This window comes from Aporhodopirellula aestuarii, assembly GCF_023701485.1.
Lineage (GTDB): Bacteria > Planctomycetota > Planctomycetia > Pirellulales > Pirellulaceae > Rhodopirellula > Rhodopirellula aestuarii.
The window spans coordinates 1-57,671 of sequence record NZ_JAMQBK010000038.1 but is presented as its reverse complement, the minus strand read 5'-3'; the positions used below and the strand labels follow the sequence as shown (position 1 = coordinate 57,671).

The 57,671-nt window shown below is 56.4% G+C and carries 41 protein-coding genes and 2 tRNA genes; 31 read left to right on the top strand and 12 right to left on the bottom strand.

Annotated features, from left to right (window positions below):
* Window positions 1–1,583: 1,583 nt before the first annotated feature.
* A tRNA-Arg gene (locus NB063_RS14420) sits at window positions 1,584–1,657 on the bottom strand.
* A 191-nt stretch (window positions 1,658–1,848) separates the two neighbouring features.
* Between NB063_RS14420 and NB063_RS14415 the strand changes: the two genes are divergently transcribed.
* The 6 genes from NB063_RS14415 to NB063_RS14390 all read left to right on the top strand — a co-directional run bounded on the left by NB063_RS14415 (window position 1,849) and on the right by NB063_RS14390 (window position 6,859).
* Window positions 1,849–1,922: transfer RNA gene (locus NB063_RS14415), tRNA-Thr, on the top strand.
* Window positions 1,923–2,097: 175 nt separating this feature from the next.
* Entirely contained in the window at window positions 2,098–3,429 is a 1,332-nt protein-coding gene (locus tag NB063_RS14410) for a tetratricopeptide repeat protein (protein ID WP_322975217.1), read from the top strand.
* A gap of 5 nt (window positions 3,430–3,434) precedes the next feature.
* Window positions 3,435–4,550: a tRNA guanosine(34) transglycosylase Tgt gene (tgt, locus tag NB063_RS14405; RefSeq protein ID WP_250929437.1), complete on the top strand. Its 1,116-nt coding sequence runs from the start codon at window positions 3,435–3,437 to the stop codon at window positions 4,548–4,550.
* Between the two features lie 171 nt (window positions 4,551–4,721).
* Window positions 4,722–4,985: a DUF1328 domain-containing protein gene (locus tag NB063_RS32745; RefSeq protein ID WP_456061995.1), complete on the top strand. Its 264-nt coding sequence runs from the start codon at window positions 4,722–4,724 to the stop codon at window positions 4,983–4,985.
* Window positions 4,986–5,065: 80 nt separating this feature from the next.
* A complete protein-coding gene (locus NB063_RS14395; protein ID WP_250929435.1) occupies window positions 5,066–5,836 on the top strand; it encodes an SDR family NAD(P)-dependent oxidoreductase in 771 nt (256 codons plus the stop codon).
* 471 nt (window positions 5,837–6,307) lie between these two features.
* A complete protein-coding gene (locus NB063_RS14390; RefSeq protein ID WP_250929434.1) occupies window positions 6,308–6,859 on the top strand; it encodes a rhomboid family intramembrane serine protease in 552 nt (183 codons plus the stop codon).
* Here the strand turns inward: NB063_RS14390 and NB063_RS14385 are convergent.
* The 3 genes from NB063_RS14385 to NB063_RS14375 form a co-directional block, all read right to left on the bottom strand.
* Window positions 6,856–8,121 carry a cation:proton antiporter gene (locus NB063_RS14385; RefSeq protein ID WP_250929433.1) on the bottom strand — a complete coding sequence of 422 codons (1,266 nt, stop codon included), beginning with the start codon at window positions 8,119–8,121 and terminating at the stop codon, window positions 6,856–6,858. The two genes, NB063_RS14390 and NB063_RS14385, sit on opposite strands and share 4 nt — an antisense overlap.
* 143 nt (window positions 8,122–8,264) lie before the next feature.
* Entirely contained in the window at window positions 8,265–8,744 is a 480-nt protein-coding gene (locus NB063_RS14380; RefSeq protein ID WP_250929432.1) for a YaiI/YqxD family protein, read from the bottom strand.
* Window positions 8,741–10,888 carry an NAD(+) synthase gene (locus tag NB063_RS14375; RefSeq protein ID WP_250929431.1) on the bottom strand — a complete coding sequence of 716 codons (2,148 nt, stop codon included), beginning with the start codon at window positions 10,886–10,888 and terminating at the stop codon, window positions 8,741–8,743. The genes NB063_RS14380 and NB063_RS14375 overlap by 4 nt, the downstream gene beginning before the upstream one ends.
* Window positions 10,889–11,405: 517 nt before the next feature.
* Here NB063_RS14375 and csrA point away from each other — a divergent pair.
* From csrA to NB063_RS14355, 4 genes are all read left to right on the top strand, one after another.
* On the top strand, window positions 11,406–11,942 hold the full coding sequence (gene csrA / locus NB063_RS32620; RefSeq protein WP_250929430.1) for a carbon storage regulator CsrA: 537 nt from the start codon (window positions 11,406–11,408) through the stop codon (window positions 11,940–11,942).
* A gap of 286 nt (window positions 11,943–12,228) precedes the next feature.
* Window positions 12,229–12,675, top strand: a complete 447-nt coding sequence (locus tag NB063_RS14365) for a YkgJ family cysteine cluster protein (protein ID WP_250929429.1) — start codon at window positions 12,229–12,231, stop codon at window positions 12,673–12,675.
* A gap of 340 nt (window positions 12,676–13,015) precedes the next feature.
* Window positions 13,016–13,462, top strand: coding sequence for an HU family DNA-binding protein (locus NB063_RS14360; RefSeq protein WP_250929428.1), 447 nt, complete (start codon window positions 13,016–13,018; stop codon window positions 13,460–13,462).
* Between the two features lie 40 nt (window positions 13,463–13,502).
* Window positions 13,503–13,814 carry a hypothetical protein gene (locus tag NB063_RS14355; RefSeq protein ID WP_250929427.1) on the top strand — a complete coding sequence of 104 codons (312 nt, stop codon included), beginning with the start codon at window positions 13,503–13,505 and terminating at the stop codon, window positions 13,812–13,814.
* A 362-nt stretch (window positions 13,815–14,176) separates the two neighbouring features.
* Here the strand turns inward: NB063_RS14355 and NB063_RS14350 are convergent, their stop codons facing one another.
* Window positions 14,177–14,872: a hypothetical protein gene (locus tag NB063_RS14350; protein WP_250929426.1), complete on the bottom strand. Its 696-nt coding sequence runs from the start codon at window positions 14,870–14,872 to the stop codon at window positions 14,177–14,179.
* 319 nt (window positions 14,873–15,191) lie between these two features.
* On the opposite strand from NB063_RS14350, the gene NB063_RS14345 reads away from it, so the two are divergent.
* Both NB063_RS14345 and NB063_RS14340 read left to right on the top strand, forming a co-directional pair.
* The gene (locus tag NB063_RS14345; protein WP_250929425.1) at window positions 15,192–16,469 is read left to right on the top strand and encodes a hypothetical protein; all 1,278 of its coding nucleotides are present in this window, start codon (window positions 15,192–15,194) and stop codon (window positions 16,467–16,469) included.
* Window positions 16,466–17,269, top strand: a complete 804-nt coding sequence (locus NB063_RS14340) for a hypothetical protein (protein ID WP_250929424.1) — start codon at window positions 16,466–16,468, stop codon at window positions 17,267–17,269. The genes NB063_RS14345 and NB063_RS14340 overlap by 4 nt, the downstream gene beginning before the upstream one ends.
* 75 nt (window positions 17,270–17,344) lie before the next feature.
* Here NB063_RS14340 and NB063_RS14335 read toward each other — a convergent pair whose 3' ends face one another.
* Window positions 17,345–19,471 (bottom strand): preprotein translocase subunit SecA, encoded by a 2,127-nt coding sequence (locus NB063_RS14335; RefSeq protein ID WP_250929423.1) that lies wholly within the window; start codon window positions 19,469–19,471, stop codon window positions 17,345–17,347.
* Window positions 19,472–19,825: 354 nt separating this feature from the next.
* On the opposite strand from NB063_RS14335, the gene NB063_RS14330 reads away from it, so the two are divergent.
* Together NB063_RS14330 and NB063_RS14325 are read left to right on the top strand one after the other, a co-directional pair.
* Window positions 19,826–21,304 carry a BBP7 family outer membrane beta-barrel protein gene (locus NB063_RS14330; protein WP_250929422.1) on the top strand — a complete coding sequence of 493 codons (1,479 nt, stop codon included), beginning with the start codon at window positions 19,826–19,828 and terminating at the stop codon, window positions 21,302–21,304.
* 295 nt (window positions 21,305–21,599) lie between these two features.
* Window positions 21,600–22,016 carry a hypothetical protein gene (locus NB063_RS14325; RefSeq protein WP_250929421.1) on the top strand — a complete coding sequence of 139 codons (417 nt, stop codon included), beginning with the start codon at window positions 21,600–21,602 and terminating at the stop codon, window positions 22,014–22,016.
* 228 nt (window positions 22,017–22,244) lie between these two features.
* On the opposite strand, the gene NB063_RS14320 is transcribed toward NB063_RS14325, so the two are convergent.
* A complete protein-coding gene (locus NB063_RS14320) occupies window positions 22,245–23,456 on the bottom strand; it encodes a DUF1559 domain-containing protein (protein ID WP_250929420.1) in 1,212 nt (403 codons plus the stop codon).
* A gap of 57 nt (window positions 23,457–23,513) precedes the next feature.
* On the bottom strand, window positions 23,514–23,681 hold the full coding sequence (locus NB063_RS14315) for a hypothetical protein (RefSeq protein WP_250929419.1): 168 nt from the start codon (window positions 23,679–23,681) through the stop codon (window positions 23,514–23,516).
* 273 nt (window positions 23,682–23,954) lie between these two features.
* Between NB063_RS14315 and NB063_RS14310 the strand changes: the two genes are divergently transcribed.
* The 5 genes from NB063_RS14310 (at window position 23,955) to NB063_RS14290 (ending at window position 32,993) form a co-directional block, all read left to right on the top strand.
* Window positions 23,955–25,463 carry a Gfo/Idh/MocA family protein gene (locus NB063_RS14310; RefSeq protein ID WP_250929418.1) on the top strand — a complete coding sequence of 503 codons (1,509 nt, stop codon included), beginning with the start codon at window positions 23,955–23,957 and terminating at the stop codon, window positions 25,461–25,463.
* A gap of 420 nt (window positions 25,464–25,883) precedes the next feature.
* The gene (locus NB063_RS14305) at window positions 25,884–26,417 is read left to right on the top strand and encodes a sigma-70 family RNA polymerase sigma factor (protein WP_322975208.1); all 534 of its coding nucleotides are present in this window, start codon (window positions 25,884–25,886) and stop codon (window positions 26,415–26,417) included.
* On the top strand, window positions 26,414–28,246 hold the full coding sequence (locus tag NB063_RS14300; RefSeq protein ID WP_250929416.1) for a LamG domain-containing protein: 1,833 nt from the start codon (window positions 26,414–26,416) through the stop codon (window positions 28,244–28,246). The genes NB063_RS14305 and NB063_RS14300 overlap by 4 nt, the downstream gene beginning before the upstream one ends.
* Before the next feature lie 174 nt (window positions 28,247–28,420).
* A complete protein-coding gene (locus NB063_RS14295; RefSeq protein ID WP_250929415.1) occupies window positions 28,421–31,564 on the top strand; it encodes a PSD1 and planctomycete cytochrome C domain-containing protein in 3,144 nt (1,047 codons plus the stop codon).
* 4 nt (window positions 31,565–31,568) lie between these two features.
* Complete coding sequence (locus NB063_RS14290; protein WP_250929414.1) at window positions 31,569–32,993, top strand: DUF1501 domain-containing protein; 1,425 nt, start codon at window positions 31,569–31,571, stop codon at window positions 32,991–32,993.
* Between the two features lie 15 nt (window positions 32,994–33,008).
* Here NB063_RS14290 and NB063_RS14285 read toward each other — a convergent pair whose 3' ends face one another.
* Window positions 33,009–33,950, bottom strand: a complete 942-nt coding sequence (locus NB063_RS14285; protein WP_250929413.1) for a hypothetical protein — start codon at window positions 33,948–33,950, stop codon at window positions 33,009–33,011.
* Between the two features lie 225 nt (window positions 33,951–34,175).
* Here NB063_RS14285 and NB063_RS14280 point away from each other — a divergent pair, with 225 nt between their 5' ends.
* The 3 genes from NB063_RS14280 to NB063_RS14270 all read left to right on the top strand — a co-directional run bounded on the left by NB063_RS14280 (window position 34,176) and on the right by NB063_RS14270 (window position 39,801).
* A complete protein-coding gene (locus tag NB063_RS14280; protein ID WP_250929412.1) occupies window positions 34,176–34,949 on the top strand; it encodes an RsmE family RNA methyltransferase in 774 nt (257 codons plus the stop codon).
* Window positions 34,950–35,091: 142 nt separating this feature from the next.
* On the top strand, window positions 35,092–36,417 hold the full coding sequence (locus NB063_RS14275) for an ATP-binding protein (RefSeq protein WP_250929411.1): 1,326 nt from the start codon (window positions 35,092–35,094) through the stop codon (window positions 36,415–36,417).
* A gap of 96 nt (window positions 36,418–36,513) precedes the next feature.
* The gene (locus NB063_RS14270) at window positions 36,514–39,801 is read left to right on the top strand and encodes a protein kinase domain-containing protein (protein ID WP_250929410.1); all 3,288 of its coding nucleotides are present in this window, start codon (window positions 36,514–36,516) and stop codon (window positions 39,799–39,801) included.
* Window positions 39,802–39,896: 95 nt separating this feature from the next.
* Here the strand turns inward: NB063_RS14270 and NB063_RS14265 are convergent, their stop codons facing one another.
* A complete protein-coding gene (locus NB063_RS14265; RefSeq protein ID WP_250929409.1) occupies window positions 39,897–40,901 on the bottom strand; it encodes a hypothetical protein in 1,005 nt (334 codons plus the stop codon).
* 34 nt (window positions 40,902–40,935) lie between these two features.
* A complete protein-coding gene (locus NB063_RS14260) occupies window positions 40,936–41,556 on the bottom strand; it encodes a hypothetical protein (RefSeq protein WP_250929408.1) in 621 nt (206 codons plus the stop codon).
* A 157-nt stretch (window positions 41,557–41,713) separates the two neighbouring features.
* Between NB063_RS14260 and NB063_RS14255 the strand changes: the two genes are divergently transcribed.
* From NB063_RS14255 to flgN, 3 genes are all read left to right on the top strand, one after another.
* Window positions 41,714–42,670 carry a nicotinate-nucleotide diphosphorylase gene (locus NB063_RS14255; RefSeq protein WP_250929444.1) on the top strand — a complete coding sequence of 319 codons (957 nt, stop codon included), beginning with the start codon at window positions 41,714–41,716 and terminating at the stop codon, window positions 42,668–42,670.
* Between the two features lie 48 nt (window positions 42,671–42,718).
* Complete coding sequence (locus NB063_RS14250; protein WP_250929407.1) at window positions 42,719–44,206, top strand: undecaprenyl-phosphate glucose phosphotransferase; 1,488 nt, start codon at window positions 42,719–42,721, stop codon at window positions 44,204–44,206.
* A gap of 74 nt (window positions 44,207–44,280) precedes the next feature.
* Window positions 44,281–44,724 (top strand): flagellar export chaperone FlgN, encoded by a 444-nt coding sequence (gene flgN / locus NB063_RS14245; protein ID WP_250929406.1) that lies wholly within the window; start codon window positions 44,281–44,283, stop codon window positions 44,722–44,724.
* A 170-nt stretch (window positions 44,725–44,894) separates the two neighbouring features.
* Here the strand turns inward: flgN and NB063_RS14240 are convergent, their stop codons facing one another.
* On the bottom strand, window positions 44,895–46,706 hold the full coding sequence (locus NB063_RS14240; protein WP_250929405.1) for an arylsulfatase: 1,812 nt from the start codon (window positions 46,704–46,706) through the stop codon (window positions 44,895–44,897).
* Between the two features lie 336 nt (window positions 46,707–47,042).
* Between NB063_RS14240 and NB063_RS14235 the strand changes: the two genes are divergently transcribed.
* The 6 genes from NB063_RS14235 (at window position 47,043) to NB063_RS14205 (ending at window position 57,292) form a co-directional block, all read left to right on the top strand.
* Window positions 47,043–47,567 carry an RNA polymerase sigma factor gene (locus tag NB063_RS14235; RefSeq protein WP_250929404.1) on the top strand — a complete coding sequence of 175 codons (525 nt, stop codon included), beginning with the start codon at window positions 47,043–47,045 and terminating at the stop codon, window positions 47,565–47,567.
* A complete protein-coding gene (locus tag NB063_RS14230; RefSeq protein ID WP_250929403.1) occupies window positions 47,564–48,991 on the top strand; it encodes a hypothetical protein in 1,428 nt (475 codons plus the stop codon). Before NB063_RS14235 ends, NB063_RS14230 begins: the two co-directional genes overlap by 4 nt.
* Before the next feature lie 82 nt (window positions 48,992–49,073).
* Window positions 49,074–51,254, top strand: coding sequence for an arylsulfatase (locus NB063_RS14225; RefSeq protein ID WP_250929402.1), 2,181 nt, complete (start codon window positions 49,074–49,076; stop codon window positions 51,252–51,254).
* Between the two features lie 413 nt (window positions 51,255–51,667).
* Complete coding sequence (locus tag NB063_RS14220) at window positions 51,668–55,177, top strand: family 43 glycosylhydrolase (protein ID WP_322975203.1); 3,510 nt, start codon at window positions 51,668–51,670, stop codon at window positions 55,175–55,177.
* A gap of 131 nt (window positions 55,178–55,308) precedes the next feature.
* Entirely contained in the window at window positions 55,309–55,452 is a 144-nt protein-coding gene (locus NB063_RS14210) for a hypothetical protein (protein WP_250929401.1), read from the top strand.
* A 91-nt stretch (window positions 55,453–55,543) separates the two neighbouring features.
* Complete coding sequence (locus NB063_RS14205; RefSeq protein ID WP_250929400.1) at window positions 55,544–57,292, top strand: sulfatase-like hydrolase/transferase; 1,749 nt, start codon at window positions 55,544–55,546, stop codon at window positions 57,290–57,292.
* Window positions 57,293–57,671 lie beyond the last annotated feature (379 nt).

Here is a 57,671-nt window from a genome sequence, read left to right as displayed (position 1 = left end):
GCCAAGCAATAGGGATACCTCTTACATTCGCGAGTTTGAGCACGCCGCAGTCCTCGTAGGCCGGACCAAGCGAAGCGCAGTTCCGGCAGTTCCGGCAGTCCCGAGTGATCAATACGATATCATCCATGTCATGCCGGAGCTTCGTCGCTGCGCTCCTTGATCCGGCCTACTCACTTTCGGATCGCTGATGAAATTCACTCGCCACGTCTGCGGGTTTTGCGATAGACTGGATCGGTTCGATGGAAACATGGATCAGTCAGTAGCTCCGCGAATGGGTAAGGGAATCATGAGAAGGCGAGCGTTTATTCAGAACTGTGGAATGCTTCCAGTTCTAGCCGCGACCGGTGACTTGCAGGGAGCAAGTACGAAAGGCAATTCGCGAGCGATTCACGAATACTGTTTTTACGGGTGGCACGAGGACTTCGAGCTCGTCACAGGGCAAGATTTGTCTTACTGCTTGTCGCAATCGAATGGGCTCCTCGATCTATTCCGGTTAAGAACCAATCGAGCGAGAGAACAATGCAGGAATTCGAATATGAGAATGCCTCATTTATCCATAAAACACCCTGGAGGCCGGCCGATCCGGAGACTTGATTCACGAGAGTATCAGGTTTTCGTTTTGGGTGTAGAAATCTATTCAGGCACCTTGTCACCCGAGTTTCCTATCCCAGGACAGGATCACCTACAGGCTGTTCGGCGGCAGTTGGAACAGATCTACCAAGAGATCCTGCAGATCAACAAAAGTCACCAGCATGTTTGGGCCGTTCTCGCTCCGCTAAATACCCTTCAGTTCAATCCAACCAAAGGCCATTGGTTCTTTCGAAATTAGCGATCACGGGCCGTCGGTTATTGAATGATTGAGCCGCTGGCGCTGAAGCTGGAAAAGTTCCCTTCTCGAGTAGTGGAATTGCTCTGATCCTGATCGCAGCGTACCGGGATGCCGCGGTGAGTGCGGGCCGTTTGACCGGTTCCCATGATCCAATGCACGCATGAAGTTTGGCATCGACCCACCCGTCGATGTCTGCCATCGTTTTTCCCTCGCTATTATCGTTTCGTTTGGCGGGCCATTTCGCATGCAGTTGGACGAAAGATTATCGCGAGCATTCTCGATCGAGGCTTGCGACAGCATCCTCCGTCCGCGACGCGATCAGTGAAGTGAGGACGGCTGAAGTAACCTGCTCTGCGGTTCTCGTCACGCACCGCGTGAGGGCGATCACGTTTGAGCTCAAGGCCAATCCCGCGCCTTCTTTAAGGGTGAGCGGGAGACGCGGTTGTTCGGCCTCGTGTAGATCGCAAGGACGACGCTGGGCCAGCCGATGCACCGAGCAGGAGCGTACGGGGCAGTTTGCAGGCCATGTGCTCACCGAGTGGTTCGGCCCCAGTGGAGAGATAGCCGAGCCTCACCGCCTGCAAGCGACCGGGAGCGATTACGCTCGCACGGTTAGCCGTCCAATTTTCCATCGACCAAGTTAGCGGGCACATCAGGAGCAGCGTCTGAATCAGCAAGATACCCTCAGCGCACAAAAAAGCCCGGCAAAACCGGGCTCGCGATGGCTGCTGAGTTTTCAAGATCAGCACGAAAATACACCCCAGAGGATTCGAACCTCTAACCTTCGGTTCCGTAGACCGATGCTCTATCCAATTGAGCTAGGGGTGCTGGTGCGGGGGGAAGAGTAAAGATTTGGCAAAGGCTTGGCAAGGGGGATGGGCTCGTTTGCGTGAATTTTTTGGCGAGCCTGGGGGTTGGTTCCGCTGTGGGGGTAGCTGGTGGCTTTGAGGACGGATTTTCCGAATACAGGGACCGCTTGACGTGTTCGCCGCGATGTCGATAATCTGTCCGAAACAGTCGCCAGCGTAGCTTCAATTGGCAGAGCATCGCATTCGTAATGCGAGGGTTGCCGGTTCAAATCCGGCCGCTGGCTTGAAACTGTCGCACTATTGTGCCCCAGGATCCGTATTCGGGGGTAGTTTGCGGGCGACAGTGTCTTTCTCGAGGCGATTGTTGCCTCCTGAACCAAATCCTGTTCGTCGATTGATTGGCTGACATCTCACGTCGCCGTTTTTTCACGAAGTCTCCTCCATATGAAAATGTCACCTATGAGCGAAGTCGATCTCGAAGTGCTCGACTTGAAGCAGATGGTCTTGGCTAGCAACGCGTTCGGCCCGAACGACGTCGCTGAGATCCGCAAAGCCATCACTGAAAACTATGGCCATTTTAGTGAGCTGCGAGACGCGACACAGGAAATGGAGCAGGACACGGCGCTGACTCCTGCCAACCGCACCAAGATGGGCGTTTGCCAATTCTTGCTGGGGCGGTTCCGCGATTCGCTCGAAACCCTGACGTCGGCGGACGGCAGTGCCATGGCATTGTTCTATGCCGCCCGTTGCCGGTTCGAATTGGGACAATATGCGGAGTCGGTCGAGGCTTACGAAAAAGCCAAAATGTCGGGCTACAACCAAGACCAGTGCAAGATCGGGATCGCCGAAGCCAAACGCTACGCCGGCGAAATCGAAGAAGCGATGGCGATCCTCGACGATATCTTCGGACCTGCTGAGCAAACCGCGGATTACATGTACCAGCGTGCCGCGACCGCTGCCCTGATCGGCGGACGGATGGAAGAGGCGATCAACCTCTACCAGCGTGCCGTCGCAACGGACGAAAACCACGCCGGTGCCCTCTTCGGGCTGGCCCTCGAAAACGACCGTTTGGGTAACGACGAAGAAGCCCTGCAGCTATACGAGCGTGCGGCCAAGGCGTTCCCGACCGGACTCGGTGCGTTGACCAACCTCGGCGTGATGTACGAAGACCGCAACGAGTACGACAAAGCCCAGCTTTGCTACAAGCGGATCTTGGATTGCTTCCCCGGCCACCCGCGTACCCAGTTGTACATGAAGGATGCGTCGGCAACGGGCAACATGCTCTACGACGAAGAAGCACAACGTCGCAACGACCGTTTGGCTCAGATCCTGAACATGCCGGTCACGAACTTCGAGCTCAGCGTTCGCAGTCGTAACTGTTTGCAGAAGATGGGCATCGAGACGATCGGCGAGTTGACCCGTCACACCGAACAAGAGTTGCTCGGCAGTAAGAACTTTGGCGAAACCAGCCTCGTGGAAATCCGCGAAATGCTGAGCCAGAAGGGATTGTCGCTCGGCCAGTTCGCTGGCGAAAAGAAGAGCAACGATCCGCCGATCGACACGTCGCACATGTCGCCAGACGAGCAAGCGTTGCTCGAACGTCCGATCGCCGACTTGAATTTGTCGGTCCGTGCCCGTAAGTGCATGACTCGTTTGCAGATCAACACGATCGGCGAGCTGATCCGCAAGACCGGTGACGACATGCTCGAGTGCAAGAACTTCGGCGTGACGAGTTTGAACGAAGTCCGTGAGAAGCTCGGTGATCTCGGCTTGAAAATGCGTGGCGATTGATCGGAGTGTTTCGCTTCGATCTGCAGCATGAATGCGACGGTGCCCGCCGGGGTGTTTTTCATACGCCCCGTGGCGATGTCCAAACACCCGGGTTCATGCCTGTAGGTACCGTCGGCACGGTCAAAGGCCTGACGATTGATCAGGTCGCGGCTACCGGCGCTGATATGATCTTGGGGAACACGTATCACTTGCGTTTGCGCCCCGGCCATGAAACTGTTGCTCGGCTAGGCGGTCTGCACAAAATGTGCGGGTGGGACGGCCCAATGTTAACCGACTCGGGTGGCTTCCAAGTTTTCTCTCTCGGTGCACTCAATCGGGTGACCGAACATGCGGCCACGTTTCGCTCGCATCTCGATGGTGCGGTGATCGAGTTAACGCCGGAGCATTCGATTGAGATCCAGCAGGCCCTCGGTAGCGACGTCGCCATGGTGCTCGATCACGTGATCGCGCTGCCGGCACCGGCGGCGGAAGTGGAAGACGCGTTGGCAAGATCGATCCGTTGGGCGAAGCGGTGCCGCGATGCAGCGGACCGTCCCGAACAGGCGTTGTTTGCAATCGTGCAAGGTGGACTCGATCCGGTGTTGCGTCGGCAATGCGCCGGAGAATTGGCATCGATGCCTTTTGAAGGTTATGCCGTCGGTGGCTTGAGTGTTGGTGAAACGCCTGAGGAGATGTACGCGACCGCGGCGGTGACCACGGAGGTTTTGCCGGCGGATAAGCCGCGATATCTGATGGGGGTGGGAACGCCTCGCGATTTGATCGAAAACATCTCGCGCGGGATCGACCTGTTTGATTGCGTGATGCCAACCCGCAACGGCCGCAACGCGTTGGCGTTCACCGATGAAGGCCCCTTGAAGCTGCGTAACGCGGTGCATCGCGAGGACCTGCGTCCGGTGATGGAAGATTGCCCATGCCTGGCGTGTCGTCATAGTCGTGGCTACTTGCGGCATCTCTTTAACGCCAATGAGATGTTGGGGCCGATTTTGTTATCGCATCACAACCTGATGTACTACGGGCGATTGATGCGAGAAACCCGCGCGGCGATTGAAGCGGGGCAGTTTGCCGAGTTTGCGGCTCGGAAACTTCGCGGCTGGGGTTATGAGCCGATGGTTAGCTGTTAGCTTCTAGCTTCTAGCTTGGCTGGTCTGGTATCGGTCTGGATGAGCGGTTGGCGGTCAGGGGTGGCTTTTTGAGGCTATTGGAAGTTGATTGCTAAGTGGTTTGGTGTTGATTTTTTGAGGTATTTCGTTGATTTGGCGGATTGCCGGCGCGGTGCTTTTTCTGCGATTCAGATGTCTTGGCACAGCAATCGCATTGTTAGAGATTTACCGCGTGAGAAGTGGCGTTCACGACTACGCGAAACCCCCTTTTCAACTTTGGAGATAGCCATGTTAGGCTGGGCTTTAACTTTTCTGATTATCGCGTTGATCGCTGGCGTCCTTGGTTTCGGCGTAGTTGCTGGTACCGCTGCAACGATCGCGAAAGTCTTGTTCGTCGTGTTCCTCGTCTTGTTCGTCATCGGTCTCTTGATGGGCCGACGCGGACCGGTCGCTTGATCGCAGCAAGCAGACTTTACCTCCTTTCCGAAACACCATGGCGGCATGGGGACGATTGCCGCCAACGGAGAACCTAGTTCATGCCCGCAACGTTAGTAACAGGTGCCTCCTCGGGAATCGGATGGGAGCTTGCCAAAGAGTTCGCTCAAGGTGGTGATGACGTCGTTGTTGTCGCCAGAAGCGAAGACAAGCTTGAAGACCTCGCGAGTCAGATTGAACGCGAGCATCGAGTGAAAGCGACGGTGATCACGAGCGACCTTGCCAAGCCAGACGCTGTTGATCATCTGTGTCGGCAACTGCAAGAACGTGGGCTGCACATTGATAACCTCGTCAACAACGCCGGTTTCGGCGCACTGGGCAGGTTCGCTGAATTATCAGCTGATCGACAGACAGAGATGTTGATGGTGAATGTGGTGGCACTGACCCGTCTGACTCGGCAGCTTTTGCCGGCGATGATCGAGCGGCGTCGTGGCGGCGTGTTGAATGTCGGATCGATCGCGGCGTATCAAGCGGGACCGAACATGTCGGTCTACTACGCGAGCAAAGCGTACGTGCTTTCCTTCACTGAAGGCTTGCGTGAAGAGTTGCAATCCTCGGGGCTGCACGTTACTTGTTTGGAACCCGGGCCGACCGAAACCGGTTTTGGTGATGATTCTGGAATGGGGCGATTGAAGTCCTTTTCTTCGCAAGCGATGACGGCTGCCGTTGTTGCCAAAGCGGGATATGATGGATATCGCAATAACGAAGACGTGGTGATCCCCGGTTGGAAAAACCGGTTGATCGTCACTTCGACTGCGTTTGTCCCACGGGTGGTGACGCGGAAATTGGTAGCGAAGTTGCAGGGCGCGTAAGCGTGGGGCTGAGCAGAGACTCCCAGCCACTTGCGGCCCACGGCTGCCCGTAGAGCATTCTCGAACAGGATAGGTGTGCGAACCAGTAGTGGTGGCTTCCAGCCGCCATCGGTCGAGCGGTTCAATAAAACGATCGACGTCCACCACGGTTTATGAATCGCGTGGGACATAGATTGTTTCGATGACGTTTTTAGCCGAACGGCGCGGGCCGTCCGGTAACGCGGGACCGGACGGCTCGCGCCGTTCCGCTACTTTTGAAATCCTTCCGTGATACGATCGACGTCCCCAACGCCCACGACTCTCGATTTCCCAGAGGACGGGCTGCGTGAAGAGGGACGCTGTTGAGCTGGGAGCTTCGTTTCCCCTGGAACGTTACGTTGTGCCGCGATGTTAAGCGTGTGGCTGGGAGTTTGAGCGAATTGCTTTACATTACTGGAAAGCCTCGCACTCATTTCTTGAAAGTCATCTCCTATGCCGAATTCGCTGTACCCGGTTGCCGGTTTTGTCGGAGTGATGTGGGCGGTGTATCTGATCGATATCGTGGTGCCGGGGGCGTTTATCGAGTACGGGCTGGTACCTCGCACTTTGCGGCGGCTGCCGGGGATCGTGACGATGCCGTTTCTGCACGGGGGGATCGGTCATTTGATTAGTAACACCATCCCGATCGCGATCTTGCTGTCATTGACGGTGTTGACGAGGCAGCGTCCGTGGGAGTCTGTGATCGCGATCGGCGTCTGCGGCGGTGTGCTGCTGTGGGTTTTTGGTCGGTCCGCCAATCACATTGGTGCGAGCGGTTTAGTGTTTGGATTGATCACGTTTTTGATCATTGTCGGATTCCGCGAAAAGCAGCTCGTTTCGCTGATGGTTGCGATCGCTGTGGGACTGTTCTTCGGCGGAAGCCTGCTCAGCGGGGTGATCCCGTCGTTTGGGTCGTCCGTTTCCTGGGACGGTCATCTTTTTGGGGCGATCGCGGGCGTGATCGTGGGAATCGCGACGACAGAGAAGGTCACCGGATTCGTTTAAAGCGATTCGCATTGCAGTTCTGTCTCGTTCGTTGAACGCTTGACGCCGACGAGTTTGAGCAATGGCACGGTCATGATCGTCGTGCCGATGGCCATCACGACCAGCATGCTAAAGACGGAATCGGGAATCGCGCCGAGGTCACGACCGACATTGATCGCCACGAGGCCCATCAGGGCCCGCGTGTTCATCATGAGGGCGACAACAGTGGAGTCTTGCCACGAGTACCCGGCAAGCTTCGTTGCCAAACCGCAGCCAACCAACTTGCCCGCGCAAGCAACGAGGAAGATAGCTAGGCACCATAGCCAACCGCTTAGGTCGAGTGATCCGATGTCGGTTCTTAGTCCGGTGAAGGTGAAGAAGACTGGCAGCAAGAAGGCGGTCACAAGAGGTGACGCCGCTCGTCGGTAAAAGGATGCGATTTCGGTACGATGGGACAGGCATGCTCCCAAGACGAACGGGCCGAAGACGGAGAACACGCCGATCATGTTGGTGATGATCGCGAAGCCGAACACGCCGGTGATCAGGACGGCCATCATCGTTGGGGCTCGATCGGGATCCGACCAGGGCATCCGAGACGCGAAACGATCTGCAAGCGGACGGATGATCAGGAACGAAGCGGTGATGAAAATTGTGAGGTAGCCGAGTTGCCACAACGTTGAGGAAACCACAAAGCCGCCGGTCACGATGCCACTGATCACCGCCAGCACGATCCATCCGATGGCATCGTCGATGGCGGCAGCCGAAATCGTTAGGACACCGATTGGGGTCGTTTCCATTTGCAAATCGATCATGATGCGACCGAGGATGGGAATGGCGGTGATGGACATCGCGGTTGCAACAAAAAGTGCGAACGGCAGCGTGTCGACGTCGGAAGCGACCGCGGGCGCCATCAGATACGCGAGCAACATCCCCAGCGAAAACGGCAATAAGATGCCTGCCGATGCCACGGCGATCGAAGTCCCACGCACGGACGTGAGGTGTGAGAAATCAAACGCCAGGCCGACTTCGAACATCAACAAAACCAAGCCGATCTGGCCAAGGACACGGAGTTGAAGGTCCCCGGAAGCGGGAAAGATGTTGTCGAGCAGATCGGGGAAGAACATGCCCAGGCAGGACGGGCCCAGAATGAGTCCGGCCAAGATCTCACCGACAACTTTGGGCTGGCCCCAGAAACGAAATAGCCATCCGCCGACTTGAGCGGCAACAATGATGATGACGAGCTGGGTCAAAAGGGTGAGGACGAAGCCTTCGAGTGATTCCATTCCAGAAATGTAATCACGCGGCGCCGAGAACGCCAATCGGCTCAGCAGGCTGTTGTGCAGAATCGTTTGCTACGCGATTCATCGCCGCCGTGCGCGCGAGTTTTGGGGTAAGAAAACGCCGCGACACATTCGATCGCGATGGTTCAATCCGCCCGGTCCTGTTTTTCGAAATGACGGATCGACTTTTGAAGGAGCCGATCAAAGGTGGCTGCAAACGCTTTTTTGTCCTTGTCGCCGTAAGGGGCGCTGCCGCCGGTAACCATTCCGGTTCCTCGTAGGCTGTCCATGAAGTTCCGCATCGACAGACGGCTGGCGATGTTCGCGACCGAGTATTCGTCGCCGCGAGGATCGATGACGAGCAGGCCTTTTTCGACCAAGTCGCCGGCTAAAGGCAAATCGGCCGTGATCGCGAGTTCCATCGGTTCGCCATTTTTGACGATGTACCGGTCGGCTTGATCGGCGCCTTCTCGCACGACCACCGAGCGTACCGTCGGGGCACCGGGAGGCGTTGCGATTTTTTGGTTGGCGACCAGGATCGTTTCGATATTCAAACGCTTGGCGGCGCGGAACACGATCGTCTTGACGTCGGTGGGGGCGGCGTCGGCGTCTACCCAAATCTTCATGAGCCGTGCTCCGCGTCGGTGGGCATGAAAGCGGCCGCGGATGCGTCGGCGGGCATCCGCCAATCGCCCCGCGGAGACAGCGACACCGAACCGACCTTTGGCCCGTCGGGGACACAGTTGCGTTTGTATTGGCTGGCGAAAAACCGACTGATGAACGTCCGCAGTGTTTTCGCGATCACTGCCTTGGAGTGTGGCTCGGTGAATTCCGTTTGCGATGCCAGAAACTGCAGTTTCGATGCGTCGCAGCCGCTGCGGACGAAGTGATACAAGAAGAAATCGTGTAGCTCGTACGGGCCGAGCGATGCTTCTGTACTTTGACGAATCTTGCCGTCGCTCGTCGGCGGCAAGAGCTCAGGCGAGATCGGTGTGTCGGCGATCTCGTGGAGCAGGGTTCGCATTTCGCCATCGTAGCGATGATCGGCAAAGTAGCGGACAAGGTAGCGGACGAGTGTTTTAGGGATCGAGCAGTTGACGTTGTACATCGACATGTGATCGCCGTTGTAAGTGCTCCATCCGAGCGCCTCTTCGCTCAGGTCACCGGTGCCGAGAACAAACCCGCGGTTCATCAACAGCAGCGTTCTCATTCGCGCCTGCACGTTTTCAAACACGAGATCGTAGGCATGATCTTCGGTCGCTTGCAGTTCCTTCTGTAACGTCTCGATCTCGGTGTTTTCATCGACCTCGATTCCCATCGGTGAATGACCGAGCCCGACGAATGTGTCGAGTGAGAGTTTACGAATGTCGATCGTTTGGGGAGTGACACCGAGGCGATTGACCAGATCGATCGCGTTCGTGCGTGTGTGATCCGTTGTTCCAAAGCCGGGCATGATGAGCGCGTTGATCACTGATCGATCGCGACCGAGATGGTCCAACGCACCGACGGCAACGAGTAACGCGAGGGTGCTGTCGAGGCCACCGGAGACGCCGATTGAAAGCGTCAAGTTTGCGGGCAAACCGCTGAGTCGTTTCACCAAACCGCCGGTTTGAATCGCGAGAATCTCGGCGCAACGTGCTTCACGTTCGTCCGCGTTGTCGGGGACAAACGGATGAGGGTCGATACGCCGCTGGAGCGTCATGCGGCTCCGGGGCGGTTTCGACTTCACCGGCGGACCTTCGACATCGATCGTGCGATACGGACGCGGGAGCGAATCGCGGAAGTCATCGAACGAGCCGATCACTCGACGATCGTTCGCAAGTTTTTGCAAATCGATGTCTCGGGTCAGCGACGTGGTATCGGGAAGGACCGGGATGTCACCATCGCCGATGCGGCGGGATTGACCGAGCAGCCCCCCGTTTTCGGCGATCAGGCAGTGCCCGCCGAACACGAGGTCGCTGGTCGATTCGCCTCCGCCCGCCGACGCGTAAACGTATCCACAGATCAGCCGTCCCGATTGGCTGACGACGAGATCGCGTCGCCACTGGGCTTTGCCGACCGTCTCGTTGCTGGCCGACAAGTTTACGATAACATTGGCACCGGCGATGACGGCGTGACTGCTCGGCGGGACGGGCACCCAAAGGTCTTCGCAAATTTCAACGCCGATGACCGCGTCACCGTCGCGGAACAGTAGATCGGTGCCGAAGGGAATGGATTCACCGGCGATCTCGACCGAGGCGGGATCAGTGTGGCTGGCGGCGCGAAAGTGGCGTCCTTCGTAGAACTCGCGATACGTCGGCAGGAATGTCTTGGGGACAATCCCGTGAATACGACCATGTCCCAGTACAGCTGCCACGTTCATCACGCTGGTTCCGACCACCATCGGCAGTCCGGCGATGACGAGACCGCGGAGGTCGCTAGTTGCCTCGGTGAGCGATCTCAAACCGTCCAGTGCCGACTGGAGCAGGTTGGAGATCGCGAACAGATCGCCGCACGTGTAGCCCGTCATCCCGAGTTCGGGCAGTACGATCAGGTCCGAGTCTGGAAACCGGTGGATCATCTCGATCGAGGCTTCGGCATTGAACTGCGGCTCGGCGACGCGAAGTTCAGGGGCCGCCGCGGTTGCTCGGTAATAGCCGTGGCGTCGCAGATGATCTTCGTTTGCGGAGGTGGCGTTCAAGGCGACTGCGTCTGTGGGGGCGGTGGTTTGGGTGGTGTCGGGGGCGGGGGCATCGTCGCGGGGTATCTTCGTCTCGCTCTGATTGTTCATAGGGCGTTGTCGATCTGCGCGGTGATGGGAGGCGTGGGTGAGGGAGCTGGGAGCTGGGAGCTGGGAGCGCCTTGATGCGGGTGTGTGTTGGTGGTCGTGCGGTATTGCGATGGATGGGTGAACCTTTCGCTCGCCGACTCGCTCATCAGGGGAGCTGGGCGAATGTCAAAGTATAACGGCTGTGCGATTTTCTTTGGAGTTGAGTCGGTTCGAGGGTACCAAGCGTTGTAATCGAGGGAGTGTATTTTGTAATTCCTTCCACTTTCCCGTCGGTCACCCTGGTCACTGTAATTCCCGAATTAATCTTAAGTGCAACGTCTGCAGTAACTTAGGTGCAAATTGCGATTTGTTTTTCGAGGTTTGGCATCACGGTTGCATTAACCCACTTCCGTTACCGAGTGAAGGATGGACTTCTCACGGTGGCCCCCGCCTTTTCACATCTTTTCGAGTTTCAATCCTGGTTCCCGTTTGTGCCCTTTTGGGCGGTATGCGAGGCCTGGGCAATAAGGAGAATGCCATGTTGGTTCTGACACGAAAACTCAACGAACAAATCAAAATCGGCAACGACATCACGATCACCGTTATCAAGTTGCGTAACAATCAAATTCGCCTCGGCATCGAAGCCCCCCGGGATGTCCGAGTTTTGCGAGCTGAGTTGGGCGACGCCGTTGCGGATGCTGTCGAAGCGGAAGCCAAGTCGAGCGACTCGACAAAAACCGCGTCTCCTTCCTCCAACCGCGTTCGGACTTACCTGAACGTGAGCGAAGTTGCCGAAGTTGCCGACGAGCCCACCAATGCCGTCGTGGATCAACCGATTCGCAACGAAGTCGTTGATGGTCTGATGTCGGCTGACGAAATGATTGCGGCGGGAAAGGACAGCGACGACGAAAAATTTGACGACGGCACGACCGCCGGAAATGATTCTCCCCAAGCATCGATTCAGTTGTTCTCGGGACGGATTGACTGCAACGGAACGGTTCGTGAAAACGTTGCTCGTGAATTGAGTGCGACCCGCAACCGCGCACCTTTGTCCGCCTTCTTCACCGCTCCGTAGGCTTTCCTGCGAGGTGGGGCGACAACCCCAATGGGCCACTAAACTCCCTGTTTTAGGAGAGGCCGATTGATGCACGGGCGTTATGCCCGTCATTTGAATCCCGGCGGTGATCATTCTTGCGAAAGCGATCGCCAGCGAGGGGTGAAAGAGAGACTTGGTTTGGAAGCTAAGGCAGGTGCGTCAGTTTGCGTGACACTTCTTGCCCGAACGTGCAGGTTTGCTAGCCTGTCGACACGTTCGTCTTGATCAGCTTCCCGCCGCCCCGTGCCTCACTCTCTATTTCGCCGTGCCCCGTTCCAAACTGAAACCGCAAAAATCCGACGAAGCTCCCTGGTATGCGGACGGGTTGCGATTTGAATGCACCCAGTGTGGAAAATGCTGCAGCGGGGAGCCTGGATATGTCTTCATCGACGATGCCGAAACGGCCGCCATGGCGAGGGAATTGCAAATGACGGTGGACGAGTTCGAGCAAAAGTTCACTCGTCGAGTTGGTCGCCAATCGAGCCTGGTCGAGTACCCCGACGGCGACTGCATCTTCCTCGAGCCCAAAACACGCCACTGCATGGTGTACAAGTCGCGACCGATCCAGTGCCGGACGTGGCCGTTCTGGGACAGCACGCTGGAGACGGCCGCGGATTGGAAGGAGACGTGCGAGGTTTGCCCGGGGGCGGGTACGGGGCGGTTGTATTCGTTTGATGAGATTGAGGTGCGACGGAAGGAGAAGTCCGTTTGAGTTTGGGAGTCTGGGGAAAGCGGCGGCTTGAGGGGGATTTCGAATTCGAAATGCGATTGTCTTGATGGTGGGTTGGATTCTCAGATTTCTTCAGATTGACTGGACTCTGCCGATTGTACCGGTCGATACCAAATGTGCGGGTTACTCGGCTTCGGGTGCGGTATTCAGGAGAGATTCAAATTTCGTCCTGTTTTCCGTCAACACGTCGCCTTGACACTCGCCCGTCTGCGTCAATACAGTGAAGGCTCCTAAGTCGTGCAGCATAAAAGGTTTGCGTCCGTTGGGCGCGAGGCCCGGCTGTGCAGCATCGCGAGTCAACTGGGTTGGGAGTGCTGACGGAGTGACCAAAAAAGAGATCGTGCGAGTCATTTCCGAAGAACTCGGATTGACGCAGCAGCAGACCAAAGAGGTGGTCCAACGGACTTTCGATTCCATCGTTGAGACGTTGGTTCGCGAAGGCAGAATCGAGTTGCGGAATTTCGGCGTTTTCGAAGTCAAGCTTCGGGCGGCCCGCAGTGCGAGGAACCCTAAAACGAGCCAACAGGTTCACGTTCCTGAGAAATTTGTCGTCAGTTTCAAACCTGGAAAGGTGATGGAACAGCGGGTTCAGGAGCTGAGTGAGCAGCCGGCACGTCCGGCATGGCTCGACTTGACGGAAGAAGCGAACGTCCCGCGACCGGGTACTCCAGCCGCCTCGGAAACCAAACCTACTGCCCATTCCAGTCAAAATTCAAAATCACCACGTGATTCAGAAGGCCCGATTAGCCCCAGTGGAAATTGGGGTTAAGGCGAATCGCGAACGTTTGTTGTTCATGGAGGAACCCCAGATGACACTTTCGACCGAGGCGATCGACGCCACCGAAGCCAAAAATTCGGCTGGCACTGCGAAACGGACTCGCTCCAGTTCGCTACGTTCGGCTGCCACTCGAATGATCCTCGGGTTGACCCTCATGATCGCGGTCACCACCAGCGTGGGTTGCTTCGTCCCGATCTATTCGGCACGGCCTGAACGCCGCGTGCAGCAGTTGCTCTACACGTCGGAGAACTTGCGAGCCATCGTCGACGAATGGGAGCGATTCTGGCAACTCGATGCGCCAAGTCACTTGACGCCAATCCGTACGCACGGCGGCGTGCTTTAAAGCACTACTGTTGTTGTAGCCATCGTCGCTAGACGGTGGCCCACGTTCTGGCGAACGCAGCTACCTATTTAGAGCCTGCATTTAGAATAAGGGCTCTCAGATCGGCGAACCGTTAACCGCTTTTTGTTCGTCGAGCTTATCTACGGTAGTGGTTGGCTGCTCAGGACCAATCTGTGGGTGATGCAGGCAAACGTTACCAGGCATGCTGTGCTCAGTCAGAAGCTGCGCTACTTGCGACGATGGTTATTCACCAAAGGCCGTTCTAATCTTAGTCAACGGCGACGCCCCTGGAGCACTGACGTGTTGGGCAGTGGTATCGACGGGCCCGATTGCTAACAGTAGGGATGGGGATGCCAATTCGGCTACCAGCCCCGCGCTTGCATTCGCATCTGGATAGCCACGCGAAGTTGGCCTTGGGCGGTCCGTAACGCGTTCTGGTAGTTGGCTCGCGCCATTCGAAGGTTGCCCGATTCTTCGGCCCGCTGGCCGCGTTCGAAAGCCGTTTGTGCTTTCTTTTGCACAGACTCGTGATGGGCGATGTTTCGGCGTTGCAAATCCGCCATTTGCGATTGCTGGTATTCTCGAAATGCTTCGGTGGGCGATGGCGGAAGCGGTGGCATGCTCGACGCGAATGCTTGACCTCCCACAACCGGGGTCACGCCGGTCACAAACGGGCGAACGGTTTGGCTGCTGATATAGCCGGGCATCCCGTCCATCGTCGTTAATGATGCCGACGTCGAGACGTTGCTGCGGCTGCTGCCTTGCGAAAGGTTCAGTCCGATGCCGCCAGAGAAGCCGCCACCACTGATGCCGACACCGGTTTGCAGTCCGGAATTTGGTGTGAAGTTTCCAAATGGCGGCGTGACTGCGCCGCCACCGAAGTTCGCGAAGAAGCCCGGTCCGTTGACGTTCCACTGGACGCCGTTGTTTTCAAAGAAAGAGGAGCCGATGTTTTGGTTGGGTACGGTCTGTTGGATCAGTTGGCCCGACGCAATATTGGCAGAAGTAAGACTGACCAAGGTGGCGAAAAGCAATGTCGTCGTCAGAAAAGATCGCATCGGTTTGTCTCCCGGGATAGACCCGCACGTCAACGTCGAGGCAGTGTTTGGCTCCGCGTCAATCATGCTCGTTTTTTGCAAGTGCACTCGACGGACCACTCCTTCATCCTTGCAGACAAGTGGGCGCGGGGCAAGCGTTATGTTAGAGCCGGTGTCATATTCGCCCCGGGCGAATGATTGCGTGTGGTTCTGCCACCCGTTAGGCTTCGGATGTTGTCGGCGGCCACGATTTGGGGGCATCGCATCCGGGTGCGCGATTGGTGTGGTGGCGTCAACGTACTGGGGCTGAATCGGTATCCGCTGATGTAGGAATGATGCGTTGAGTGAACCCGCCGTTTTCGTCGTGATCCGTGACCAGCAAAGACGATACTTCTACGATCGTTGGGCCAATGTCTTCCTTTATCGCAACCTGATCTGGGGGCCGGACGATCTCGACGAATGGTTGGAGACGGAAGAGGCGTATGACGAATGGGACGGCGAGGTTTGCGGCGTCGCCGTGATCGATCACGACCGCCGCCAGCTCGTTTGGGATGGTGACCCCGATGAATTGAACGTGCCTCGAGTTGTGAACGTGCTGCATGAATTGATGCAGACGTCGTGGCGAGGGTATGAGGTTCAGATCGCTGCACGCGGAGCGACGGACGTCGCGATCGTCGCAGGTGTGCATGGCGGCGACGTCGGTTTGATTGAAGAGGCGGATCCTATTGCCGATCGGGCGGAGACAGTACGCGAGGCGGCTGGCATCTACGATCACGATGGGGACGACGACCTCGACGATGTCGAAGGAGACGAGTTCGATGAGGACACGCCCCGAGCATGGGTGACGTTAATCAATGAGGAGGGCGTTGTCAGGCATCGTCATCTCAACGAGATCTCGCAAGATTTGTTGAAGGGAAAGAAGGACGCGTTTCATCAATTGATCGCATTGAACTCCGGTGACGTGCCCGCGGAGGCGGTCGTAACCGAAGGGATCTGGTTCGATTTCGGACGCAAGGAAATCGGCTATTGGGGATGCCTGTCGGGACGCAGTGCGTATGCCCAATTGCGACGTGGGTGGTCGGGGTGGAAGGTCGATTGGGCTGACGGTGGGTACTCGGATCAATGTCAGGTCAGTGGCCCGTCTGGCATCCCGATGAGCGATGCCGAGGCGCTCGCGTCGTTAACCCCCCAAATCCTATCGACCAAACGCATCGACCTCGAAAGTGTCATGGGGATGCTTGGCGGGCAAGTCAAGAAGGTTGCAGTGAGGGCGACGGGGTGCGTGACGGTGGTTTTGTGCATCCCGGTTTTGTTGTTTGGTTTGATCGCCGGAAAAATGCAAGCGGCGCTGATCACGATTCTGATCGTTGTTGTCGCTGTGGCGCTGGTGTTCAAGCTGATCGAGCGCAAGTTCAAACGGAAGTTCAATGAGAGTCCGATCGGTCTGCATGCCAAGGGTAAAGATGATGAAGGATTGCGTGCTCCCGTTGCTGGTCCGCTTGATCCTGCCGAACGTCGCGATCGATTGGAGCGACTCCTCGCCGCAGCGGGGATGCCGGCGCTGTCGGAGATCGAGAAACATATTGATTCCGATGATGCGATGAAAGAATTGTTGTGACCGAATCACCAAAACAAACGGTTGCGCCGGAGGTGGCGGTCGGTAGGCGGTATTACGCCGAAGTGCTCGACGGCCTCCCGTTTGGGATGATGGTGGGTTTATTGCGACGTACCATCCCGCTGCCATTTGCGTTTGGTATCACGCTGTCTTTTCGAATTCGGAAATGGCTGGGATTGTCTCCCTTACCCGCTTATGGTTTCGGTGGCGTGGGCTGCGGAACGGATTTGAGTCGCGAGAAAATGCCGTCACGGCCGATGTCGCGATGGGCGGGGTGGTTCGAGGATCTGGGCGATCTCGGCTTCACACCGTTGCGCTTTTGTGTCGGGGATTACATCGGCGCGAAGGAGTCCGCCTCGACGGTTTGGATCGATTCTTCCCGAAACACCTTTGCCTGTTTGGAATGGTTTCGGATGCCGGGGGCGAGCGGCATCGAAGAACGCAGCAGCCTGGAATTCAATTCGATTGTTCGGAAAAAGAGCCGCGCCGAGACGTCTCCCGTTCCGGTCACCGAAGTCATGACGGCTATGATCCGAGAGTCTGACATGGCGCTGCAGGACGCGTTCAAGCTGAACTATATCGACACGGTGTTTTTTCCAGATTCCGAAAAACTGAAAAGCGTGTACCTTCAACATCATTCGCGATTGGCGAATTACTCGGCGCTCGTTCAGCCGGACGAGGTGGCGCTTCAGACATACGATCGACTCAGCCAAGGGAGGCTCGACTGCATCATCGAGCTGGGGTTGGTACGCGAATTGACGCCCGCCGAGATTCGGGAGATCAGCAAGAATCGGTTGGAATAACGACGCGAGAGTGTCTCCCTCGGTCGCAATGCAATCCGCTTCTGCGCGTCGTCCATCACGGCCCTCGGCGACGGATCAATCGGGCGTGTCGAGATACGGATCTTGTCCGATCTCACGTTGCATTTTCTTGCGTTCTTTCTCGTGATGCATCAGCACCATGCGGTCACGAAAGTGTTTGCGTTCGACTTTGCGTTGTGCCCGTGTGAACATTGTGGCCAAGCGGTCGGCGCTGCCGGTGTTGGCGGCACCGCGAGCTTTCATCTTGTCTGATTTGCCTACGCCAAAGCCGCCTTTGAGGATGTCGTCATCGAGGGAGAGGTATTGGCGATACGAGCCGCGGTCGCCTTGCCGTCCGCACCGTCCGATCAACTGGCGGTCGATCCGAGCGGCGTCGTGCAGTTCGGTGCAGATCACGTGCATGCCGCCGAGTCGTTCGACATCGTCGGCGAGTTTAATGTCGGTACCGCGACCGGCCATGTTCGTTGCCACGGTGACCCGTCCGGCTCCACCCGCTGCGGCGACAATTTCTGCTTCGCGTTCGACGTTATTGGCGTTGAGGACTTCGTGCTCGATGCCCATCCCGGAGAGCAGCTTTGAGAGCAACACGCTTTTGTCGATCGAGCGTGTCCCGATCAATACAGGACGACCGCTTTCGTGGACCTCTTTGACCTCGTCGGCAATCGCTTGGAATTTGGATTCGAGCGTTCCGAAAACTCTTGGTGGGAGTTGTTTCCGTTGCGGCGGGCGGTTGGTGGGCACGCGGACGACGGGCGTGCGATAGATGCGTCGCAATTCGCTCGCACTGGTCGCTGCGGTACCGGTCATTCCGGCGAGGTGAGGGTATCGTAAGAACAGATCCTGGACCGTGATTCGTGCGGCTTGGCCGGTCGGAACGCTGATCTCGATTCCCTCTTTTGACTCGATCGCTTGGTGGATTCCGTCGCGCCATTTCCGCCCCTCGGCGAGACGTCCGGTGAATTCATCGACGATGACGATTTCGTCGACATTCGGATCCTTTTCGCTGGGGCGGATCACGTATTGGCGGTTGAGCAGGAATTCGCGATGCACCTTTACCGCACGCTCGATGTACTCGTACAGGTCGACGAGGCCCATCGTGCGAACGAGATCGCTTTTGGGTAACGCCCGCACCCGACTGCGACCGCGCGCGGTGAGTTCGTATTTCTTGGTATCGTCATCGATCTCAAAGTGTTCGTCGAGTTCGAAACTCGGGGCGTGTTCGGATGCCCATCGGTACGTCTCGACGATTTGATCACGCACCGTGTCTTCGAGGCTGCCGATGATCAGTGGCGTTCGTGCTTCGTCAATCAAGATACTGTCGGCCTCGTCAACGAGGCAGAAATGCATGCCGCGCATGACAACCTGGTCGCCTGAATCGGAGAAGCCGCCGTCGCCACCGCCGAGCATTTCGGTCTGCATTCGGTTTTGCGCCCGCAGCAAGAGTCGGTCACGTAAGAAGTCGAAACCAAATTCCTTGGCCGTTCCGTAGGTAATCGAGCAGCCGTAGCTCTTTCGGCGAGCGCCTTGGTCGTCTTCGGTTTGGATGATCCCGACGCTGACGCCGAGCATGTCGAACAACGGCATCATCCACTCGGCATCCCGTCGTGCGAGATAGTCGTTGACCGTTGCAAGGTGGGCACCTTTACCGACGAGGGAGTGCAGGTACAGCGGTAGCGTCGCGGTCAGCGTTTTACCTTCCCCGGTCTGCATCTCGGCAATGTGACCTTCGAACAGCGCGATGCCACCGACGATTTGAACGTCGTAGTGACGCATCGAGAGCGTCCGCCGGCCGGCTTCGCGGCACAACGCGTACGCTTCCGGTAGCAGACCGCTGAGTTTCTCGCCCGCCATTGCGCGGTATCGTAGCGCAAGGCTGCGTTTGCGAATCGTGAGGTCGTCTTCCTTTTGCAGGATCGGTTCGAGCGCATTGACACGGGCGAGTTGACGTCGCCAACGGATCATCCTCGGACGAAGATTTCGCAGTGAGAGATACGACGTCGCCGAGGCGCTCGGGTCACCCGTGCGGCGTTGGTTGGCAACATCGGGCGCGGTCGGGTCGGGCGTCGACGATTCAGGTGCCGGTGTCAACGCGTTCATTCCGCTGTCGACCACTGCGTCACCGCTGCCCGGTCCGGCTTGGGTTTCTTCAGACGAATCAGATCGGGAAATGGTCGTATCAGACATCGTTTCAACGTGGGCAGGAGATCGGTTTGGTCAGTGGATCTCAGAAAAGGACGATTCGTGGCGGAAAGTGGCGTCAAAATCTTGCGAACTTTGCGTCACCTGACTCCAGGATACCGTGGGTTTTACGTGCAGACACGCTAATTGGGCGAGGTGCAATCGCCGTGAAACATGATTTTAGCCGGAATTGTGGGGGGATAGAGAAGATGTTCCGCCGATCGCATTCAAAACAGGCAATCTGCGTTATTTGTTCCTAGCGATCCGTTCGTCCTGAATACTCCAGATGAAATGGTCGATTTCATTATGCAGATCAATCCCGTGTTCCCGGACTACACGAGAATCCTAATGAAGAACAATATGAAAACTAAATGGAAGATGTTGACGCTGGCAGCGCTGTTGTCGGCGGGTACCACGACCGCGAATGCGGCCGACGACGGCTACGTCGGCGACCTAGGCGAAGATGCCTACTACGCTGACAGCACCGACTACGTCAACGACCTTTACAACGAGGATTCGGCCGCACCTGCTGCCGCCGAATCGGCGATTGAAGAAGTGGTTGAGGAAGTGGTCGAAGAAGCCCAGTACTATCCTTCGGAACTTGAGACGGTTTCGTATGTGGGCGATGGCGGCGAATACGCTCAGCAAAACGTTGGCAGCGGAATCCCCACTTCCTTGGCGTCGTACGGTTGTCAAACCGGCGACTGCAACGGTGGTTGTGGACCTGTCGCTGCTGCTCCTGTCTACATGCCGACCCGACGTGTCGCCAAGCAAACCAGCGCTTGGTTGACGGCGGAAGCTTTGTTGTGGTTCCCACAAGTGCGATCGACCGTGCCGTTGGTCAGTCAAAACACCGCCGGCGCTCTTCCTGAATTGGACCAAGGTGCGACGGTTGCTTTCGGTGGCCAGGACGCCTTCGGTGGTGATTTGCAAGCCGGTTTCCGCCTCGATGGGGGAGTCATGCTCAGCGAAGACTTCGGAATGGGCGGCCGTTTCTGGATGCTTGGCGAAGCAGAAGATACCTACAACGCGAGCGGCGACGGAACGACCGGATCGATCGGCATCCCGTACTTTGACTCCGACCTGATTGCCAACCAGGAGAACGCCCTCATCATCGCGTATTCCGACGGTACGGGAGCTGGCGATGTCGACTTCCAAGGTCAGATTGCGGTTCGCTCGACGTTGGAAATGTATGGTGCCGAAGGCTACGGACGGCTGCGTTTGCTCGGTGGCAAAGGCTACCGCAGCGATTTCATCGGCGGTTTCTCGCACTTCGGAATCGAAGAAGGCCTGACGCTTGCCGCAACGACCACGCAAACCGAAGTCGGTGCTGGGCAAGGCGATGTCTATCGCTTCAACGACGATATCACGGCAGAGAACAAGTTCTATGGCGGGCAAATCGGTTTCTTGACCACTGTCGGTCGCGGTGCGTGGACCTTGTCGGCATTGACCAAGGTGCACTTGGGTAACATGGATCAAACCTGGACCAGCCGTGGCTCACGTGGTCGTGCCGCCTTTGCTGACCAAGCGGGCGGGATCTTTGCCAACAACGCCGAGCAAACGATCGAAGAAAGCAATTTCAGCTTTGCTCCAGAAGCGAACATCAAACTCGCATACAAAATGCGTCCTAACGTTAGTTTCTCGGTCGGCTACTCATTCATCATGTGGGACGATGTCCTGATGATTGGCGACAACCTCAACCGTGACATCAACACGGGCTACCTCGTGCTCGATGGTGCCGGTGCAGTTGATGCAGCTGAACGACCCCAGTTCCTCGGTCTTGAAACGGATTCGTTCTTCGTCCACGGCGTGGACCTAGGCTGCGTCATCCAGTTCTAATCGAGCCGAACCACCCTAGGCGAGATGGTTGTGCCGGGTGAAATCTGGCTCTGATATAGTCCGGATCACCGAGTTGGATTCCCGCTCGGCACTCGACGAACTGAAGAGATGTCACGACAGCGTGGCGGGGAGAAATGCCCCGCCACGCTGTTTTTATTGACGACCGTCGCTTTGCGACCACTTTTTCCTGCTTGCGGCGACGCCGGAAGATTTGCTAAGCACGAGAATGTAGCGGTCTGCCCTCACATCGACGGGGATCGCATCGTTTGAAGTGTGTCTCAGTTGGAGAATGATGATGGGCCGAATTCACTCGCACGGCGAAATCAACGCTCGCAGTCCTATCTCATGCATCCGCTGGGTAGTTTTGGCGGGATGTTTGGTCGTCACCTGTTCGGCGTCCGCTCAGATCACGACACCGAGAATTCTGTCTGCCGACATGGACTCGACCGCTCGTCTCGAGGAGCGCCTGATCAATCGTCTGCACGCGACAACAGACGCCCAAGCCGCGTATCTGCGATACGTCGTTAAACTGGTGGAAGAGGAAAAGCTCGAAACACGGTTGGTGGTCGCGATCGAGCAATACGCGTTGAAGCGAAACTCACGTTACGCGTTCCCCTTCTTCGAACGTGCCCTGCGATACGAGGCGGCAAAACGCGGTATTGCCCTGAAGTCGATCCGCCACTACCAATCCACCGCTCTACCGCTGCGATAGTTAGCACTCGATTGCTGTCGAAATGCGCAGTGTGAAATATCAGGATTTGGCAGGCAAGTTCGAGGTCGAGCTGGATTCGAAGTCAGACTGAATAGCGAGCACCAGCAAAAAAATCGTCGACGCCACCGTGCGGCGACCGCGGTGATCAAGCTCGGTGTGAAATCAAAAAAGCCTCCCCATCGAGAGATGAGAAGGCTTTGTTGCGGATATCAATCGAGACGAGATCGATTAAAAATCTTCGATCTGCTCTTTCATTGCGCGGGTCCCGAGGGCACCCCACAGGCCGAACGGGCTTTCACGGCCGACTTGTGGTCGGACGTTGTAGTCGCCGGCTTCGATCGAGTCGGTGATGAACCGAATGGCTCCGTCTCCCATGCAAACGTGTGCCCCGCCTTGGTGGCGACTGCCGACCGTTGAGAGGCCTTGAGCCTTGTCACGTCCTCGCACGCACGACGGTTTGTTTGGTGGCAAAATGGTTTGGACTGAGGTGTACAGCAAGCGTCCGTCGCCCCACACGTAACCGCGTGCAGACTTACCCGCACTGTTGGAGCACTCGGTACCGGCCTTGAAAAACTTCGGACGTTGCGGATCGACACGATCGAGGCAAATTTGCACGTCCCAGTCTGATGCGCTGATCAGGCCGTCATTAGTGAGGTGAGCGACGTTCGAGTTGACTTCGTTGGCACCCAAGCTGGTCGCGAGTTCGCCTGCCATGATTGTGTTTGACAGTCCGTCGAGCACGTCACGGAAGCGGGTCGAGTGGCGAGTCCAGAACATACCGCGGTTGGTCCCGCGGGCTTCGACGGCTGCGGCCGAATCGTCAGTAAGGTTGGTGCCGCCCATTCCGCAATCGTCGTCATCGGGGCCTTCGTAGAACCCGCGTTCGTTGCGTCCACCATTGTTCGTCAATCGCATGTGGTCGCCGATGCAGGCTCCGTAGTTGCTACGGCCGTTGGCTGGCAATCCGTATCCAGGGTCGCTCGGGCAACGGAACGCGGGGATATCAGTCATCCAGGGCGTGAACGATTGATCCCAAGGCTGCGGCCCCATCGGTTGGAACTGGCTGCCGTCGGCGTCGACGCCGGTCGAGATGTTTTCCCAGATCGCTTGTTGTTCAACAAACGGCGTGATCGCGACGAGCCAGCTCAGGTACAACCGAGCGGTGGAAAGGCTCGCGTTTGGAGGATTGTAAGAGGTTTCCGCTGATCCGCAGCCTTGTTGCGGCAGTTGGTTGAATGCGGCGTGGTAGTTGTGGACGGCCAGTCCGATTTGCTTGAAGTTATTGCTGCAGCTCATGCGACGGGCTGCTTCGCGGGCGGCTTGGACGGCAGGCAGGAGGAGTCCAACGAGGACACCAATAATTGCGATCACGACTAGCAGTTCAACCAGCGTGAAGCCGGATCGTCTTATGGTCTTATCTTCTTGCGACGAGTTCATCATATTTATCTCATAAGTTAAAAAAAGGGACGCCCATTGGACGCGGGAAATGGCAGGTGACTATTCGTTCATGTAGGCTTCGTACTCTTCGTTAGCGATGCGCAACTTCTCGGCTTCTTCGGCGGAGAGTTGGTCAGTGTCGACGACCGATGACGCGGGTTCGCCGCAGCCATTAACGGTCAAAAAAAGGGCCAGGAATGCAATTAAGAGCGTGCTTTGCTTCAACACAGGGTGTCAGCCTTTCAGGAGGGTTGGAGTTGCAAGGGTAGCCGTAAAGCCTTCATTTGGCTTTTGATGGCGTTCGAATTTCCCTTGCGGGATGGGTAACGGGTTGTTAGATTTGTGGTCGTGCTATCGAACCAAGAACAAATCCCTATACGCGCTTCATTTTTTGCACTGAAATCAGAAGTTTTTGCGAAATGATCTGACCGCAACGGTCTGGTTGTCACCCGCAAGAATCGCAAGTCGTGAATGCGTGCCCCCTTATTCCAGTTCGAAGCCATGAAAACGATTAACCAACTACCGATCTATCAAATCGCGCCGCCTCGTATTGCCCGCCGTTCTTTCTTAGGTGGGCTCGCCGCCGGCATCGCATCCACGTCGCTGACCGGACGCTTACACGCGGCGTCGCCTAATGGAGAAGTCCGTGTTGCCGTGCTCGGCGCAGGTGGCAAAGGGAGTCAGTTGGCTTCCTATCTCGATAAAACACGCGGCGCCAAAGTCGTGATGGTCGCTGACCCCGATTCGGGGCGTGCCGAATCGACTGCGGCGCCTTATCACGCGAAGGCCGTGGTGGATCTGCGCGAGGCGATCGATTCGCCTGATGTGGATGCTGTCCTGATTGCGACTTGTGATCATTGGCATTGCCTTGCGGCGATTTGGGCCATTGAAGCCGGCAAAGACGTTTACGTTGAAAAGCCGCTCGCTCACAATCAGTGGGAAGGGCGTCAAGTTGTTGAGGCGGCGGCGAAGCACGGTCGCATCGTCCAGCTCGGTACCCAACAACGCAGCGATCCGATGCAGGCCCAGATTCGCGAGTTCTTGCACTCCGAAAAGACACTCGGCGAAATTCATTACGTTCAAGCCAATCGATTAGGATTGCGTGGTCCGATCGGCAAACGATCCGAGCCGTTGGCGTTTCCCAAAGGTATCGACCGCGACCTGTGGTTCGGTCCCGCTGCCGTCGAGCCGCTGTATCGCAATCAGTTGCATTACGATTGGCATTGGGATTGGAACACCGGCACCGGCGAGATGGGCAATTGGGGTGTTCACATTCTCGACGATGTTCGCAATGTGGCCTACCAAGACACGCAAGACTTGCCTGATCGCATTACCGTCGGTGGCGGACGTGTCGGGTGGGATGACGCGGGGCAAACGCCGAACGTTCATTTCGCATTGCTCGAAACGAAAACGTTTCCGACGATGATCGCCCTGAGCAATCTTCCTGTTGAGCCCAAGCAGAAAGGTGCTTGGAAGGTTTCCAGCGCATCGGCGGCAGACCAGTGGCCCCAGAACGCGCCGGGCAGTGGCTACGTTGTCGTCTGTGAAGGCGGTTTCTATCTGGGGCAACGCGGCAGTGGCCAGGCTGTCGATCGCGACGGCAAAGTGATCCGCAAGTTCCATGAGAATACGGACATGATCGCCGAGCACCTTCAGAACTTCATCGACGCCGTTCAAACGCGTGACGCGTCGATTTTGAAAGCACCCATTGAGAACGGTCACTTTAGTACCGGATGGTGTAACCTGTCCAACGTTGCCTTCCGTGCCGGAGAGTCGTTCTCGCAGGAGCAGTTAATGTCACAAACGGACTTTGCACCGTGGAGTCAGATGGTGGACAGCATGACGTCGTGTTTGACGAAGTACGGCATCGACCCGCAGACACTGAAGTCCTGTCCGACGTTGGTTCATGACACGGCGAGTGAGCGGTTTGTGGGCGACAACTCGGATGCGGCGAACCAATTCCTCCGTCGTGAGTACCGAAGTGGTTACGAGGTCAAAGCGATTTCGTAGGTTTGTTTGCTCAGGCGATTTGTGCCCGGTCATCTCGAGCTGCGGACGCGTTCGACGCTCGCGGATCGGGGTGGTACGTGGCGTCGAGCGATGAGTCACTGAGTTTCCAGATCTGGATCGGGATTCCGGCAACGCTCAGGCATTTCGCGGTATGCTCGCCCCTCCGCGGTGGCGTGGCATGCGGTGCTCGCCCCCTAAAAGGGCCCCCGGGAAACGAGAATTCCTAGAAAAGTCGGAAAAGTCGCGCGAAACATACCGGTCTGGCGGGGAATGCTAGGGAGAAGTTGTAGGTGATGTGTTTCGAGTGATCGTGTTCCCGGCTGAATTTTGTCGCCCAATCGCAGAGCGGTCACTCGCCCCCCCCCGCCGAACGTCGGATCGGGCTGCAACGAAATGTAATGAAGACATCCACTGGCCAAGGTGAATCCTGTTAGCGAAGAAAAATCACAAGAGGAATTCGTTGGCCTATTGGCTTCGATTACGACTCAATTGATGTCGTACATTCGTATCTTGGCTTTCAATAACCGCGACGACACCGAAGAGGTGTTCCAGCGCACCTGTCTGGTCCTCTGGCAGAAGTTCGACCAGTATGACCGCGAGGGAAATTTTGCCGCGTGGGCCTGCCGGATGGCTTACTTCGAAGTGCTTAAACATCGCGAGGCGCGGCGCAAGATCAAATTGTTAAGCGATTCTGCGGTGGAGTCGCTAGCCGATGCCGCCTTTCCGATCTCGGAACAGTGGAGCGGTCGTCGACAGGCTCTCTCAGAATGTGTCGAGGCTCTTGAGGAGGACCAAGCAGAACTTATCAAGCTCCGATACTTCGAAGGGACGGATGTCAAGGAAATTGCGCAGTCGAATGACCGATCAATTCACTCGGTCTATCGTGAACTCAGTCGGGTTCACGGGGTGTTAATGCGTTGTGTCGAAATGAGATTGTTGGAGAGCACATCATGACTCTCGATTCCAATGAACGGTTTGAACTCAGGCGGTTGATCATCGCGGCTCAAGACGGTGAGCTCACCGATGGCGACCGCGAGCGACTCGAAGCATTCGTGTTATCACCAGGCGGTGCCGATGAAGCTGCCGCGATGCTGGATCAATTGTCCGCGCTGGAGGATTCGACGACATTCAACATGCGAGTCGGAAGTCGCGTTGAAGCGGGGGCGCATGACCGTGTGTTTGGACCCCAGGCAAGTGATGCGGCCAAGTCCGGTAAGCAAGTCGCCCGGCCCGAGGGATCCGCGACCAGTTGGCGAGGCATTTCCTTGTGGCTGATCGCAACGGGGGCGGCGATTCTCATTCTTTCGCACGTTTCGATCGGTGTGCTCTCGTGGTCGTTTGCGCAGCGGAAGATGGCTTCGGTTGCCCGGACGACTGAGTTGCCAGATCAAATCGTTGGTGCGAAGCCGGTTGAAGCTCCCGAGAGTGCGACGTCTTATCTCGTTTCAACGACGGCATGCGTTTGGTTTCCATCGAGATCGTCAACGCCGAAGGTGGGACAATCCATGCGATCGGGCGAAACGATCAGTCTCATTGAAGGTATCGCGGAACTCGGTTTCGGGCCGTCTGGCAACGATCGTGTTCGAATCGAAGGTCCCGCCAACGCATTCATCCGACCCGACGGCGTGCTTTCGTTGCAGTCGGGAGCGCTGGTTGCGGATGTCGCCGACGGCAGTCCGCAGCACTTTGTGATCGAAACAGCAATGGGGCCGGTGCTCGCCGCCAACGGAACGTCGATGGGCATCGTGATGAATCTCGAGTCGATGGATTTGCATGTGTTTAAAGGCCGCGTCACGGTCGATGCGGGAACCGATCAAGCACAGGGTTCTTTGATTGAATTATCCGAGGGCGAAGCCGTGCGTTTCACGATGGACTCGGACGGTGAGATGGAAATCATCTTTCATGACGCGTCGGCAAGCAAATTCGCGTCGGCACGAAGCATGGGGTTTGATCCTTTGAAAATCTCAGCTGCGTATGTCAACACGATCCTTGAGGCCGATCCGGTAATCTACTGGCGATTTGAAAAGTCGGTCGCCGGTGCACCTCGACGTATCGAAAATCTAGGCAGCCTGAGTGATTTCGATGCCGTGGTGAACGGCGATGTACGTTGGCGGCAGTACGCGTCGAACCGGGTTGCCGAGTTTGGTCTTTCGGATGTTCCTTCTGTGATCACGTCCGAACGCCAGTGGCCGACAAAGAAGCTAGAAGAGTACACGATCGAGCTTTGGATCAAGCCGACATGCTTCCACCACGGTTCGATATTTTGTCTTACCCAGCCGAACCCTAATAAAAACAACGGACATGACCACGGGATGATCTTTGAAGTGGGCGCTCGACACTGGTCGACGCTACAACACCTCGATCCGAACCGGGTAAGGTTTGTCCATCGTGCTCCCGTGTCAAACGATTACAAGACGGGCACGTCGTTGTTGTCGCGTGATGTCTATAAGCCTCGTACCTGGCAACACTGGGCGGTGCGCAAGAAGGGAGAAGTTCTCAGCATGTTGGTCGATGGTGAGGTCGTTGATGTGGGCGAAGACCCGAATGATCTGAGCCCGGATCTGAACGTGGTGATTGGACAGTTGTATCCTGACCTGAGCCATCGTCCGTTCATTGGCCAGCTCGACGAGGTCGCAGTCTATGAGCGAGCCCTATCGGATACGGAAATTCAATCGCACTACCGCGCTGTAAAGGCTCCGGCCCATACGGATGCCAAACCAAACGATTTCGCGCGGGTGCCCGTTTTGCAATCTGGATCGACCCTGATCTCAAATCATCTATAGGCTGGTATCAGCGGGTGTAAGTCTATGCATTTGAATTTGTCGAAACGTATGAAAATTGGCTGAAACGCCGCGCGCAGATTGCAGCATTTTCGTGTAGGGTTTAGCTTGGATCGCAAGCTTCCACCCTCCTTCGAAACAACGCGTTCGCTCTCCGCGAGTGCGTCCTGCCTGCCTATGAATCGATTTCTTCTCGTTGTCGCGTTTGCCATTGCGCCTTCGCTGAGTCAGAACGCATCCGCCGAACGGGTCGAGTTCAATCGCGATATCCGTCCAATCTTGAGCGATAACTGTTTCTATTGTCACGGTTTTGATGAGGCGCATCGTGAAGCCGGGTTAAGGCTCGACACGTTTGAGGGGGCGACTGAGTCGGATGCGATTGTGCCTTGTGATCCGGACGAGTCCGAACTGATGCGTCGGATTCTTAGCGATGATCCCGATGAGGTGATGCCCCCGCCGGATTCGGAGAGATCGTTATCGACTCAACAGCGAGAACTCGTTTCCCGCTGGATCGAACAAGGAGCCGAATACCAAGAACATTGGGCGTGGACACCGTTGCAGCGTCCACAGGTTCCGGGGGCGACGCCGAGTTCCCCTTCGGACGCTGTTGACGCGTTTCTCGAGCAAGGATGGGCTAAAAATGGATTAGCGCCGGCGTCCGATGCTTCGCCGCGTGAATTGCTGCGTCGATTGAGTTTTGATTTGCGGGGATTGCCGCCGACAGCTGATGAGGTCTCGCGTTTCGAAGCCGACGCGAGCGTGGAACATTTGCTGCGGTTTCGAGAGACATGGATGTCGGAACTGTCGTTTGCCGAGCACCAAGCGGTCCGGTGGCTGGACCTCGTCCGGTGGGCAGACACCAGCGGATTCGTCAGCGACGAGCCGATCGCATCGGGGGCTTACCGAAGCTGGGTGATCAACGCGATTCGTGACAACATGCCGTTCGACGAGTTTTCCATCTCGCAACTCGCCGGTGATCTCCTGCCAAATCCAACCGACGGTGACTTGATTGCGTCAGGGTACAACCGAATCGTGAACACGAATTGCGAAGCGGGGGCGATCGAAGCCGAGCAGCTTTATAAGCTCAAAGGTGAACACGTGCGTGCCTTCGGTACCGTCTGGATGGGGTTAACAACAGGCTGCGCCGAATGTCACGATCACAAGTTCGATCCAATTCTGGCAAAGGACTACTACCGCCTTGCGGCGTTCTTTGACGATCTTGTCGAAGCCGGAGTTTACACGCCGGGCGATCGACGCGAACCGCTGCACTACGTCTACGAAATCTCGCCGCGATCAGAAGAAGACAGGCGACTGGCCAGCAAGATCGAAACGCTTCAAAAGAGAATTTCGCAAAAGTCTGTCGACGATTTGTCCACCTGGGAAGACGACGTGCTGGGGCGGCTCAACGACGAGACTTCGCGCAGAGACTTCGTTTGGATTCCGTCGGAACTCCCAGCCATGAGAGTTTTGGAAGGGAGTTTCGAATTCGCGACCATTGACGAGCGGTGTCTGCGAGAAACGACTACGGACAACGGTGCTTTTCGACGTCATCACGCTGCCGAGCTCATGACCGGCTACATCAATCACGGCAGCTTCAAGACGGACGCCGAAAAGGATGGGTGGTACGTGGACGTATGGCTGGACAAAGCGAACCGCCCGGAGATGTTGGGGATCCAACTTTCCCATGGCGACTACGGACGATTGGGTTGGAAGACGGCGAATTACGAAACGTACTACTGGGGTGATGACACCTCGGGTGTCCTGCAGTCACCGCAGTCGTGGAGCGATCCGGCACGTGTGAAAAGAATCGGGGATTTACCGACCGAGAACGGATGGGTGCGTTTGCGGGTGCCGTTTAGTGAACGCATCCCGGCGGTGAGCGGTCAGGATTTTGAGGCCGTCGGAATGGCTTGGTTGCAGACGGGGGGCCGTGTCCTGTGGGGTGATAGCGGTTTGGAGTTGCGAAGCGATAAGGCCACCGAGCTCGAACTCGGCGAGACGGCCATTCGAAAGTGGTGGGAGCGGCCGATGAATCGGCAAGTCTACGAGCGACGGTTAAAATACGTCGCCGCCGCGTTGAAATCGAAGCCCGTCAGTCGCGACGATTTGCAAAATGAGATGATCCAAGACGTCTATCGCGAATCTACACAACCCAAACGCATGGAGAATCTGCGACGACTTGAGTCTCGTTTGTGGCAACTGCGATCGCGAGCGATGCCGGTATTGGTGTCGCAGCAGGGGGAAACCAAGAAGATGACGCGATTGCTCAACCGCGGTGACTACCAAGATGAAACCGGGCCGCTTGTTTCGTCGGCCACGCCTGAATTTTTGGGAATCCCAATCACCACTGAAGAACCGAGTCGACTGGATCTCGCGAAGTGGTTGTTTGATGAACGCAATCCGCTGACGGCTCGTGTGTATGTGAACCGCCTTTGGCATCAGTTTTTTGGACGCGGGATCAGCAAAACCCTCGACGATTCCGGAACTCAAGGCGAGTGGCCATCCAACGTGGCGTTGCTCGATTGGCTCGCGTGTGAATTTCGCGATAGCGGTTGGGATCGAAATCACATGATCCGATTGTTGACCTCGACGCGTGCCTATCGGCTCAGCTCCAAACCGACCGAGCAACAGACGAAGATCGATCCCGAGAATCGTATGCAAGCGCGGCAATCTCGATTTCGACTGCCGGCGGAAAGCATTCGCGACGCGGCTCTCAAAACGGCCGGTTTATTGGAGATGCATCCCAACGTTCCAACGCATAGTTTTTATCCGTATCAGCCGGGACAATACTGGACAACGTCAGACAAAGTCATGTTCGGAAGTCGGCACTTGGATTGGACAACGAGTCGCGAACAGTCGCAGTACTCCCGAAGTCTCTACACGTTTTGGAAACGCCAGAACATCCATCCGACGATGTTGGCGTTTGACGCGCCCACTCGCCAAGAATGCACGGCCCAGCGGAATATTACGAACACTCCCGGCCAAGCGTTGGCGTTACTAAACGATCCGATCTTTGTCGAAGCCGCGCGAGTGTTTGCATCGCAAGTAGTCGAGAGTGGCGAGTCGAGTGACGATGCCAAACTTGATCATGCGTTCGAGGCGGCACTCCAGCGTTCAGCGAATGACGAGGAAAAACGCGTGTTGCGTCAATTGCTGGATCGACAACGTCAGCACTATCGTAGGCATCTCGATGATGCGGCGTCGTTGATTTCGATCGGGCAAGCTCCATTAGTCGAGGACATGGAACCGGCGGAGCTCGCGGCGTGGACAACGGTCACGCGAGTCATTTTGAACCTCCACGAATTCTTGAATCGATCGTAACGTGATGAGTAAGCCATTGATGACTCGAACACCGAACATGAACTCGATGTTGGACGTGACACGCCGTCACTTCTTTTCGCGAGCCGCTACTGGGATCGGTGCCGCTGCTCTGGCGAGTGTCTTGGATCGCGAGAACGCGGATGCCGCTCAGCATTCGTTTCCAAATCATCCGCCGAAAGCGAAGCGTGTGATCTATTTGTACATGTCGGGAGGTCCGAGTCAGTTCGAGACCTTCGACGACAAACCCATGTTACGTGAGCTCAACGGAAAACCGATTCCCAAATCGCTGACTGCCGGAGTGAAACTCGCGTTTTTGCAATACGAGGCGTTAAAGTGTTTTGGAACCGACGTCGGTTTTAAGAAGTGCGGCGAGTCAGGCCAGTCCATTTCAGACACGCTTCCCCATCTGCAAGAGGTGGCTGACGATCTGTGCGTGGTGCGAACGCTGCAAACCGATCAGGTCAATCATGATCCCGCGCACACGTTCATGAATACTGGTTTCGCGATCGCCGGACGTCCCAGTATGGGATCGTGGCTGTCATATGGACTCGGCTCGGAGGCGGCGGATTTGCCTGATTTCGTCGTGATGCGGAGTGGTCCGTCTGGCCAGCCGATTCCGACAACGGCTTGGCACAACGGTTTCTTGCCGGGGAAGCATCAAGGTGTTGAGTTCTACGGCAGCGAACAGCCGCTGAACTATCTCACGTCCCCCGCCGGTATTGATCGGACGACCCAAAACCACACGATTGAGTCGATCGAGGCTCTCAATCGGATGCATTACGAAGCGTCTATCGATGAAGAGGTTTTGACTCGAATCGATCAATACGAACTCGCGTTTCAAATGCAAACGAGTGTTCCTGAGCTGGCGAATTTTTCGTCGGAGACAGAAGCGATTCGAGAGCTATACGGCGTCGGTGAAAAGCCCGACGGAAGTTTTGCGTCAAACTGTTTGATGGCACGTCGGATGGCCGAGGGCGGTGTGCGTTTTATCCAGTTGTATCACACCGGATGGGACCATCACGGCGGTGTGGTGAAAGGAGTCGCGGCGAGGGCGAAAGAAGTCGACCAGGGGTGCGCGGCATTGATTCGCGATTTAAAGCAACGTGGAATGCTCGACGACACGCTGGTGATTTGGGGTGGCGAGTTCGGACGCACGCCCATGTCGCAAGGTGGTAGTGGTCGCGATCACCACACCAAGAGTGGAGCGTTGTGGATGGCGGGGGGCGGTGTTGCCGCGGGGACGAGTTATGGGGAAACGGATGATTTTGGCTTTTCAGCCGCAGTCGATCCGTTTCATGTTCACGACTTCCACGCGACCGTGCTGCATTTGCTGGGAATCAATCACAAACGCTTGACGTATCGGCATCAAGGTTTCGACTTCCGATTGACCAACGTGCACGGCAACGTGATTGACAAGATTGTCGCGTAAGAGCATGACGTTGCATTAGGCAGCTCGCGAAGTCGCGTCATGTTTCGTTTCGGCGTGGTTGAAGAGCGGAGCGGATAAGTCCGCGCTGGTGATTTGCCGAATGCCGGTGATTTGCCCGTGAACCAGTGCGGCATGCACGAGCGCGCCGAGTCGACGTATTGATCCGCGGCTGGAGTCGGCGAGCTGGGTGACGGCGGAGACGGTAAAGACGGGACGCAATCCGCCGGCGTGGTGGATGGCGACATTGACGCACCGACGCAGTTCGCTGGCGTGAGGTCGCGAGAGATGGTGGTGCGGCAATTTTGATCGGATTGCCAGCTCAAGTGACGCAATGCCGCTGGTTGCCTGACGCTTGCGAGGGATGATGAGCAGGATGTGTAGGTTGCGAAGTTGAGCTGCTCGGGCGGCCTGCCATCCCGCCATCACGGCGAGTCGATTTTGTGCCGATTGCGTCTGCGTCGCAGGTGAGTCTGCGACGTGGATCAACCATAGCGTTTTGACTCGGCTAGGTGTTTGGATATCGCCCGCAATCGTTGCGAGATCGGACGTGAGTTGATCGAGCGATTCGTTGTTCCACTCTATCGCTGCAGTCTCAAGGGCGGTCTCGCCTAGACCGGATGTTGATGCGATCTGTCGCAGCCACGTGGTCGTGCCGGCGCCGGAGGATGTGGTCAGAACGGCGAGTGACCCTGAACCTTTGACGACGTTCTGCAACCACGAGCATGCAGACGCGTGTGAGCTCGTGCGAAAATAGAAGTCGGTGATTTCGTGTGGTTGATCGAGTGTGCGTTCGGGAGCAAACGGGCAGCCGATCAGCCCCCAGTGTTGCAGGACCTCGGGTGACAACGGCTGCACGTTGGTCGATGGCGTCGAGTGGTAGGCGTCATCAATGATCTCACCGGCGGTCGCGGGTTGCTTTTGAGGTTGGGGCGAGACAAAGCGTGGGGAATAGTTCACTGGCGATGGCCTCATGTTTTCGTAATGCCGAAACTTTGCGATCTCGGCGGTAGACCGTTTGGTCCTAGATCGACCATCCGACGACGGGCACTGCGAGGCAAGCGTTCGAGCCGTTAAACTTTGCCCGATGCAACGCATCTGCGGTCTTGCGCTCGAGTGCCGGATAATCCGGTCATTCAGTATTCGGGTCCGCTTCGAACTTCAGTCCAATTGAGTCTTTTCCCGATGACGCGACGATATTTTACCCCTGACCTGATGACTCAGCAGCCGTTGGTGGAGTTGCCGCCCGACGAGGCCGCCCACGCCGCTCGGGTGATGCGTGTACGTGTCGACGATACGATCGAAGTTTTTGACGGAAAGGGCAATCAAGCTACCGCAACGGTCACCTCGGTCGACAAACGTCAATGTATCTGTCGCTGTGAAACTCCCCAATTCGTGGATCGTGAACCCAGTGACACGTTGGAACTCGCGATTGCGATTCCCAAGCCCGACCGGGCAAAAGAAATGATTGAACGGTTGACCGAACTTGGCGTTACCCGCATCCAACCATTGGTATTCGAACGCACGCAGCGGCCGTCGACGGATTCATTGATCGAAAAGCTCGAACGGATCGTGATCGAAGCGTGTAAACAATCCGGTCGCAATCATTTGATGAAGATTTCACCGGTGATGAAGTTTGGTAAATGGATCGCGGCGCAAAAATCTGCAAACTCGACCCAATTGGAATCATCCGGACAATCGGACGGTCTTCCACCTCGATGGACATTCCGATGGGTCGCGATGCCGGGTGGTCAGTCCGTCAATGAAATCGTCGGCGAATCTGTAAAGGCGGGCGATCCGATCTCGGTGCAGTGCGTGATCGGACCGGAGGGTGGACTGACCGATGATGAACTCGCCCGCTGCCGGGATATCGGGATCGCGGCGATTGATCTGGGTAAGCGGATTCTGCGAGTCGAAACGGCGGCTTGCGTCATTGCCGCGCGATTTTTGCGAGATTAGCCCTCGACAGGCTCGATCGATCGTGTGCTTCAAATTGTGAGCTACGTTTGCGTGGGAGAACATCCGTCAGCATGTTGTCGGCGGGATCCCCCATTCCCCACGTGACCACTTTGTTAGCCACTTTTGGACGAGACGAAGACCGATGACCGCATTGATGACCGATACCCATAGCTTCGAATCATCGGCGCTTGGCGGATTGTTGACAGACGACACGTTTTGGCCTGCGGAGCCTCGTAGTCTTAACGAGCTCGGGTTGTCGATCACGTTTATCGAAGCGTTGTTGATCAAGACCATTCATCAGACCGGAACCATCAGCGGGCGAAACGTGGCCGCTCGGTTGGGGCTGCCCTTTCGCATCGTCGAGCCGATCGTTGACGCGTTGCGTGTTCGCAAATTCGTTGCCCACGTTCGTCCGGCGGCATTCAACGATTACTACTATTCGCTCACCGAATCCGGGCAAAAACGGGCCCAGCAACATTTTGCACAGTGCAGTTATGTTGGTCCCGCCCCGGTCCCGCTCTCGGATTACACACTCAGCGTCGAGGCTCAAGCGGCGGGGGTCGAGCCGATCGATCGCGACCAATTGCGTAGTTCGTTGTCGCGTATTTCCTATCAAGACGAATTGCTCGATCAACTCGGACCGGCCATCAATAGCAATACCGGTTTGTTTTTGTTCGGACCTCCCGGCAACGGCAAAACAACCATCGCACGTAGTTTGACGCGATGTCTCGGCCAGGAAATCTGGATCCCGCACGCGATCCTCGACGACGGCAATCTGATCAAGCTCAAAGATGATGCCTTTCACCGGGAAGCTCCTGTTCCCGAGGGTGACGGCAGCATGCTTAATTCACAAGAATGGGATAAACGCTGGATTCGAATCCAACGCCCCAGCGTGGTCGTCGGCGGCGAGTTGGTCATGGAAAACCTCGAAGTGAGGCATGACTCGCGTTCAAACATGTGCGAAGCGCCGTTGCAAATGAAAAGCAACTGTGGCTGCTTGTTGATCGATGACTTCGGTCGCCAACGAATCGCTCCTGAAGAATTACTCAACCGCTGGATCGTTCCCCTTGAAAACCGGTGTGATTATCTGACACTTCCAACCGGAAAGAAGATTCAAATTCCGTTTGAGCAACTGATCATTTTCTCGACCAATCTCAATCCCGATGACTTGGTCGACGAAGCGTTCTTACGCCGCGTTCCTTATAAGATTTTCGTTGACGATCCGTCGCCAGCGGAATTTCGAATTCTGATGAAGAGCGTCGCCGCGCAGATGGGGTTCCCTGAAACACCCGAAGCGTCAGAACACCTGCTCGCGTTTTACAAGGAAACGCAGCGGCCGCCGCGTCGTTGTCACCCACGCGATTTGTTGACGCAAGTCGCCAATTTCTGCCGCTATCGTCAGTTGCCTTTGACGTTGCGTCCTGAATATCTCGATCAAGCTTGCAAGAACTATTTTAGCGCTTTGTAGGTCATCTGGATCACGTTTTGAAACGTTCCATCGTTATTTCTTCGCCTCACCTTTCCACGTTCACTTGTCCACTTTCTTGTTACCCAACTTGGTCTCATGACTGTTCAAAGCATTCGCAAAATTGCGCCCGGGTATGAGCCGATTGCTGGCTACACGCTTGAGCAGAAGATCGGCGAAGGCGGATTCGGCGAAGTGTGGCGTGCCAATGCGCCCGGTGGACTGAAGAAGGCGGTCAAGTTCGTTTTTGGTGCCACTCATGCAAACCGTGGGTCGCGGGAACTGAAGTCGCTCGAGCGAATCAAGGGCGTGCATCACCCGTTTTTGTTGACTCTCGAACGGTTCGGCGTCGTCGATGATCAGTTGGTGATTGTGACGGAGTTGGCGGACGGGTCGCTCGAAGATGTTTTGAAACGTCACATCGATCGCGGCTCGTGCGGGATTCCACGTGCGGCGCTATTGTCGTATCTGCACGATGCCGCCGACGCGCTTGACTACCTCCACAAGAGTTACCAACTGCAGCACCTCGACGTGAAGCCGGGCAACCTGTTGATGGTCGGTGGCCACGTGAAAGTCGGTGACTTCGGTTTGTTGAAGGACCTTCGCGAAGCCGACAATTCGATCGTTGGCGGTTTGACGCCGATTTATGCGCCGCCAGAAGTGTTCGACGGTCGTCCGAACATGAACAGCGACCAGTATTCTCTTGCGGTGATGTACCAGGAGTTGCTCACGGGAACTCGCCCATTTTCGGGGCGAACGATCGCACAGCTCGCGACGCAGCACGTCCATGCGGCGCCGAATTTGGATCCGCTGCCGCCAGCGGATCGTGTTGCGGTCGCTCGGGCACTCGAGAAGGATCCGGATCGCCGATTCGAAAGCTGTCAGGAATTCGTTGACGCGCTCAAGACGCCTCGACAACGACAAGACACCACCGTGCAACGCGTCACCACCGGGACGCTTGGCGCGAACGCGTCCGTCGAAGACTTGCCAAGTTTGAACGCCGACAGCGCTTTTTTGCACAGTCGCGTGACCGGGCATGCGTTGCTGGTCGCGGTCGGAGGAGTGGGGGCAGAATGTTTGCACGAATTACGCGGACGCGTTGCGACTTTGCATTCAGCGTGTCCGCTCGATTTGCACTCCGTCTTGATCGATACGGACATGCACACGATCCATGCGGCACGTCTGACGGAGGCGTCTGATCGGATTCCACCGGCGACGATATTGCACACGCCGCTTCGTTCCGCCGCCGATTATCGAGGGCGGCCGACCGAACATTTGCGAAACGTTTCGCGGCGCTGGATCTATAACGTTCCCCGCAGTGGAGCGACTGAGGGCATGCGTCCTCTGGGGCGTCTCGCGATGGTCGACCATGCGGAAAAGATCGACGCGGGATTGCGCGAAGCGATCGATCACCTTGCCGCCGTTTGCGGCGAACGGGTGCCATCGGTTTATGTGGTGGGATCCATTTCGGGTGGAACGGCAAGCGGGATGATTTTGGATATTGCTCCGCGGTTGCGAACCCTACTCGATGAAGCCGGATTGGAGCATGCTCCGGTATTGCCGCTGTTGTCGTCGGTTTGCATGAAAGGGAACCCGCACCAATCCGTTTCGCTGCATGATACCCACGCGGCGATCTCCGAAATTCGGCACTACTTGACCCCCGGCAATAGCTACCCGGGTGATGACGGCGTGAAGTGGCCCGGCGTTCCTGCTGTCCGCAATCCACTTCGCGATGCTTATTTGATTCTCGATGGTGATCAGGCAACACCCGATTCGCCGTCGGCCTCAGCGACGATCGTTGACTATTTGTGGGCCGACGCAACCGGCGCGGGTGAATTGCTCGCGTCGGCACGCAAATGCGTGGAGTCCGATAACAGCGTGATGTCCAAACCGATGATTCGCAGCGTTGGCGTTTCACGACTTAAATGCGTCCGCGCTCTTGAAGAAAACCTGCTCGCCCCGGCCGCGGCACGGCACCTGTTGCTCCGTTGGCTCGGCCGACCCGCAGAATCCCGCGAGATTGCTGGACCGTTGGCAGAGCGACTGCGCAAGCGATGTGATATCGATCCACAATTGATGATCGATCAGATTCGTAATCTGTTCGGCGAAGATGACGCGGCGATCAGTGACCGTTTGTCAGCCTTGTTGGTTCCGCTCAGCGATGAGGCGATCGGGCAGAGTGAAACGATCGAAATGTTGATCCTCGGCAGTCTTGACGATGCCGATGTCGCGGCACAGTTGCAACGCCGGGTGGCCGCCCAAATTGTTTCGTTGCGGCGGGAACTGATCGTCCGCTTGCAAGATGGTCGTATCGACGTCACAAGTGCGGTCCAAGCGATCGAAAGATTGATTGCCGAAAGCAAAGAAGTCGCACGTTCAATGGCAGAAGAATCCGCCAGCGCACCGACGGATCTTGATTTGCAAGGTTCGGCGAGCAGCGATGCGATGGTCAACCGGCTCGAAGCGGCTGAACGCATGGCGCTGGGCCGATTGACGGCGATCACGCAGCAACTGACGAGTCAGTCTTACATGCGGCTCGCCAAACAACTCGAAGCGATTCATGTTCAGCTTTCCGAGGCTGCCATCGGGATCGCTCGGGCAATTCGGTGCGTTCCCGGTGATAACCGTGATACGGAAAACCCGTGGACCGAGATGCCACAGGAAATTCAGGTGCGGTTCACCCAGGTGCTTGATCACTTGCACAAAGATTCGGCCGCACGTTGGTTGATTACACCGATCCGAGACCCCAACGCGTCCTGGGACGCCAAGGAGATGGCGACAGGGCTCGTCGCGCTTTGTTTGCCGATGGTCGAAGACATCATTGACCAACATCGTCGCTCGACGGAGTCAACCGGATCGACGACGCAAAATGACGTCTCAACCAAAACCGGCGGAATAGCCAACGCCACCGTGGACCTGGGCGGCGCGAATCTAACGCAGCGAGAATCTGGCAATACCGTCTCGGGTACCGCCGTGACGGCTCACTACATGACACCAACAACTCGTCCCCCAGCAACCGGGATTATGGAAACGCAAGCGTTCACGCCGACTGGTTGTCAACGCAATCGATGGAACGAGCAGACCACGATCGAATCGGCACTGAAAGTAGCCGTTCCAGGCTTGCTGCAATGTGGTGGCCGGCAACGCTTGCTGCTTCTCGTCGGCAGCGATGGCGAGCGAGATCGGTTGGAGCCGAAAGTCGCCGCGGCTCACCAAGGATCTTTGACCACGGTGGTTATCCCCGGGATCACGCCGGTACTCGTTCACGAAGCACAGCAAATTCCGGTCGACGAAGTGATCGAGCGGTTCGAAACGTTGACAGGCGGAAACACGCAAGTCAGCAAGCGGTTGCATGCCCGCACGGATGTGCATTGGAACAAGGTCTGATTTGTTTCGGCTTTCGGTCAATTTGGAACGCGACAATCGCCTGCGCGATGCATTTCTGGTGAAATCCGCCACGCTATTGAAATGACCGCGATCGTTTATTCGTAGCGAATGCCCCGCAGCGGCGGTCCGGTGGGAACCGAGGCGGTGTAGTCCGTCGGAGTGCCTGCGGTCGTGGTGACGGGGCTCGCCCAAGCGGACGTGCCGGCGGTTGGATAACTTGAGACGCCCATCCCAGCTGCGGCGGGAGCGCCGGCGAGCTGCATGAGGTCGACACGGTTTCTCGTTGCCGGCATGGCAAAAAGTTGCGGATCGCCGGACAGCAATTGATTGATGCTGTACGTCGCGACGCTGAGTTGCATCGCCAACGGAGGTCCGGTCGAAGGAAACAGTTCGATTTTGACTTGATGCGGCAGGACCGTGTTCACTTCGCTGAAGTATTCGTGTTCGCTAGCAAAACTCTTGGCGACGAGACGTTGGTCCGGTGAATACAAAAACAGGTGTGTGATGTATCCCGCTGAGGGCTCGATAAAGCAAACGCGTTGATACGTTCCCGCCGCACTCGGAACCGCCGTCCGGACTTCGATGAGACCGTCGGTGCGAGTGACCGGGCCGGAGATGACCGTATTGGGATCGAGGCGGGCCAGACCGATCGCTTCCATCAACCAGCTCGGATCGACCGGCAAGATCGCGCGGTCGAGATTTCGTGAATATTGTTCGTGAGTGGCGTGATAAAGCGTCTGGGTCATGCCTTCGGGGACTTCGAACCAGAACTCATTTGCGTTGCTGCCCAGATCGATGCCGCTGCCCATGATGATCGGCACGCTCGCCTTAAGGCGGAAATTGCGGTCGCGTTGCAGGTGCATCGTCGCCGAGAGTTTTGGCACGGCGGACATGCTGAGCACGTCCACGGACGCCGAATTGGTTGATAGTTCGCGGATCGCGTCGGAGCGGTTGATCGCGGCGGCGAGTGCCTGAATGTCGGGAATTTCTTGAAATACGACGGGCGGTGGTGGCGTGTTGGAGACCGTGACGGTCCGCGCACAGCCGGCGCAGAGAATCAATCCCAGCGCGACGATCATGCTGTTGCGTGCGTCATGCATAGCGAAAACGGGCTCCCATGCCACTGCTTATGTTCTATTCCACTTCGTGATACATCAATTCGACGAGTTGCTCTTGTAGACTTTCTGCTTCGCCCGCGGCAATGTCACATACCTCGATCGTGAGAATCGAGCCATCGATGGTGGATTCGAGTCGAAGGAGGTCCTTAGGGGAGGGGGCTTTCGCCGCAACGGGGGCGTTTTCGAGGTCTCCCGCCGTTTCGAGTTCATCCCCGTCCGAAGGCTCGATCGCCTCTGATGCGGCAGCGTCCGGTTCGACCGCGTCGTCATTCGTTTCGCTTTGGATCAACGACGAGGATTCGTAGGGTTTGAGACTGCGTTTGCGCAGCAGCGTGAGGGCCAAAAGGTAACGCATCTTCGCTTGAGCGGGCTGGTCGGCCATCGACCGGAGTAACTCGATCAGAACTTCGGGAGGAGCGAGTCCGCGTTTCTTTTCTTCGGGCAACGGCACGCGGTTTTTCCAATGTCCGATGCATCCCTCTGGCGGTCCGGTCCAAGCGTCGGCGGCGATGTCGACGCGATGGAATTCTTCGTCGCCTTCGGTGACAACGGAATAGTAGTATTCGCCTGGCTCGAGAGGTCGGTTACTGACGCTACAGCGACGAGTGGTTCGACCAATTTTGTATTCGCCTATCATGTCACGTCCAAACGCACGGGTAGCAGGAAGACCGCAGCGGGCCTGCTACATTATTACCAAATCTCTCTCTCCCAACGAAAGATAGACGTTGAACGCCGAAAACCAACCCGAAAAAAGCACTCTCGCTGACGTTCGCCACGACTACACACCCGTGGAAATGAACGATTTGCTCGAAAACGATCTCCGGCAACTCGTGCGACTGGCAATCGCTGAGGACCTCGATGTGGCGGTGGACTGGACGACGGTGGCGATGATTGACGCGGAACGTCGGGGGGCCTGTCAAATTGTTTCACGTGCTCACGGAATTGCCGCGGGAGTCGCGTTGGTGCCGTGGATTATCGACGAATTTGATGCCGATTTGGACGTCGAAGTGCTCGTCGGAGAGAGCGAAACGTTTTCTCCTGGAACGCCTCTGGTGCGGCTGTCCGGATCCGCTCGCGATCTCTTGACGTCCGAACGCGTGACTTTGAATCTGCTCTCAAGGCTATGCGGCATCGCCACGATGACGCGGCGGTACGTTGACCTGATCGAAGGTACATCCGCGAGGCTGTATGACACGCGGAAGACAACTCCGGGGATGCGGCGATTGGAAAAGTACGCGGTCCGCTGTGGCGGCGGGCACAATCATCGGACGGGATTGTTCGATGGGTTCTTGATCAAGGACAATCACCTCGCGCTGGGACGTTCGGCTCAAGCGGGTGGCGAAAACACGGCCGACAAAAGTTCGAACCGCGAGGGCGCGGCGGATCGTTTGTCAGCGGCGGAAGCGGCTCGGCGAGCGGTGGCGATGCGGGGCGGATTGATGAACCAACTGGTCGCTCCGTCGATCGTTGAAATCGAGGTCGACGGCCTGGATCAGTTCGAGGAGGTGTTGCGGACAGGCATTGATATCATCTTGCTGGACAACTTTTCATTAGACGATTTACGCACCGCGGTGGCGGCCCGAGATGACGCGGGGGTGTCGGTGGAGCTCGAAGCATCGGGAAACATCAATATCGATACCATCGCTAAGGTCGCTGCGACCGGTGTGGACCGAATCAGCAGCGGAGCTTTGACGCACCAAGCCACCTCGCTCGATTTGGGAATGGATTGGACGGGGGGTTTTGCGACCTAGGCTTCAGCAGTCTGTAACGTTTTCACGCTCGCATTGCTTCTGCTCCTTATGCCTTCGACTCCTTCGGTCACCTCAACGCTCGTTCAATCGGGCGGCCCGCGTCCGTCCGCTTCGATCCTCGGAGAGCGTCACTGGTTCGAATTCTTGCAACCGCTTCTAGATGCTGCGTCGATCATGGCGTCGCTGATCGTGGTGAAAATATTTGCCCGCGGTTACGTCGATGAAGCAGCGTGGGCGATGGGCTTGCTCGCGATCATCGCGTTCTTTCTAAGCAGCAAACTCACGGGGCTCCAACGTCCCGATCGCCAGATCACCGTTGACGGCGAAATCATCAGCATCATGACGACGTGGGCGATGACCGTCTGTGTGCTGGCGGTGACCGCGTTCGCGACCCGCTACGGAGAACAGTTCGCGCGGAGTGTGATGTTCGCTTGGATTCTGACCAGCCCGGCGTTGATCGGTCTAACGCGAATGTGTTTGCGGATCCTGCAGGTTGGCTTGCTGCGGCGAGGAATCGGATCCCGCCGAGTCGCCATCGCCGGATGGAATCAGCTCGGCCATCAAACGAGATTGAACGTCGAACGCGAACCCTCGCTCGGTTTGCAGTTTGCTGGATTTTATGATGACCGCAACTCCGAACGTTTGATCGCGGATTTGGACGACGATGCGGACTCGATTGGCAACGACGAAACTGCGGATCAGTTGCTGCGTGGCAATTTGGCGGATCTCGTCGAGGCCGCGAGAACCGGCGACGTCGAAACGGTGCTGATCACCCTGCCGATGCGAGCGGAAAAACGCATCCGATCGCTGCTCGATGAACTCAGCGATTCCACAGCATCGGTTTACATCGTTCCTGATTTCTTTGTCTTTGAACTGATGCACTCTCGCTGGACCCAAGTTGGTGGTTTGCCGGCGGTGAGTGTTTTTGAAAACCCGTTGTTCGGAATTGATGGAGCGGTCAAACGGGTTGCCGATTTAACTCTGGCGATTTCCGGTTTGATCGTGATTTCGATTCCATTGTGCATGATCGCGTTGGCGGTGAAGCTCAGTTCGCCAGGACCGGTGTTCTTTCGCCAGCGACGTTATGGGCTCGATGGACAGGAAATTCGCGTCTGGAAATTCCGCTCGATGCGTGTTTGCGACGACGGTCCGGTCGTGAAACAAGCGACCGCTAACGATCCACGGATCACTCGAGTCGGTGCTATCTTGCGTCGGACGAGCTTGGACGAATTGCCCCAACTGTTCAATGTAATCGAAGGCACGATGAGTCTCGTCGGGCCGCGTCCGCACGCGAGTGCCCACAATGAGCAATACCGCGGTCTGATCCGAGGGTACATGATGCGGCACAAAGTCAAACCAGGCATCACCGGGTTGGCCCAAGTCAGTGGGTGTCGCGGTGAGACCGAAACCCTCGACAAAATGCAAAAACGCGTCGAATACGATCACCAATACATCCGCACGTGGTCCTTGCTGTTGGACCTGCGGATTCTCGCCCGTACGATGCTTGTTTTCTGGAAACAACCCGAAGCGTATTGAGGTTGCAGGCTCGCAAAGGGTATCCTTCGTTGAGCACCCTTACCGCGAATCCATACGTCCGACGAGTTTTCCCGATGCCAACAATTGCAGAGTTAGAGCAAACGATCGAGACTCGACACCAGCAATTGACGCAGTTGCTCGACTTGACGACGCAGCAGGAAGCGTCGATCGAGGAGGGGCACATGAACGAATTGATGCGGTTGCTCGGGGTGAAGCAGCGTCTGATCGAACAGTTCGTCAAGCTTTCGAACCAGCTCAAAGAAGACTATGACGGCTTTGCGACGAAGCCTCAGGTGTCCGATGCCCATCGCGAACTCAATGCCGCGTGCAACACGATGCACCAGCAGTTGCTCGCTCGCGAAGCGAAGTGTCAGGAAGCGTTGACCGCCAACCGCGACGAACTCGGCGAGACGCTAGCACGTGGCGAAGGAGCCCGCCGCGCCGCCGCCGGATACGGACGCGTGGGCAACATGCCACGACCGCAGGGCGGCGGTTTGGATCTCTCCAGCGACGCGTGACGCTGTTTGCGTTTCAGTGAAAACAGATGGTCGGGTAGTGCTTCGTCTAGCCTGAACTTGTGGGTTGCCTGAACCGGAGGGCTCGCGCCCCTGCCGCTAAATTTGAAATCCCGCCGTAATTAAATCGGCGTCCCGAGAGACCGAGTTACGTGAACGGTGACGCCGTCCAGCTAATTGACCCGTCTCAACACGATCAGTCTGACTTCGACGCCGGAGTCGCCTTGGATATTGGGGGCTCGCAATCTGATCGTGCCGGTTGCTTCGGGTAACCGGATACGGCCAAGTGACATCGGTTTCCAATCTTTTTCGTAGCCCTCGGTCCGTGGTGCCCGGTCGTACTGATCGGCAACAAAACCAGCGGGTGTGGACTTCTTTACCTTCGCAGTCGTGGGTGTGCCGATCACGTTTCCGTCGGAGACAAATGCCAGCTCCAAGTCGGTGCCAACGGCGGATTCATCGCTTCCATACCACAACTGCACGTCAAACGTTCCTTCGGAGATCACGTCGACGTTCCAATCAATGGTGTCGTCCGATTTCACCCAGTTGAAAAAGTACGTACTGTTGGGATGCTTGCTGCTGCGGCGAATCTCGCCAGTCGCTGTCGCGTCTCGAACAGGCAATTGTGTCCATTCCGCGTCGAGATGTCCGACCGCGAAGATTGGTTCGCCAGATTCGCCCGCTTTGCCGGCGTTGGTTTCGTCTCGCCATTTGATAAGCTGGCTATGTAATTGTTTTGCGATGTCGGCGTGTTGTTTCGAAACGTCGTCGAGTTCGCCGCGGTCGTTTTCAATGTCATAGAGCGTTCCGTTGAGGTGGCAGCGGAATTGTTGTGAGCGGACGGAAAGCTTGGCTCGCCAAGCGGAATAGAGCAGCCGATCGGGCTGTGAAGATTGATCCACCGCGCCGGTCAACTGTTCCGCCAATGAGATACCGTCGAGGGGCCCAGCGGTCTGGCCGACGGGAACACCGGTTAAATCGGTCAGCGTTGGCAACAAATCAATGGCACCGGCGATCGAGCTGATTTCGGCGCCTGCGGGGATGTGACCAGGCCAACGGATGAGGCACGGAGACCGCAGGCCGCCTTCGTGAACCGAACCTTTCACGCCTCGCAGCCCACCGTTGAAACGATATCCGTTGGGGCCGTTGTCGCAGAAAAACGCGACGATGGTGTTGTCGGCGAGCTGCAGTGAATCGAGTGTTTGTAGGATTCGCCCGACGTTGCGGTCGATGTTTTCGCAAAGCGCCATCGCCGCTCGTGTGTGATCCGTTTTCTGACGTTTTGCGTTCTCGGGTCTTGGGTCGGGAACCAACTCTTTTTCGGAGAACGGTTTCCAATCTTCATCGGGCACTTGCATCGGCGCGTGCGGTGTGTTCAACGGCAGGTAAACAAAGAATGGTGATTCGCGATGCGTTTGAATGAAATCGATCGCGTGGTCGGTCAGGTCGTTGGTGATAAATCCGTTGCCGTGAACGACCCGGCCGTTGTGTTCTAAGATCGGCGAGAAGTAGTTGCCCCAGTGACCGCTGCAGAAACCGTAGAAATCGCCGAAGCCGCGTGAGTTGGGATGATACGGGGCTTGCATCCCCGAGTGCCATTTTCCATACGCCGCAGTTTGGTAACCGGCCTCGCTGAACACGTCGCCGATGGTGCGTTCGGCGAGGTCAAAACGCTCGCCGCCTTGCGAGGTGCTGTAGACTCCCATGCGGGTGTGGTAGCGGCCGGTCAGGAATTCGGCGCGGGTGGGTGAGCATACCGCGCAGACGTAGAAGTTCTTGACGTTGGCACCGTCTCGGGCGAGCGAATCGATATGGGGTGTGTTGAGATTCGGATTGCCGTGAAGACTCAAGTCACCCCATCCCTGATCGTCGGTCAACACAACAACGACATTCGGACGAACGCCTGACTCGCTACGGCCGACGCGATGGAAACAAGCCAAATTGAGCAGTAGGGCAACAGTGAACGCAGCGGCGATTCGTATCATTTGGGATCTCGGGGATGTCACGCCTCAACGGCGAAACGTCGGTGGGGAGGGCATGTTGGAAGGGGATGACGTTAACGCATCGGTCGCGCCGGATCAACTTTTTTCGGCCACGCTCCTTCGCTGCCATTGCCGAAGACCGCCAAGGCGTAGGAGCGGCCGCTTTCGGCAACACCGCCCCTTGGCCTTTGGTCTAATGGGTTGCGCTGCCAGCACTGCTGTCCATGCCGCCTAACCTGGCGGTTCATTTCACTTGGTCCCCTCATTTACATGTCGATCTCTGAAAATTACGTAATTTCCTGTCGAGACTCTGGCGGGGCGGAGCGTATGGAGCAGGTGATGACCACCCTGACCACCGCGCAAACGACTGAACGTCTCCTCGAGAATCGCCACGCTTTGACCGCGTATATCTCGTGCGTGACAAGAAACTATCACCTTGCCGAGGACGTCTTTCAGGAGGTTTGCGTGAAGGCGATCGGAATGTCCGACTTTTTCGAGTCCGACGTGCATTTGCATAGATGGTTTCGCGTCAGTGCCCGGAATCGGGCGATCGACATCATTCGGGCTCGCGAAGGCCGGTACGTCGGATTGAGTGAAGAGGCGTTGGAGATGCTCGAAAAAGAATGGGAAGCTGAAACGACGCCCCCGCGAGATGAGCGGAGCGACGCGTTGGCGAAGTGCCTGGAGTCGTTGACGCCACGCAGCCGAGAAATTGTCAAAATGCGTTATTTCGAAAATCGCTCTGGAAAAGAGGTCGCTGAAATCATCGGAGCCAAGGTCGGCTCGGCGTATCAAGCGATCGCGAGAATACACAAGGCGTTGCGGGAGTGCGTTCAACGGCAGGCAGAGGCGATCAACGGATGACTGAAAACGAGTTAGATGACTTTCTTGAAATGGTCGCAGCGTACCAAGATGGCGGTTTGGCGGGTGATGAGTTAGCTCGGTTCGAGAGCGATTTGTTGGCCGACGCCCAACGCCGACGCTTGTTCGCGGAAGTGCAACTGCGCAGTGCTGCGATCTGCGAACAATTCCGCACTGAAGCGTTTTCGATGAATAACCATCAACCGACTTCGGCAAGCGAGGTGACTCGTCTTCGATCACGTCGACGAGTTTGGCTGTTGGCAGTGGCCGTCGCTGTTGCTGCATCCATCGCGATCGCATTCATCGCCCCGTCGCAGTTGTCAGAGATTGACCAGATCGCCGGAGGGCCTGTATCGAACAAGAGTGGCGTGGCGGCTCCCGCCGATGGCTTCGCAACGATCACATACGCGAGTCATGTCACTTGGGACGGAGAGGTGCCAGAAACATCGTTGGCGTCCAGTCGTTTGAGTTCTCGTGTCAACTATCGATTGTCATCGGGATCAGTGCGTTTGTCGATGAACAGCGGCGCGATCGTTTCCTTAGCCGCGCCGGCGTCGTTTACCGGAATCGGCCCCGATGAGATCGAATTGCAGGCCGGAAAGCTCGCCGCACGGATGCCGAATGAAACGAGCACGTTAGTTGTTCGTGCCGGCGATACCATCGTGCGAGATCGTGGCAACGCGTTTGGGATCACGGCTGGTGCGAACGGCGATGTGGATCTGTCGGTGTTTGATGGGAGTGTCTCGGTCGAACGTTCACGAGGTACGACCGCGTCCGAGTCTCAAATGGTCAAAGAGGGCGAGTCGATCGAGTGGGGAGCCAGCGAAAGACGTGCGGTCGCGTTCTCGGGGAAGCAATACGAAGACCTCTGGCCTTTAACCGTTGGCATCAATGAGGCATCTAACTTGATCGATTTCGTTCCGCCTGGTCCGCTCGGTTCTTTGGATCGTTTCGCAAACGATTCGAAGTTGTTGCTGATTCCTGAAAAACTCAATCATCGACTTAACGCCCACAATTCCATCGCGGCGATTCGGCCGGCCGAGTCCTATCCGGAGACGAAACACGCCCGGATCACGTTGGCTCCCGGCAAACCCATCAGCAGCTATTTGCTCGTCTACTTGCCCGAGGAACGATGGGAAGGGAACAGGCATACAATTAGCGGTAGCGTCTCGTTTCAGAAGCCCATCATCGGAGTTGTCGTCGGGCAGATGGCACTCAAAAAGTCAGACCTGTTGTTTGGGGTTCCCGAAATCAAATATGACCAACTGAAATTTCGATATCTTGAAGATGTCACCACCGAAGACGGAACCCTGCCTCCGGACTCACTGCGTGTGAGCGACGATGGCAAAAGCCTGTACTTCAACCTAAACGTCGGAGCGGGGCAAGATAATCTGCGGGTGCTCGTTGACGAGAGTGCGTCGCCTTAAAGAGTCGGTAATTCCCGACGTAAGTGATCTGCCGTTTGACCCGCAGTGCTTTTGCATTTGGTCCTTTTTAAGTTGAATCATGATGAATCACTGTCGTTTACCATCAGCCTGTGTTGCGATTCAGATCCTGGTGGTTTCATTTGCGATTTCAACGTTCGCGACGGCTGCCGAGAATCCGAATATCATCGTGGTGCTCGCGGATGATCTTGGCTATTCGGACTTGGGATGTTACGGCGGCGAAATCCGAACTCCGAACATTGACGCGTTGGCCGGTGGAGGTGCGAAGTTCACCCAACTCTACAACTCCGCCCGCTGTTGCCCGAGTCGTGCTTCGTTAATGACAGGTTTGTATCCGACGCAAGCCGGGATTGGTGATTTCACGACGGACAAACCCGATCGAAATCGCGGGCCGGGGTATCTAGGGCGGTTGCGGGATGACTGCGTCACGATCGCAGAAGTGCTTAAACCAGCAGGCTACGGGTGCTATTACGTCGGGAAGTGGCACATGCATCCCGAAACAGGACCGATCAAACGTGGCTTTGACGAGTTCTACGGTTACACCAACGCTCATTCTCACGATCAGTATGATGCGGACTACTACGTCCGTTTACCCCAAGGCCGCGACAAAGAAATCGACCCGCCTGCGGAACAATTTTACGCAACAGACGTCTTCAACCGCTATGCGTTGGAATTTATCCGCCAAGGGCAAAAGACTGGAAGTCCGTGGCTCTTGTTTCTCGGTCACTCATCGCCTCACTTTCCCATCCAGGCTCCCGCGGAACGTGCCGATGCGTACGAGGAACTCTACCGTCGAGGCTGGGATGTCTTGCGTGCGGAACGTTTCGAGCGGATGAAGCAGAACGGTTTGATCAATGGCAAAAGCTGGACGCTGCCGCCGCGTGAAATCGTTCCCGTTGACCGCGACGACATCGCAAACGGGTTTTCAGGGCAACAAAATCCGGCTTGGGAATCGCTCGATGAATCACGTCGCAATGACCTCGTCCGGCGGATGGCCGTGTTTGCTGCCATGGTGGAAGCGGTCGACCGAGGTGTGGGAGAGATCGTCGAGCATTTGAAGACGACCCGTGATCTGGACAACACGCTGATTCTTTTTTTGAGCGATAACGGTGCCTGTTACGAATGGGGACCGTTCGGCTTTGACGGGAAATCACGACGAGGCACCACGACGCTGTCGAGCGACACGGATCTACGCAACATTGGTGGACGTGGAACGCATCAATCTTACGGAAGTGCATGGGCAAACTTGGGAAACACTCCGTTTCGGATGTACAAACACTTCACGCACGAAGGCGGCATCAGCACCCCGTTCATTGTCCATTGGCCGCGTGGGTTTGGCACCCGAGACGATTGGATTCGTCAGCCGGTTCACGTGATGGATATCTTGCCGACGTTGATGGATGCGGCCGGTGCGGAGTATCCGAGCGTATTTAATGGGATCGAAATCACACCGGCCGAGGGATGCAGTTTGATGCCGGTGTTGCGGGGCGAGCGTCTTCCAAAGCGGTCCATCGGATTTGACCATCAAGCCGCTCATGCGCTGCGTGCTGGCGATTGGAAGATTGTCTATAGCAAACGAATGCCGCACGACTTGAAATGGGAACTCTACAATCTCGCCAATGATCGATGCGAGACAGTCGATCTGGCCGAGCAAGAACCCGAGCGACTGCAAACCATGGTCGCGGCGTGGGAAACGTGGGCGACACGTGTCGGCGTCACCCAGAAAGCAGACGCCAATCAGGCGGGCGTAAAGTCCCGGGGTTCGGCTCACGATGCGAATAAGCAGTCCGATGTAAAGTCACCCAAAGTTTCGAATCGCCCGTTAAGACTCCGCGTGCTCGTGCAATCGGAGAATCCCAACGGAGTCGCGATCGCCCAGGGCGGAAACCAGCATGGCTACGCGTTGCACTTCATCGAAGGACGCCCCGCCTTTGATGTTCGGATCAATGGTAGCGTGACCCGCCTCGCGTTCGATTCCCCCGTGCACGGAACGATCTCGCTCGATGCAATCATTACCGGCGATGAAATCACTCTCGCGGTCAATGGTGGAAAGCCCATCGTTGCAAAGTCACCTGGTTTGATTCCGGTCGAACCAATGGATCAGCTCAGTGTCGGGTTCGATGATCGTACCGCCGCCGGCGACTACGCTGCTCCCAATCGATTGCGTGGGTCTGTGCTCGAATATACGGTGAATGAAACTGACGTCGTTACTACGGACAACGACCGAACACTTCATGACGACTAGCTTGACAGCGCCACGCTTTACGTAGTGCGGTCTCGGGACATTGATTCAATTAATGCGGGATTTCAAAAGTAGCGGAACGGCGCGAGCCGTCCGGTGACTCGGGACCGGACGGCTCGCGCCGTTCCGCTATAAAGAGCACTCAAGCAATCGACGTCCGCTGCGAACGAGAATTGCGGGTATTACCCGCATCCGGAGCCTCGGAGAGGCTCCGCTATGTGAAAGTTGAAAACTGAAATACGTCTGCCAGAAAGTGACGCTGTCCAGCCAAGGCCGAATGGAACTGTCAATCGATGATAGTCTGCTACCTATCGCTAAAAGAAAATCGCAGACCGCCACTTCGTCCGCAAATTGCGAAATCCAGCGTCCTTCCTTCTGAACCAACCATCAATCCCACCAACTATCCCTTCCTCCCCATGACAAGCCACATCGAATCGAAGTTTTTCTCGAACGCCGCACGTTACCTTGCGGCACTTAGCACTCTTTTCGTCGCCTCCACGTGTGGAGTCAGTTCCGCGGTCGAGATTGCTGATCAATGGCGTTACACGCTCACGAAACCCGCTGCCGGCTGGCAATCACCGGAATTTGATGCGGGCTCGTGGCAAATCGGCAACGGCGGTTTTGGAACGGTGCAAACGCCTCATTCTCGGGTGGGCACCGTCTGGTCGACCAATAGTATTTGGTTGCGAAAGACGATCGAACTTGGATCCGTTCCAGCTTCTCCGGCTCTGCTGATTCATCATGATGAAGACGCGGAGGTGTATCTCAACGGCGAACGGATTATCGCGTTGAAAGGCTTTTTAACGGACTATCAGACGATCGCCATTGCACCGGACAAACGCTCTGCGTTGAAAGTGGGACGGAACGTGTTGGCCGTGCACTGCAGGCAAACCTCGGGTGGGCAGTTCATTGATGTCCATTTAATTGACGCGGAGAACATTCCGACGCTGCCGCCGGCTGAGCGGAACTTAAAGCCGTTTCAGTCGGACCTGGTCACGCAGTGGGGTGAGAAGGTCACGGCGGAAAACACTTGGTCGCAATACCCACGTCCCCAGTTACAGCGTGACAACTGGAAGAACTTGAACGGACAGTGGGACTACGCGATCACACCAATTTCGCAAACGGCGACCCCGAATGACTGGGCAGGAAAGATCCTGGTCCCGTATTGCTTGGAATCAAAATTGGGCGGAGTGCAGCGATTACTTGATGCATCTGAAGCGTTGTGGTATCGGCGAAGTTTTCAGGTGGTCCGACCTGAGTCCAATCGTCAAATATTGAATTTCGAAGCTGTCGATTATCGCTGCGAAGTCTTCGTCAACGGCAAGTCCGTCGGGAAACACCAAGGCGGCAATACACCATTTTTCTTCGATATCACCGATGCGATCCACGATGGTGAGAACGAACTCGTTGTGCGTGTTGAAGACGCAACCGAGGAATGGCAACTGCGTGGAAAGCAAACGCTGAACGCGCGGGGCATCTGGTACACACAAGTATCCGGGATCTGGCAGACGGTTTGGCTCGAAGAGGTGAGCGACAGCTATCTCGTCGACCTGAAAATCACCACCGACGCGAGCGAAGGTACGATCCGTATTCGTCCGGTTGTTGAAGGACGCGGACGTGTTCACGTCATCATCAAAGACGGCGAAACGATTGTCGCCGAAGCGACCGGTTCCAACGAGTTGATCGAACTCAAGATCCCTGACGCGAAGCTGTGGTCGCCCACGTCTCCGCATCTGTACGACATCGAAGCAACACTTGTCGATGTCAGTGACAACGTGCTCGACCGAGTGACATCGTATGCCGGAATTCGCTCGGTCGGCAAAACCAAGGACGCCGATGGAAACTGGCGGTTCACGCTCAACGGCGACATCGTCTTTCATTGGGGGCCGCTCGACCAAGGTTGGTGGCCTGATGGTTTGCTGACGCCGCCATCCGACGAAGCGATGTTGTTTGACATTGAGTGGCTCAAGAAGGCCGGCTTCAACATGATTCGCAAGCACATCAAAGTTGAACCACGACGTTATTACTATCACTGCGATCGATTGGGAATGATGGTTTGGCAAGATCACGTCAGCGGCGGACGGGGACGCAATCAGGGATGGCCGGCGTGGACTCGGCTAAAAACTGACCCTGTGGACGCGACATGGCCCGCCGAACAGCACGACCAATTCATGACCGAGCTTGAATCGATGATCGATGAACTCGAGAACCATCCGTCGATCGTTTGCTGGGTGCCGTTCAATGAAGCGTGGGGCCAGCATCAAACGGTGGAAGTCGGTCAGTGGACTGTGAAACGAGATCCGAGTCGATTGGTCAATATCGCCAGCGGCGGCAATTTCTGGCCCATCGGCGATATCGTCGACGAGCATCGGTATCCGCACCCCGGTTTCCCTTTTGAACTGAACACTAACGGACGGTTTGATGACTTCATCAAAGTAATCGGCGAGTTTGGTGGTCACGGTTACCCCGTGACAGGGCACCTGTGGGATGCCAATCGGCGCAATTGGGGCTACGGTGATCTTCCCAAGTCCGAAGCGGAATACAAAGATCGTTATGTAAAGTCCATCGAAATGCTCAACGAGCTGCGGGGGCAAGGCATCGCGGCGGGCGTTTACACGCAAACGACGGACGTGGAAGGTGAGGTCAACGGTCTGATGACGTACGACCGTAAGGTGATCAAAATCCCGGCAGACGAACTCGCCAAGTTACATCGCAAGCTCTTTCAACCAGCGGCGGATTCTGCTGCCGCGAAATCAGCTGAGACAGCGGAGCCGGTTCCTAAACCAGCTTTTGTGGAAGTGAAGACCACACGGAAACCGGGGCCAGTCATGGATCCCGATACGATTCGTGCTAGTTTGCAATCACACGATCGAGCCCTCTACATCAAATCTGGTTGGATTCGGCATCCCTACATCACGCTCGGTCCCGATGGCTACTACTACCTCACCGGAATACAGCCGAACGAAGGCGATCCGCGCGAAGTTGAAAATCCGTACAACATCGGACTCGGCGATCAAAGTATTGTCGGCAACCAAGTTCGGGTTTACCGCAGTCAAGATTTGATTGAATGGGAATCGTTGGGCGTCCCTTTTTCAATCGACGACACTCTGTCGGCGAAGAAAGCCGGTAAGTCGCCGAGTCGAATTTGGGCACCCGAAATCCACTGGATGCCGAAGGTCGAACAGTTGTCCGAAGTCAACCGGATTCCCGGTGTCGACCAAATGAGTGGGTACTGGGCGTTGGTGCATTGCCCGCAAAATGTTGCCAGTCTCGCGATTTCAAATGATAGCGAACTGGCCCGGCCATGGAGTCATCCGATGGGCAGCAAGCTCGGTCAGCGTCATGATCCATCCTTATTCACCGACGATGACGGTACTGTGTATCTGTTATGGCGGAACACGATGATCGCGCCGCTCAGCAAAGACTTCACTCACTACACATCCGAACCGGTTCGCATTGACCCATCGGGGACTCGTCCCGGTCCGAACGGATCGCCGATCACTCATATCGGTCACGAAGGAGCGACGATGATCAAGGTCGGCCGCAAGTATGTGCATCTCGGTACGGCTTGGTCGACCGATCAAATACGCAAAGGGTCATACAATCTTTATTACTGCGTCGCCGACAACATCACCGGCCCCTACGGGCCTCGCAAATTTGCCGGGCGGTTTCTTGGCCACGGCACACCGTTTCAAACCAAAGATGGTAAATGGTGGTGCAGCGCGTTCTTCAACGCCAACGTTCCACCGCTGCCTCGAGAGGGTATCGAAACAAGTGACCTCGGTGATAATGCCCAAACGATCAACGAGCAGGGCGTAACGATCGTGCCGCTTGACGTTCGAGTGCTTGAGGACGGTGAGATCTACATTCGTGCGAAAGATCCCGCTTACGCGACGCCTGGGCCGGATGAAGCCCAGAAGTTTTGATAACGACGCTCAGCGGCGTGATGAAGCTCTCACTATAGTGTGCGCCGAAAACGGCTGAGGTAATCGATTCCGCATGTTCGCCGCATGCGTGTAGGGGCAATGTGCGGCAATGTTTCGTTGGGAAGCAACCAATGGTGTCATCGGTCGCAACACGGTCGCTGGCTATTGGCAAGTCTCGCTTGCGTCGCGATGATAGTTTCATCGACGAAGCACTCGATAAAATTGCCGAATCATCTGAAGAACAGGTCGGCCCCTCGTTCGCCGATGGTATTTGAAGTCAGCTTCTGGCTCCTTAGGATCTCTCCGCCGCGATTCGCATCGAGTGTTACTTCGCACCCCCAAACATTGATGAAGAGGACAGGCACCATGACGAATCGGAACGTAATGAAGATAAGCGTCGCGATCGTGATCGCGTTGATGTCGAGCAACATCGCGATCGCAGATTCGCCTCGTCCGAATATCCTTTTCATCGCGATGGACGATTTGAACGACTGGATCGGTTGCTTGGGGGGAAATCCTCAGACGATCACGCCAAACTTGGACCGACTCGCCGCGAGCGGGATGTTGTTCACCAATGCACACTGCCCGGCACCGGCGTGCAACCCATGCCGATCAGCGATCTTCACCGGTCGTGCTCCCAATAGCAGCGGATTGTACGACAATCGACAGCAGATGCGTGAGATCATGCCGAACGAGGTCTTGATTCCTCAGTACTTTCGCAACAATGGTTATCGTGCAGCTGGCTCGGGAAAGATGCTGCATTACTTCATCGAAGCCGCATCGTGGGACGAGTACTATCCTGACGCCGCGACCGAGAACCCATTGCCCAAATCGTTTGACCCGCCGAATCGTCCCGTTTCTCTTCCGCGAGGCGGTCCGTGGCAGTACGTCGATACCGATTGGGCAGCCCTCGATGTCACAGACGAAGAGTTCGGTGGCGACTATTTGGTGGCCGACTACGTCATCGAGCAGCTTAGCAAGAAACAGGAACAACCACTCTTTTTGGCGTGCGGTCTCTATCGGCCCCACGAGCCTTGGTTTGTCCCGAAAAAGTATTTCGAGCCGTTCCCATTGGATAGCATTCAGTTGCCACCGGGGTATCTGGAAAATGATTTGGATGACGTTCCTGCCGAAGGCGCACGGGCAGCTCGGAATCGATACTTTGCTCACATCCAAAAACAGGGCCAGTGGAAACATGGCTTGCAGGCATACCTCGCGTCGATTCACTTTTCCGACGCGATGTTAGGCCGCGTACTCGACGCTCTCGACTCGAGTGCTTACGCAGACAACACAATCGTAGTGCTCTGGTCCGATCACGGTTGGCAATTAGGGGAAAAGGAACACTGGCAAAAGTACACGCCGTGGCGTGGCGTGACCCGCGTTCCACTGATGGTGCGAGTTCCCGCTGGTATCTCGTCGGCCTTGCCCGAGGGAACGATGGCCGGGACGGTTTGCAATGCCCCCGTCAATCTGCTCAGTCTCTATCCGACGCTGCTCGACCTTTGCGGTTTGCCAGAAAATCCGGTTGCCGATGGGCCGAGTCTCTTGCCGGTGCTCTCCGACCCGACCGGAGCGGGCTGGGCGCATCGCAGTGTGACGTATCTCAATAAGCCTGGAGCCTACGCGGTCAGCGGCACGACGCATCGATATATCCATTACGCCGAAGGTGGCGAGGAACTCTACGACATCGCAAACGACCCCTACGAGTGGACAAACTTGGCCGGCCTAGCATCATCCGCCGAACTGCTCGCCGATTTCAGAAAGCATTCGCCCCAACAATTCCATGAACGAGTCGAGCCTTCCGTCGAATCTCTCGCCAAGCTGCATTGGAATCCCAGCACAGGAGCGGCCGTTCCACCATCGGTTCCAGACGGCGGTTCATTCCCGGTGTTCTTTAGCAATCAACGCGAAACAACCGTTGAACTCTGTCTGGTCGATAAGAACGGACAGGCGAAGCCAGTTGGAGTGATCGGTGTCGGTGAGCGGAAACGCCAAGAAACGCGTCCGGGTGTCGTGTGGCTGATCCGTGATGCCGCGACGCAGCGTCCTCTCGGACACTTCATCGTCGACGACCGAACGGCCCAAGCGATCGTGCCCAAGCCTAAGTCGAACTGATCGTCGTCTACTCGATTTGGCGTTCAATGATCGCGTCTTAATCGACGCGAGTTCTTAGGGCCGTAGGCACGCCTGCAATTGGGTAGGGACGCCGATTGAATTACTGCGGGATTTCAAATTTAGCGGAACGCCGCAAGCGGGCTGTTGTTTTAGTGAGCCGACGGCACTAGCCGCGGGCCTAACGGCTAGTACGTGCCCATTGGAGGCCCGCAGCTAGCGCTGTCGGCTCACTAATTTTTGCGAAACGCCTAAAACAACAGCCCGCTTGCGCTGTTCCGCTAAAAGACGAGGTAACCCGCAACCATGGACTGGCGTCCATGGTTAATCAAATGCCGTGCCTTCGGCACTCGATGATGCACGGCACAAAATCCGAGACGAC

What these genes read in the sequence shown, in the direction of transcription:
- NB063_RS14410 (WP_322975217.1), top strand. Translation starts at nt 2,098, where the DNA reads ATGAGCGAAGTCGATCTCGAAGTGCTCGACTTGAAGCAGATGGTCTTG.
- NB063_RS32745 (WP_456061995.1), top strand. Translation starts at nt 4,722, where the DNA reads ATGTCTTGGCACAGCAATCGCATTGTTAGAGATTTACCGCGTGAGAAG.
- NB063_RS14395 (WP_250929435.1), top strand. Translation starts at nt 5,066, where the DNA reads ATGCCCGCAACGTTAGTAACAGGTGCCTCCTCGGGAATCGGATGGGAG.
- NB063_RS14390 (WP_250929434.1), top strand. Translation starts at nt 6,308, where the DNA reads ATGCCGAATTCGCTGTACCCGGTTGCCGGTTTTGTCGGAGTGATGTGG.
- NB063_RS14385 (WP_250929433.1), bottom strand. Translation starts at nt 8,121, where the DNA reads ATGGAATCACTCGAAGGCTTCGTCCTCACCCTTTTGACCCAGCTCGTC.
- NB063_RS14380 (WP_250929432.1), bottom strand. Translation starts at nt 8,744, where the DNA reads ATGAAGATTTGGGTAGACGCCGACGCCGCCCCCACCGACGTCAAGACG.
- NB063_RS14375 (WP_250929431.1), bottom strand. Translation starts at nt 10,888, where the DNA reads ATGAACAATCAGAGCGAGACGAAGATACCCCGCGACGATGCCCCCGCC.
- csrA (WP_250929430.1), top strand. Translation starts at nt 11,406, where the DNA reads ATGTTGGTTCTGACACGAAAACTCAACGAACAAATCAAAATCGGCAAC.
- NB063_RS14355 (WP_250929427.1), top strand. Translation starts at nt 13,503, where the DNA reads ATGACACTTTCGACCGAGGCGATCGACGCCACCGAAGCCAAAAATTCG.
- NB063_RS14350 (WP_250929426.1), bottom strand. Translation starts at nt 14,872, where the DNA reads ATGCGATCTTTTCTGACGACGACATTGCTTTTCGCCACCTTGGTCAGT.
- NB063_RS14335 (WP_250929423.1), bottom strand. Translation starts at nt 19,471, where the DNA reads ATGTCTGATACGACCATTTCCCGATCTGATTCGTCTGAAGAAACCCAA.
- NB063_RS14330 (WP_250929422.1), top strand. Translation starts at nt 19,826, where the DNA reads ATGAAAACTAAATGGAAGATGTTGACGCTGGCAGCGCTGTTGTCGGCG.
- NB063_RS14325 (WP_250929421.1), top strand. Translation starts at nt 21,600, where the DNA reads ATGGGCCGAATTCACTCGCACGGCGAAATCAACGCTCGCAGTCCTATC.
- NB063_RS14320 (WP_250929420.1), bottom strand. Translation starts at nt 23,456, where the DNA reads ATGATGAACTCGTCGCAAGAAGATAAGACCATAAGACGATCCGGCTTC.
- NB063_RS14310 (WP_250929418.1), top strand. Translation starts at nt 23,955, where the DNA reads ATGAAAACGATTAACCAACTACCGATCTATCAAATCGCGCCGCCTCGT.
- NB063_RS14300 (WP_250929416.1), top strand. Translation starts at nt 26,414, where the DNA reads ATGACTCTCGATTCCAATGAACGGTTTGAACTCAGGCGGTTGATCATC.
- NB063_RS14295 (WP_250929415.1), top strand. Translation starts at nt 28,421, where the DNA reads ATGAATCGATTTCTTCTCGTTGTCGCGTTTGCCATTGCGCCTTCGCTG.
- NB063_RS14290 (WP_250929414.1), top strand. Translation starts at nt 31,569, where the DNA reads ATGAGTAAGCCATTGATGACTCGAACACCGAACATGAACTCGATGTTG.
- NB063_RS14280 (WP_250929412.1), top strand. Translation starts at nt 34,176, where the DNA reads ATGACGCGACGATATTTTACCCCTGACCTGATGACTCAGCAGCCGTTG.
- NB063_RS14275 (WP_250929411.1), top strand. Translation starts at nt 35,092, where the DNA reads ATGACCGCATTGATGACCGATACCCATAGCTTCGAATCATCGGCGCTT.
- NB063_RS14270 (WP_250929410.1), top strand. Translation starts at nt 36,514, where the DNA reads ATGACTGTTCAAAGCATTCGCAAAATTGCGCCCGGGTATGAGCCGATT.
- NB063_RS14265 (WP_250929409.1), bottom strand. Translation starts at nt 40,901, where the DNA reads ATGCATGACGCACGCAACAGCATGATCGTCGCGCTGGGATTGATTCTC.
- NB063_RS14260 (WP_250929408.1), bottom strand. Translation starts at nt 41,556, where the DNA reads ATGATAGGCGAATACAAAATTGGTCGAACCACTCGTCGCTGTAGCGTC.
- NB063_RS14255 (WP_250929444.1), top strand. Translation starts at nt 41,714, where the DNA reads ATGAACGATTTGCTCGAAAACGATCTCCGGCAACTCGTGCGACTGGCA.
- NB063_RS14250 (WP_250929407.1), top strand. Translation starts at nt 42,719, where the DNA reads ATGCCTTCGACTCCTTCGGTCACCTCAACGCTCGTTCAATCGGGCGGC.
- flgN (WP_250929406.1), top strand. Translation starts at nt 44,281, where the DNA reads ATGCCAACAATTGCAGAGTTAGAGCAAACGATCGAGACTCGACACCAG.
- NB063_RS14240 (WP_250929405.1), bottom strand. Translation starts at nt 46,706, where the DNA reads ATGATACGAATCGCCGCTGCGTTCACTGTTGCCCTACTGCTCAATTTG.
- NB063_RS14235 (WP_250929404.1), top strand. Translation starts at nt 47,043, where the DNA reads ATGACCACCCTGACCACCGCGCAAACGACTGAACGTCTCCTCGAGAAT.
- NB063_RS14230 (WP_250929403.1), top strand. Translation starts at nt 47,564, where the DNA reads ATGACTGAAAACGAGTTAGATGACTTTCTTGAAATGGTCGCAGCGTAC.
- NB063_RS14225 (WP_250929402.1), top strand. Translation starts at nt 49,074, where the DNA reads ATGAATCACTGTCGTTTACCATCAGCCTGTGTTGCGATTCAGATCCTG.
- NB063_RS14220 (WP_322975203.1), top strand. Translation starts at nt 51,668, where the DNA reads ATGACAAGCCACATCGAATCGAAGTTTTTCTCGAACGCCGCACGTTAC.
- NB063_RS14210 (WP_250929401.1), top strand. Translation starts at nt 55,309, where the DNA reads ATGGTGTCATCGGTCGCAACACGGTCGCTGGCTATTGGCAAGTCTCGC.
- NB063_RS14205 (WP_250929400.1), top strand. Translation starts at nt 55,544, where the DNA reads ATGACGAATCGGAACGTAATGAAGATAAGCGTCGCGATCGTGATCGCG.